Source organism: Janthinobacterium sp. SUN211 (assembly GCF_030587315.1).
Taxonomy (GTDB): domain Bacteria; phylum Pseudomonadota; class Gammaproteobacteria; order Burkholderiales; family Burkholderiaceae_D; genus Janthinobacterium; species Janthinobacterium kumbetense.
Genome location: NZ_JAPWIC010000006.1, coordinates 226,123 through 283,793, shown reverse-complemented (window position 1 = coordinate 283,793; position 57,671 = coordinate 226,123). Strand labels below are relative to the sequence as shown.

The 57,671-nt window shown below is 64.4% G+C and carries 47 protein-coding genes (1 of these 47 running past the window's edge); 21 read left to right on the top strand and 26 right to left on the bottom strand.

Going from position 1 to position 57,671, the window contains the following annotated elements:
• The 4 genes from O3301_RS21115 to O3301_RS21100 all read left to right on the top strand — a co-directional run.
• A protein-coding gene (locus tag O3301_RS21115; RefSeq protein ID WP_289913126.1) for a molecular chaperone HscC crosses the window boundary here: on the top strand, positions 1–608 show its end. The gene continues 1,102 nt to the left of window position 1, outside the view; 608 of the gene's 1,710 nt are visible here — the last part of the coding sequence; the start codon falls outside the window, past its left edge; its stop codon occupies positions 606–608.
• Positions 609–620: 12 nt separating this feature from the next.
• Complete coding sequence (locus O3301_RS21110) at positions 621–2,417, top strand: J domain-containing protein (RefSeq protein ID WP_305057408.1); 1,797 nt, start codon at positions 621–623, stop codon at positions 2,415–2,417.
• A 48-nt stretch (positions 2,418–2,465) separates the two neighbouring features.
• On the top strand, positions 2,466–4,820 hold the full coding sequence (parC, locus tag O3301_RS21105; RefSeq protein WP_305057407.1) for a DNA topoisomerase IV subunit A: 2,355 nt from the start codon (positions 2,466–2,468) through the stop codon (positions 4,818–4,820).
• Between the two features lie 200 nt (positions 4,821–5,020).
• Positions 5,021–5,209: a helix-turn-helix transcriptional regulator gene (locus O3301_RS21100; RefSeq protein ID WP_099666489.1), complete on the top strand. Its 189-nt coding sequence runs from the start codon at positions 5,021–5,023 to the stop codon at positions 5,207–5,209.
• Here O3301_RS21100 and O3301_RS21095 read toward each other — a convergent pair.
• The 13 genes from O3301_RS21095 to O3301_RS21035 all read right to left on the bottom strand — a co-directional run bounded on the left by O3301_RS21095 (position 5,206) and on the right by O3301_RS21035 (position 22,958).
• On the bottom strand, positions 5,206–5,553 hold the full coding sequence (locus O3301_RS21095) for a hypothetical protein (protein WP_305057406.1): 348 nt from the start codon (positions 5,551–5,553) through the stop codon (positions 5,206–5,208). The genes O3301_RS21100 and O3301_RS21095 overlap by 4 nt on opposite strands.
• Positions 5,554–5,579: 26 nt before the next feature.
• Positions 5,580–7,889, bottom strand: coding sequence for a M43 family zinc metalloprotease (locus O3301_RS21090; RefSeq protein WP_305057405.1), 2,310 nt, complete (start codon positions 7,887–7,889; stop codon positions 5,580–5,582).
• Positions 7,890–8,056: 167 nt separating this feature from the next.
• Complete coding sequence (locus O3301_RS21085; RefSeq protein WP_305057404.1) at positions 8,057–8,533, bottom strand: hypothetical protein; 477 nt, start codon at positions 8,531–8,533, stop codon at positions 8,057–8,059.
• 215 nt (positions 8,534–8,748) lie between these two features.
• On the bottom strand, positions 8,749–9,966 hold the full coding sequence (locus O3301_RS21080) for an acetate/propionate family kinase (protein WP_305057403.1): 1,218 nt from the start codon (positions 9,964–9,966) through the stop codon (positions 8,749–8,751).
• Complete coding sequence (locus tag O3301_RS21075) at positions 9,963–11,378, bottom strand: bifunctional enoyl-CoA hydratase/phosphate acetyltransferase (RefSeq protein ID WP_305057402.1); 1,416 nt, start codon at positions 11,376–11,378, stop codon at positions 9,963–9,965. Before O3301_RS21075 ends, O3301_RS21080 begins: the two co-directional genes overlap by 4 nt.
• A gap of 9 nt (positions 11,379–11,387) precedes the next feature.
• Positions 11,388–13,652, bottom strand: a complete 2,265-nt coding sequence (locus O3301_RS21070; protein WP_305057401.1) for a DUF3141 domain-containing protein — start codon at positions 13,650–13,652, stop codon at positions 11,388–11,390.
• A gap of 47 nt (positions 13,653–13,699) precedes the next feature.
• Positions 13,700–14,824 carry an ABC transporter permease gene (locus tag O3301_RS21065; RefSeq protein ID WP_099666483.1) on the bottom strand — a complete coding sequence of 375 codons (1,125 nt, stop codon included), beginning with the start codon at positions 14,822–14,824 and terminating at the stop codon, positions 13,700–13,702.
• Position 14,825: 1 nt separating this feature from the next.
• Positions 14,826–17,570 carry a ribosome-associated ATPase/putative transporter RbbA gene (rbbA, locus tag O3301_RS21060; protein WP_305057400.1) on the bottom strand — a complete coding sequence of 915 codons (2,745 nt, stop codon included), beginning with the start codon at positions 17,568–17,570 and terminating at the stop codon, positions 14,826–14,828.
• 2 nt (positions 17,571–17,572) lie between these two features.
• Entirely contained in the window at positions 17,573–18,646 is a 1,074-nt protein-coding gene (locus O3301_RS21055) for an HlyD family secretion protein (protein WP_289917376.1), read from the bottom strand.
• 18 nt (positions 18,647–18,664) lie between these two features.
• Positions 18,665–20,107 carry an efflux transporter outer membrane subunit gene (locus O3301_RS21050; RefSeq protein WP_289917379.1) on the bottom strand — a complete coding sequence of 481 codons (1,443 nt, stop codon included), beginning with the start codon at positions 20,105–20,107 and terminating at the stop codon, positions 18,665–18,667.
• Positions 20,108–20,123: 16 nt separating this feature from the next.
• Entirely contained in the window at positions 20,124–20,906 is a 783-nt protein-coding gene (gene fabI / locus O3301_RS21045; RefSeq protein WP_305057399.1) for an enoyl-ACP reductase FabI, read from the bottom strand.
• Positions 20,903–21,088, bottom strand: coding sequence for a hypothetical protein (locus tag O3301_RS21040; RefSeq protein WP_143451452.1), 186 nt, complete (start codon positions 21,086–21,088; stop codon positions 20,903–20,905). The genes fabI and O3301_RS21040 overlap by 4 nt, the downstream gene beginning before the upstream one ends.
• 427 nt (positions 21,089–21,515) lie before the next feature.
• Positions 21,516–22,958 carry an IgA Peptidase M64 gene (locus tag O3301_RS21035; RefSeq protein ID WP_289917384.1) on the bottom strand — a complete coding sequence of 481 codons (1,443 nt, stop codon included), beginning with the start codon at positions 22,956–22,958 and terminating at the stop codon, positions 21,516–21,518.
• Positions 22,959–23,166: 208 nt separating this feature from the next.
• On the opposite strand from O3301_RS21035, the gene O3301_RS21030 reads away from it, so the two are divergent.
• Positions 23,167–23,769: a TetR/AcrR family transcriptional regulator gene (locus tag O3301_RS21030; protein WP_305057398.1), complete on the top strand. Its 603-nt coding sequence runs from the start codon at positions 23,167–23,169 to the stop codon at positions 23,767–23,769.
• Positions 23,770–23,777: 8 nt separating this feature from the next.
• The gene (locus O3301_RS21025; RefSeq protein WP_305057397.1) at positions 23,778–24,974 is read left to right on the top strand and encodes a DUF418 domain-containing protein; all 1,197 of its coding nucleotides are present in this window, start codon (positions 23,778–23,780) and stop codon (positions 24,972–24,974) included.
• On the opposite strand, the gene O3301_RS21020 is transcribed toward O3301_RS21025, so the two are convergent.
• The 3 genes from O3301_RS21020 to O3301_RS21010 all read right to left on the bottom strand — a co-directional run bounded on the left by O3301_RS21020 (position 24,965) and on the right by O3301_RS21010 (position 30,199).
• A complete protein-coding gene (locus O3301_RS21020; RefSeq protein WP_251350229.1) occupies positions 24,965–26,218 on the bottom strand; it encodes a cyanophycinase in 1,254 nt (417 codons plus the stop codon). The genes O3301_RS21025 and O3301_RS21020 overlap by 10 nt on opposite strands.
• A gap of 150 nt (positions 26,219–26,368) precedes the next feature.
• A complete protein-coding gene (locus O3301_RS21015) occupies positions 26,369–29,158 on the bottom strand; it encodes a TonB-dependent receptor (RefSeq protein WP_305057396.1) in 2,790 nt (929 codons plus the stop codon).
• A 33-nt stretch (positions 29,159–29,191) separates the two neighbouring features.
• The gene (locus O3301_RS21010) at positions 29,192–30,199 is read right to left on the bottom strand and encodes a MurR/RpiR family transcriptional regulator (protein ID WP_305057395.1); all 1,008 of its coding nucleotides are present in this window, start codon (positions 30,197–30,199) and stop codon (positions 29,192–29,194) included.
• Positions 30,200–30,401: 202 nt separating this feature from the next.
• On the opposite strand from O3301_RS21010, the gene O3301_RS21005 reads away from it, so the two are divergent.
• Together O3301_RS21005 and O3301_RS21000 are read left to right on the top strand one after the other, a co-directional pair.
• Positions 30,402–31,538, top strand: a complete 1,137-nt coding sequence (locus tag O3301_RS21005; RefSeq protein WP_305057476.1) for a succinylglutamate desuccinylase/aspartoacylase family protein — start codon at positions 30,402–30,404, stop codon at positions 31,536–31,538.
• A 4-nt stretch (positions 31,539–31,542) separates the two neighbouring features.
• Positions 31,543–32,931 carry a YfcC family protein gene (locus O3301_RS21000; RefSeq protein ID WP_289917395.1) on the top strand — a complete coding sequence of 463 codons (1,389 nt, stop codon included), beginning with the start codon at positions 31,543–31,545 and terminating at the stop codon, positions 32,929–32,931.
• 27 nt (positions 32,932–32,958) lie between these two features.
• Here the strand turns inward: O3301_RS21000 and O3301_RS20995 are convergent, their stop codons facing one another.
• The 3 genes from O3301_RS20995 to O3301_RS20985 all read right to left on the bottom strand — a co-directional run bounded on the left by O3301_RS20995 (position 32,959) and on the right by O3301_RS20985 (position 35,064).
• Positions 32,959–34,224, bottom strand: a complete 1,266-nt coding sequence (locus O3301_RS20995; protein WP_305057394.1) for a S9 family peptidase — start codon at positions 34,222–34,224, stop codon at positions 32,959–32,961.
• 81 nt (positions 34,225–34,305) lie between these two features.
• Positions 34,306–34,731: a GNAT family N-acetyltransferase gene (locus tag O3301_RS20990; RefSeq protein ID WP_289917892.1), complete on the bottom strand. Its 426-nt coding sequence runs from the start codon at positions 34,729–34,731 to the stop codon at positions 34,306–34,308.
• Between the two features lie 135 nt (positions 34,732–34,866).
• Positions 34,867–35,064, bottom strand: a complete 198-nt coding sequence (locus O3301_RS20985) for a hypothetical protein (RefSeq protein ID WP_099666468.1) — start codon at positions 35,062–35,064, stop codon at positions 34,867–34,869.
• Between the two features lie 265 nt (positions 35,065–35,329).
• Here O3301_RS20985 and argH point away from each other — a divergent pair, with 265 nt between their 5' ends.
• Entirely contained in the window at positions 35,330–36,727 is a 1,398-nt protein-coding gene (gene argH, locus O3301_RS20980; RefSeq protein ID WP_251350221.1) for an argininosuccinate lyase, read from the top strand.
• Between the two features lie 51 nt (positions 36,728–36,778).
• On the opposite strand, the gene O3301_RS20975 is transcribed toward argH, so the two are convergent.
• Positions 36,779–37,435, bottom strand: a complete 657-nt coding sequence (locus O3301_RS20975) for a hypothetical protein (RefSeq protein ID WP_099666466.1) — start codon at positions 37,433–37,435, stop codon at positions 36,779–36,781.
• A 673-nt stretch (positions 37,436–38,108) separates the two neighbouring features.
• Between O3301_RS20975 and O3301_RS20970 the strand changes: the two genes are divergently transcribed.
• The 12 genes from O3301_RS20970 to O3301_RS20915 all read left to right on the top strand — a co-directional run bounded on the left by O3301_RS20970 (position 38,109) and on the right by O3301_RS20915 (position 50,801).
• Positions 38,109–40,640: a M4 family metallopeptidase gene (locus tag O3301_RS20970; RefSeq protein ID WP_305057393.1), complete on the top strand. Its 2,532-nt coding sequence runs from the start codon at positions 38,109–38,111 to the stop codon at positions 40,638–40,640.
• Positions 40,641–40,883: 243 nt separating this feature from the next.
• Complete coding sequence (locus O3301_RS20965; RefSeq protein ID WP_305057392.1) at positions 40,884–42,077, top strand: type II secretion system F family protein; 1,194 nt, start codon at positions 40,884–40,886, stop codon at positions 42,075–42,077.
• Between the two features lie 22 nt (positions 42,078–42,099).
• On the top strand, positions 42,100–43,797 hold the full coding sequence (locus tag O3301_RS20960; RefSeq protein ID WP_305057391.1) for a GspE/PulE family protein: 1,698 nt from the start codon (positions 42,100–42,102) through the stop codon (positions 43,795–43,797).
• The gene (locus O3301_RS20955; RefSeq protein WP_305057390.1) at positions 43,784–44,572 is read left to right on the top strand and encodes a hypothetical protein; all 789 of its coding nucleotides are present in this window, start codon (positions 43,784–43,786) and stop codon (positions 44,570–44,572) included. Before O3301_RS20960 ends, O3301_RS20955 begins: the two co-directional genes overlap by 14 nt.
• The gene (locus O3301_RS20950) at positions 44,563–45,105 is read left to right on the top strand and encodes a hypothetical protein (protein ID WP_305057389.1); all 543 of its coding nucleotides are present in this window, start codon (positions 44,563–44,565) and stop codon (positions 45,103–45,105) included. The genes O3301_RS20955 and O3301_RS20950 overlap by 10 nt, the downstream gene beginning before the upstream one ends.
• Complete coding sequence (pilO, locus tag O3301_RS20945) at positions 45,093–45,713, top strand: type 4a pilus biogenesis protein PilO (RefSeq protein ID WP_305057388.1); 621 nt, start codon at positions 45,093–45,095, stop codon at positions 45,711–45,713. Before O3301_RS20950 ends, pilO begins: the two co-directional genes overlap by 13 nt.
• Entirely contained in the window at positions 45,710–46,249 is a 540-nt protein-coding gene (locus O3301_RS20940; RefSeq protein WP_289913085.1) for a hypothetical protein, read from the top strand. The genes pilO and O3301_RS20940 overlap by 4 nt, the downstream gene beginning before the upstream one ends.
• 17 nt (positions 46,250–46,266) lie before the next feature.
• Positions 46,267–48,141: a secretin and TonB N-terminal domain-containing protein gene (locus O3301_RS20935; protein WP_305057387.1), complete on the top strand. Its 1,875-nt coding sequence runs from the start codon at positions 46,267–46,269 to the stop codon at positions 48,139–48,141.
• Positions 48,138–48,620, top strand: coding sequence for a type II secretion system protein (locus tag O3301_RS20930; RefSeq protein WP_305057386.1), 483 nt, complete (start codon positions 48,138–48,140; stop codon positions 48,618–48,620). The genes O3301_RS20935 and O3301_RS20930 overlap by 4 nt, the downstream gene beginning before the upstream one ends.
• 5 nt (positions 48,621–48,625) lie before the next feature.
• Positions 48,626–49,009 (top strand): type II secretion system protein, encoded by a 384-nt coding sequence (locus tag O3301_RS20925; protein WP_305057385.1) that lies wholly within the window; start codon positions 48,626–48,628, stop codon positions 49,007–49,009.
• On the top strand, positions 48,996–49,532 hold the full coding sequence (locus O3301_RS20920) for a type II secretion system protein (RefSeq protein WP_289900237.1): 537 nt from the start codon (positions 48,996–48,998) through the stop codon (positions 49,530–49,532). Before O3301_RS20925 ends, O3301_RS20920 begins: the two co-directional genes overlap by 14 nt.
• A gap of 45 nt (positions 49,533–49,577) precedes the next feature.
• Positions 49,578–50,801 carry a Xaa-Pro peptidase family protein gene (locus O3301_RS20915; protein ID WP_305057384.1) on the top strand — a complete coding sequence of 408 codons (1,224 nt, stop codon included), beginning with the start codon at positions 49,578–49,580 and terminating at the stop codon, positions 50,799–50,801.
• Here O3301_RS20915 and O3301_RS20910 read toward each other — a convergent pair.
• The 6 genes from O3301_RS20910 to paaZ form a co-directional block, all read right to left on the bottom strand.
• On the bottom strand, positions 50,798–52,378 hold the full coding sequence (locus O3301_RS20910) for a methyl-accepting chemotaxis protein (RefSeq protein ID WP_305057383.1): 1,581 nt from the start codon (positions 52,376–52,378) through the stop codon (positions 50,798–50,800). The genes O3301_RS20915 and O3301_RS20910 overlap by 4 nt on opposite strands.
• A gap of 61 nt (positions 52,379–52,439) precedes the next feature.
• A complete protein-coding gene (locus tag O3301_RS20905) occupies positions 52,440–52,847 on the bottom strand; it encodes a hypothetical protein (protein WP_289917425.1) in 408 nt (135 codons plus the stop codon).
• A 10-nt stretch (positions 52,848–52,857) separates the two neighbouring features.
• A complete protein-coding gene (locus O3301_RS20900) occupies positions 52,858–54,120 on the bottom strand; it encodes a hypothetical protein (protein ID WP_305057382.1) in 1,263 nt (420 codons plus the stop codon).
• A 419-nt stretch (positions 54,121–54,539) separates the two neighbouring features.
• On the bottom strand, positions 54,540–54,977 hold the full coding sequence (locus O3301_RS20895; RefSeq protein ID WP_289917429.1) for a DUF2846 domain-containing protein: 438 nt from the start codon (positions 54,975–54,977) through the stop codon (positions 54,540–54,542).
• Positions 54,978–54,987: 10 nt separating this feature from the next.
• Entirely contained in the window at positions 54,988–55,362 is a 375-nt protein-coding gene (locus O3301_RS20890; RefSeq protein ID WP_289917432.1) for a hypothetical protein, read from the bottom strand.
• Between the two features lie 194 nt (positions 55,363–55,556).
• The gene (gene paaZ, locus O3301_RS20885) at positions 55,557–57,608 is read right to left on the bottom strand and encodes a phenylacetic acid degradation bifunctional protein PaaZ (RefSeq protein WP_305057381.1); all 2,052 of its coding nucleotides are present in this window, start codon (positions 57,606–57,608) and stop codon (positions 55,557–55,559) included.
• Between the last annotated feature and the right edge of the window lie 63 nt (positions 57,609–57,671).

Here is a 57,671-nt window from a genome sequence, read left to right as displayed (position 1 = left end):
TTTCGATTTCGCGCCAGGTCGGCGCGAACCAGTATGAAGGCGGGCATTACCTGCCCATCATCGAGCGCAATTCCGTGGTGCCTGTCTCGCGCACGGAAAACATCACCACCATCTACGACAACCAGAAGGAAATCAACGTGGCGATCTTCCAGGGCGAGTCGCGCCTGGTGGCCGACAACGTCTTCCTCGGCAAGATCAGCTTCCCGATTCCCGCGAAAAAGGCGGGCGAGATCGGCATCGACGTGCGCTTCACCTACGACGTCAGCGGCGTGCTGGAAGCGGAAGTGACGGTGCTGGCCACGCAGGAAAAGCACAAGATGGTCATCAGCGACAATGCGGGCGTGATGACGCCGGAACAGATCGAGCAGCGCTTTGCGGAACTGGCCGACCTGAAGATCCACCCGCGCGAGCAGCTGGAAAACCGCACCCTGGTCACGCGCGCCGACCGATTGTACGAACAGTCGCTGGGCGACGTGCGCCAGTACCTGGCGGCGCATACGGCCAATTTCCAGGCGGCGCTGGAAACGCAGGACCCGAGCACCATCCGCAAGGCGCGCCAGGCGCTCGACGAGGTGTTGCGCCAGGTCGAGAGCGAGAGCTTCCTGTAAATGGACGGCGGCATGCACAACGGGCAGCGCAGCCTGTGGGAGATCCTGGACACGGAGCCGACGGGCGACGAGCGCGCCCTCAAGCGCGCGTATGCGAAGCGCCTGAAGGTGACGCGTCCCGAAGACGATCCGGCCGCCTTCCAGGAGCTGCGCGAGGCGTATGAATACGCGCTGCGCCATGCGCACCTGTTTGCCGAGGAATTTCCGGAACCGCAAGCGGCAGCAGCGGAAGCGCCAGAAGCGCCGCCCATGGAACCGGCAGACCTGTGGGGCGTCATCGACGAGGCGGTGCAGGAAGCGCCTGCGGAACTGTGGGGCATCATCGCCCAGGAACAGCCCCCTCCCCCGGAACAATGGGGCATGGTCGCCATCGACCCGGCGCAGGAAGCGGCTAATCTGTGGCAAGGTTGCCTGGAGCTGACGCGGCATGCGGATGCCGGCGACGTGCTGGCCCGCATGCTGCAGGACGACGCCATGCTGAACCTCGACGTGCGCGAGGAATTCGACCTGTGCGCGCTGCGCTATTGCGCCAGCGCCGGCTATGACCTGACGCTGCGCCAGGCCCTGTTCGAGCAGCTGGGCTGGGACCGCGACTTTTCCTACCTGGCGCGCAGCCATGCGGATCTGGTGCGCGGCGCCGTACAGCGTTACCGGGCAGACCGCTCGTTCGCCCATTTCAGCGACAACCGCGACAGCTACCCCGGCCTGGACTGCATCATGTCGCAGCAGCCGCCAAGCGCCTACGCGCGCCAGCTGTTCGACCAAAAATTCACGCTGCAGCTGCGCGAACTGCTGCACGCAATACGCTGGCAGCACAACGAGATGCTGGCCTGCAAGCTCGATACGGACCTGTTCGAGCAGTGGGAACACGCCGTCCATGCCAAACGCTACTTCAAACAGACGGCGCTGGCCTCGGGCGGCCTGGGTTTCGTGCTGCACTTCATGCTCGCGGGTGTGCTCGATGCGGCCGGCTTCGAGCTCGGCGACACGGCTGCCTATGCCAGCCTGCTGGGCTTCCAGGCGCTCGCCTTTTCCCTGCTGGCCATGCATGCCTTGCGCTGGCCGACGCCCCTGTTCGCGCGCCTGGAAGCGCTGCAGGAAACGCTGCAGGAACGCCTGCCCGTGCTGTGGCAGCGGCCCGGCTTGCGGCAACTGGGCTGGATCGTGCCCTATCTGCTGCTGGCGCTAATGCTGTTCCTGCCCGAACGCAGCGAGACCATGCGCCTCGTTACTGCGGCCGGCCTGTGCGCATCGGCCCTGCTCGCGTATGCGATGAACCGCCAATTGCTGCACGGCATGCTGCTGCTCCTTGTCCTCGGCCTGTCGCTGTTTGGCGCCATGTTCATGAGCGGCAGGGGCCAGCCGGCGCTGGCCGTCGGCGAAGCCATGCCCCTGATCTTTTGCCTGGCGGCGCTGGCCCTGCGCAGCGCCACCGGCCTGTATGGCGATTGCCGCTTCCCCGAGGCGCTCTTGCCGCGCCTGCGCGCGGCATGGCTGATCGGCTGCGCGGGCTTGCTGCTGCAACTGTATCTGCAGCTGCTGCCGGCCGCCTTCGTTGGCGCCGCGCTGCTGGTCTGGTCCTGCGCCGGCATGCTGTTTTCCCCCAGCGATTTCAAATGGAAGACGATCTGGCCGGTGGTGCTGGTGCCGTCCATCGCCACTTTCGTGCTGGCCAGCCAAGCCCCGGCCATCCGCGCCATGCCGATGATGCATAACGGCGTCGAACTGGCCCTGGCCGTGCTCTATTTGACCTTGCGCTACATGTATCTGACGTACGGCAAGTCCTTTTCCAAATCCGGGCTGTCATAATCAGCTCCACGAATTCAACCGCAACCACTTAACACCGAAACAAGCGCCATGTCCACACAAACCAATTTATTTGACGATGCCCAGCCTGAGCCGATCGAGCCGGATGAACCGGTATTCGACGGCGAAGCGCTGACCCTGTCCACCTTCGCCGAGCGCGCCTATCTCGATTACGCCATCTCCGTCGTCAAGGGCCGCGCCCTGCCCGACGTCTGCGACGGCCAGAAACCCGTGCAGCGCCGCATCCTGTATGCGATGAATGAGCTGGGACTCAATTCCACGGCGAAGCCGCGCAAATCGGCGGCCGTGGTCGGCGACGTGCTGGGTAAATTGCATCCGCACGGCGATCAGTCCGTGTACGACGCGCTGGTGCGCATGGCGCAGGATTTCTCGCTGCGCTACCCGCTGATCGATGGCCAGGGCAACTTCGGCTCGCGCGACGGCGATGGCGCGGCGGCCATGCGCTACACGGAAGCGCGCCTGACGCCGATCGCCAAGCTGCTGATGGATGAAATCGGCATGGGCACGGTGGATTTCCAGCCCAACTACGACGGTTCGACGGAAGAACCGAAGCTGCTGCCAGCGCGCCTGCCGATGGTGCTGCTCAATGGCGCCTCCGGCATCGCCGTGGGCCTGGCGACGGAAATCCCGTCGCACAACCTGGCGGAAGTGGCGAAAGCGGCTGTCGCCATGATCCGCGATCCGAAGCTGACGCACGCCGAACTGATGGCCATCATCCCCGGCCCGGACTTCCCCGGCGGCGGCCAGATCATCACGCCGCCCTCGCAGATCCAGGACATGTATGCGAGCGGCCGTGGCAGCATGAAGGTGCGCGCACGCTGGAAGATCGAAGAGCTGGCGCGCGGCCAGTGGCAAGCCGTCGTGACGGAACTGCCGCCCGGTACCTCGTCGCAAAAGGTGCTGGAAGAAATCGAGGAATTGACGAATCCGAAGATCAAGCTGGGCAAGAAGGCGCTGTCGCCGGACCAGGTGGCCCTGAAGGCGCTGATTCTCAATTCGCTCGACACCATCCGCGACGAATCGGGCCGCGCCGCGCCCGTGCGCCTCGTGTTCGAACCGAAGTCGAAGAACCAGGACCAGACGGAATTCATGCTGATGCTGCTGGCACACACCTCGCTGGAATCGTCGACCTCGATCAATCTGGTGATGATCGGCGGCGATGGCCGTCCGCGCCAGAAAGGGCTGGGCGACATCCTGCGCGAGTGGATCGACTTCCGCTTCGAGACCGTTACGCGCCGCACCGGCTACAAACTGGGCAAGGTCAAGGACCGCATCCATATCCTGGAAGGACGCGAAGCGATCCTGCTCAATATCGACAAGGTGATCCAGATCATCCGCAATTCGGATGAACCGAAGGCGGCCCTGATCGAGGCGTTCAAGCTGTCCGAACGCCAGGCAGACGACATCCTGGAAATCCGCTTGCGCCAGCTGGCGCGCCTGGAAACGATCAAGATCCAGCAGGAACTGGCCGAGCTGCGCAAGGAAGAAAAGTCCTTGCAAGACCTGCTCGACAACCCGGGCTCGATGAAGCGCGCCGTCATCCGCGAAATCGAAGCGGACGCCAAACAGTTCGGCGATGCGCGCCGCACCCTGATCGAGGAAGCGCAGAAAGCCGTGGCCGAACAGAAGGTCGTCGATGAACCGGTCACCGTCATCATTTCGGAAAAAGGCTGGGTGCGCGCGCGTACCGGCATCGGCCACGATGCGGCGCAATTCACGTTCAAGGCGGGCGACAGCCTGCATGGCGCCTTCGAGTGCCGCACGGTCGACACCCTGCTGGGCTTTGGCAACAACGGCAAGATTTACTCGGTTCCCGTCTCGGCGCTACCCAACGCACGCGGCGACGGCGTGCCGATCACGACCCTGTGCGACCTGAGCGGCGGCACGCCCGGCAACGCCGTGCGCATCCTCCATTACTTTGCGGGCAATGGCGCCACGAATTTGCTGCTGGCGTCGAGCGCTGGCTACGGCTTCATCGCCAAGGCCGGCGACATGACGAGCCGCCTGAAAGGCGGCAAGGCCTTCATCACCCTGGACGACGGCGACGTGCCTCTGACGCCCAAAGTCATTCCCGAGGCGGCCAGTGCCCTGGCCTGCCTGACGGAAGGCGCGCGCCTGCTGGTGTTCGGCCTCGATGAAATGAAAACCCTGTCCAAAGGCGGCACGGGCGTCAAGCTGATCGACCTCGATGCCAAGGACAAGCTGCTGGCCGTGCAGCCGATCACCCAGCGCGGCGTGGTGGTCTCGGGCATCGGCCGGGCATCGAAACCGCAGGATGCGTCGCTGGGCGCCACGGCCCTGGCCGAACACTTCGGCAAGCGCGCGAAGAAGGGCAAGGCGCTGGCGGCCAAGCTGAAACCGGTATCCATGGCGGCCATCGGCTGATCGCCATCAAGCCATACGAAAAGACAGGTTCGCCTGTCTTTTTTTTCGCCTATCGCCCCGTAGCGGCCGCAGGGAAAATAGTTATACAGATAATTTGACAGATACGTCCCGCGTTCCCGTTATCCCTGCAGGCATGCCACCGGCATGCCGCACACGGACAGGAGAACAGCGATGACAAACAACGTTTCAGGCAGGGTTCCATGCAGCGCCTGACCCCGGCCGAACGGCTGGTGGCGGCGATGGCGGCCGAAGGCTTGCCGTATAAAAGCATCGCCAGGGAACTGGGCAAGTCGCCGGCCACCGTACGCAACCAGCTGCATGCGATTTACCAGAAGCTGGGCGTGGGCAACCGCACGGCGCTCGCATACAAGCTGCGCGGCACGCCTTAACGCCGCGACAGGCGCAGCACCTCGGGCGTCGCTTCGACGATGTCGATCACCTCCTGCGTCCCGCTGGCGTCACTGAGCGCATAGCGTCCCATGCCCAGGGGGTGCAGCCGGGTCACGGGGCCGGCGCGGGGCCGGTCATCGGGGCCGGGCGCCATGGACGTCACCGTCATCTCGCCTTGCGCCATGGCGCCGGCGGGCGCCCCAAACTCGAGCACCTTGCGCCCCTGGCGGCTGGGCGGAAAGGCGAACGTGGCCGTAGGCCGGTACACCTCGATACCGTCTGCATCCTCCTCGAAGGAATGCGTCCAGCTACCGCTGGGCAAAGCCATCGTCATGCCGTGCATGCCGCCTCCCGTTTAACACATGAACGTCAGAAACACGATACCACGCCGCCCAGACTTTCATAGCCGCTCACGGAGGGCGACCAGGCCGTGCCGTTCCACGCCTTGTGGAACAGGGCGCCATTCGTGCCCGTGACGAATACGTCGAGGCGGTTCGCCGCCCAGGCCGTGGCGCGCGGACGCGAGGTGCAGATGCCGCCCAGGTTTTCAAATCCCGTCAGCGACGGACTCCAGGCGCTGCCGTTCCATGCCTTGTGGTACAGGGCGCTGTCCGTGCCGATGACGAAGACATCGAGCCGGTTCGGCGCCCACGACACGGCTTCCACTTCGCCCACGCAAATGCCGCCCAGGCGCTCGAAGCCATCGTTGGAAGGCCCCCATTTCGCGCCATCCCACCACTTGTGGTACAGCGCGCCATCGGTGCCCGTGACGAACACGTCGAGGCGGTTTGGCCCCCACGCCACCGCCTTCGGCGACGAGGTGCAGATGCCGCCCAGGCGTTCATAGCCCGTCAGCGACGGTCCCCAGGCCGTGCCGTTCCACCACTTGTGGTACAGGGCCCGGTCCGTGCCGATGACGAAGACATCGAGGCGGTTCGGCCCCCACGCCACAGCTTCCGGCTGCCCCAGACAGATGCCGCCCATGGCTTCGTAACCCGTCAGCGACGGCCCCCAGGCGGCGCCATTCCACCACTTGTGATACAGGCCCCGGTCCGTGCCGACGACAAACACGTCGAGGCGGTTCGGCCCCCAGGCCACGGCGCGCGGGTCGCCCACGCACAAGCCGCCCATGGCTTCATAGCCGGTCAGGGACGGTCCCCAGGCCGTACCGTTCCACCATTTGTGGAACAAACCGCTGTCGGTGCCCGTGACGAACACGTCGAGCCGGTTCGGCGCCCACGACACCACCTGCGGCGCACTGGTACAGATGCCTCCCTGCCCTTCATAGCCGGTGACGGACGGCGCCCAGGTCGAGCCATTCCAGGCCTTGTGGTACAGCGCGCGATCCGTGCCCAGCACGAAGACGTCGAGGCGGTTCGCGCCCCAGGCCACGACGGGAGAGGAACTCTGGCGCGGCGTGGCGCCTGCACCCGTGCCTCCTGTGCCGATACTGGCGCGCGGACCATCGAGACAGGCCTGCATGCGCGCCACCTGGCCCGCCGTGAACATGAACATGGCCGGGTCGTCGACGTAATCCATGTAGTTCATGAACATGTCGCCATTCGGACCATTGCTGCAGGAAACGTGGGGGAACGAAGGCTGGCCCGTATTCGGCCCGCCCTGGTTGGGCGTGTCGGCCACGTTGTCCGTGCCCGAGCACCCGGTGCCGTCGTCGCCCCAGATATGGTTCAGGTTCAGCCAGTGGCCGATTTCATGCGTGGCCGTGCGCCCCAGGTGGAACGGCGGCGCGGCCGTGCCGGTCGTGCCGAAGGCCGATTGCAGGATCACCACGCCGTCGGTGGCGGCCGGGCCGCCGGGGAACTGGGCGTAGCCCAGCAAGCCGCCACCGAGCTGGCACACCCAGATATTCAGGTAGCTGTCGGCCGGCCAGGCATCCATGCCGCCCGTCGCCAGCGACTTGACGGCATCGTCCGCGCCAAACGAGGCGACTGTTGTCTGGCGCCGCTCGATGCCGCTGGTGGCCGCGCCATGCGGATCGGTGGTGGCCAGCGCAAACTCGACGCGCGCATCGGCCGTCAGCGGCAAAAATGGCGCCGGCGTGCCGTTCACATCCGGGTTGACGCGCCGAAAGTCGCGATTGAGGACATCGATCTGGCTGGCGATCTGCGCATCCGAAATATTCTGCGCAGCCGTATTCCACACCACGTGCACCACCACAGGTATCTGCGTCACACCGGAACGTCCGGCAATGCTGCTGTCGCCCTCGTATAGTCCGGCCAGGTTTTCGATATCGGCGCGCACGTTCGCATAGGATGGATCTTCGGTCAGCAGGCGGCGATGCACATCCATCGTGGCGCAGGTGCGCGTCTGCGGCGTACCGCCACCCTGCCCCCCGTCACCGCCGTTGCCACCGCCACCATCGCCGCCCATGCCGCCGCCACCGATCTGCATGCAGCTGGTGCCCGCCATGCCTTGCGGTGCCTGCTGCATGCCGCCGCCCGGCATGGCGCCGGCATCCGCGGCGGCCGCGCCCTGGGCGAGCGCCGCCTGGTCCGCGTACGACACGCCCAGGCGCGGCCCCGGCATGGCGTCGCCGCCCGTCGCATCAGCATCGGCCTGCATGTCGCCCTCGACCGGCATCGCCTGCATGGAAGACATGGCGGACATGCCTTCAGCCGAACCGGTGGCCGGTGTTTTTTTCGTTTTAGCGGTGCTCATGATGTCTCCCTTCGTCTGTTTGCCAGATCACTATGGCACGGCGAAAAGAGGAGCATTTGCGCCAGATCAAGACTGGCAAGCGGCGCCAAGGAAAAGTGGCGGACGAAAAAAAAAAGACAGCCGAAGCTGTCTTTGGGGTTTGCAGGCCGAGGCCCGCAAACGGGGAATTACTTGGCGGCGGCTGCCTTGACTTCAGCGTCGGCCTTGGCCTTCACTTCTTCCGTCTTGGTGGCGGCGATGGCCTTGTCGGCGTTCGCTTCCACTTTTTCCTTGGCGACCTTGGCATCCGCTTTCACGGCGGTTTTGCCCGCTTTCGCATCGGCCTTGGCGGCAGCCTTGTCAGCCTTGGCTTCCGCTTTCAGCTTGTCTTCCGCATCAGCATTGACGACTTTGTCGTGTGCCTTGGCCTTGGTTTTGTTGGCCTTGTGGTGGGCGTCGGCTTTCTTGTCGTCGGCCTTCATTTCCGCCTTGGCGACATTCGCGTCAGCCTTGGCATCGACTTTGGCTTCCTTGTTGGCAGCCTTGTTGATGTCATGCTGCGCAGACGCTTGGGCGCTGGCAACGGCTGGGGTTACTGGCGACGTTTGCGCGATGGCAGCGGTAGCAAACAGGGTGGCGATCAGAGCGGCGAGTAATTTGTTCATGATGAGACCTTTCAATATGGTTTAATTTTATTCTTACTAAAGGCGGGCAAAATGTTCAAAATTTGCCAGGCATCGCGCTGTTTCTTGATGTAGCGCAATGGCATGACTTCATAGTAAAGATAACGGGCAAACCACACAGTGCGTTAGCGCACTCAACGGAAAATATGTGCATTTCGGCAAATTTCCCATCGAGCGCTGCCATACGCTGCAGGACCTCACACGCTGACGGCCAGGGCCGCGTGGCGCGCCGCCACCCACTCCTCATTGGCCGGCTCCACGCCCACCACGATGCGGCTGGCATCGCTGGAAATACGGCGGGCATTGCGCGCGTTCGCCTCCGCATCGAGCACGGGGCCAATAAAACCCAGCTCGGCGCAGATGCGCTGGCGCAGCTCCGCGCTGTGCTCGCCGATACCGGCCGTAAACACCAGCATGTCCAGCCCACCCAGCACGGCCGTCAGGGCGCCGATCTCACGCACGATGCGGCGGATGTATAAAGCCAGCGCGGCGCGGATGCGCTCGCCAGTGGCATCCTGGCGGTCCTGCTGCGCCAGCAAGACCGGCGGATCGGCCGACACACCCGACACGCCCAGCAAGCCCGATTCGTGGTACAGCACGTGCGCTACCTTTTCCAGCGACAGCTTTTCGATCTCCATCAGGTAGATGACGGCGCCCGGATCGAGCGAACCGCAGCGCGTGCCCATCATCAGGCCGTCGAGCGCGGAAAATCCCATGGTGGTGGCCACGCTGTGCAGATTCTCCATGGCGCACAGGCTGGCGCCGCTGCCCAGGTGGGCCACGATGACCTTACCGCGCGCGGCAGCGCCGAAGCGCTGCTCCAGCACCAGCGACTGGTATTCATACGACAGGCCGTGGAAGCCATAGCGGCGCAAGCCCCGTTCCCACGCATCGTACGGCAGGGCCAGCATCTGCTCGACCTGCGGCACCGTGTGGTGGAAGGCCGTGTCGAAGCACGCCACCTGGGCGATGTCGGGCCGCGATTCAAGCAGCACCTCGATCGCCTCCAGGGCGAACGGCTGGTGCAGGGGCGCGAGCGGCACATAACTTTTCAGGTCGGCCAGCACGGTGAAATCGATGCGCACGGGGGCGAAATACTTGCTGCCGCCGTGCACCACGCGATGCGCCACGGCGCGCAAGGAACGCCCGTCCAGCTGCGCCATCACTTGCGCGCGGATGTATTCGAGGGCCGCGTGATGCGGTTGCTCAGGGTCCAGCTGCAAAGCGACGGCAGGCAGGCCGCCGGCGCGGTAAGTGGCATTCTCGCGGCCGATGCCTTCGACCTTGCCGCTCCATTGCGCCTGCTGCGGCAGCACGCCGTTCGCTTGCTCGAACAGGGCGAACTTGATGCTCGACGAGCCGCAATTGAGCACCAGGATCAGGGTGCCATCGGCATGGGGGATTGGCGCGTTCATGGCGGCGTGCTCCGGTAATGGTTGGCTAGCATCACGGCGATGGCGCACGAGGCGATGCGGCTGGCGCGCGAGTCGGCGCGGCTGGTGAGAATGACGGGGATCTTCGCGCCCAGCACGATGCCAGCGCTGTCCGCGTCGCCCATGTATTCGAGCTGCTTGGCCAGCATGTTGCCGCTTTCCAGGTCGGGCACCAGCAAGATATCGGCGCGGCCCGCCACCTCGGAGACGATGCCCTTGACGGTGGCGGCGGCGATCGAGACCGCGTTGTCAAAAGCCAGCGGGCCGTCAAGGATCGCCCCCGTGATCTGCCCACGGTCAGCCATCTTGCACAGGGCGGCGGCATCGAGCGTGGCGGGCATGTCCGCGTTCACCGTTTCCACGGCGGCCAGGATGGCCACGCGCGGCCTTGCCACGCCGATCACGTGCGCCAGGTCGATGGCGTTGCGCACGATGTCGGCCTTCATGGCCAGGTTGGGCGCGATATTGATGGCCGCGTCCGTGATGATGAAAGGACGCGGATACGCGGGTGTCTGCATCAGGAAGCAGTGGCTGATGCGGCGCTTGGTGCGCAGGCCCGCGCTGGCGGCCAGCACGGCCGACATCAGTTCATCCGTGTGCAGGCTGCCCTTCATCAGCGCCTCGACTTCGCCCTTGCCCGCCAGTTCGGCACCGCGCGCGGCGGCCGCATGGCTATGCTCGACGTCCTCGATGGCGATGCCGGCCAGGCTCAGGCCCGCCTCCAGCGCCACCGCCTCCAGGCGCGCGCGCGGCGCCACCAGCACGGGCGTGATCAGGCCGGCCGCATGCGCGTCGAGCGCGCCGGACAGGCTCAGTTCATCGCAAGGGTGGATCACGGCCACCCTGATCGGACCCAGGGTGCGCGCGTGTTCCAGCAGGCGCCGCGTGCCGTCGCCGTTATGCAGGCGTACCTCGGGCAGGGTGGCGCGCTGCCGTTCGATCTGCTCGGCGGGCGCGATCACCTGCGCCTCGCCGTCGAGCACCACGGCGCCATGCTGGTTGACGCAGCGGCACGCCAGGGTCACGTGGCGGCTGCGCGGATCGAGGGCCGTGACGGTGACGCTGATGGCCAGCGTATCGCCCACGCGCACGGGCTGCAGGAAGCGCAGGGTCTGGCCCGTGTAGACGGTGCCGGCGCCGGGCAGGCGCGTGCCCAGCACGGCGGAAATGAGGGCAGCACCCCACATGCCGTGGGCGATCACGCCCTGGTAGCGGCTGGCAGCGGCAAATTCGGCATCGAGGTGCTGCGGGTTGTCATCGCCCGACATCACCGCGAACAGGGCGATATCGTCCATGCTCAGGGTGCGCGTGATGCTGGCGCTGTCGCCGATGGCGATCTGGTCGAAGGTGCGGTTACGTACGATATTCAAGTCATCGTCTTGGGTAGTAGTCATCGTGGTCTTCTATACAGGGGTAATGTGTTTGGCCGGCTTGGCTTTTGGCCCGGCAGGGGATGAGCGCGCGTCCGACGGCAACGCCTTCGCTTGCGCCTTGATCGCGCGCTCGAAGACGTCTTGCATCTGCTGCAGGCTCGCTTCCTCGTCCGGCGTCGGCGCTTCGGGCACTTGCAGCACTTGCTGCAGCCATTCGGACAGCGCGCCGATGTCGTCCGGGCTGGCGCGCGACAGCAGGACCGGCAAGGCGGCGATGGCGGCATCGAAATCATGCAGCATCAAACGCGCCTGCTGGCGCACGATGCCGCGGAATTCCTCCATATTGACATCCTGCCGGTACTGCGGCTTGATCAATTTCAGGGCCAGGTTGACCCTGCGCTCGTCAGCGATCATGCGGAAGCGGTAGATGTAGAACAGCGCGCGCACGGCCGCTTCCACCAGGCCGCCCCGCTGCATGTCTTCGTCCATCTTGCGCGTTTCGCAGCGCACGTATTCGCAATGCTCGGGCGAAATGCCGGGATGGGGGCGCGGCGGCGCCGTATCGCCGATGGCTTGTCCGGTCAACGCCTGCACCAGCGGCGAGCCGTACACCAGATCAAAGGTGGTTTCCTGCAGCGTATCGCGCCAGTCGCGCCAGCCGTTCAAGCCGGCCGTGATGGCACCTGAAACTGCTTCCTGCATGGCCAGCAACGGGTTGTCAAGCGATACCGGCTGGCGGTGGGCACGCACTTTTTCCGCCTCCTTGGCCACCAGCCTGGCCAGCGGATTGTGGTCCGTCCAGCGTTCGTACGACACGCGCAGCGGATGCGCGAGCTGCAGGAAGCGCGCCGACTGCGGCGTAACCATGGCGCGTACCCACGGCTGCGCAAACGTGCGGTACAAAGCCAGATTCACTTCGGACACGCGCGCAGCGGCGGCGAACTTGTGGTCGTTTTCCACGCTTGGCTGCACGATGGCGCGCACATCCTCGATGCCGCGGTGCTCGACCTGCAGCACATAGTCGCCGCTGGCCAGGTCGGCGTTCGGCGTGTCGGGCGTCTTGTCGACGATCCGCGCTTCGTAGATACCGGCCGGCAGCAGGTTGATCAGGTCGATATTGCTGGCGAATTTCTGGTGTTCCTTGTGGCCCACCTTGGCCGAGACGAAGATGCCCAGGTGGCCGATGCTGTCATGCACGGCATACACGATGGTCTGGTCGTGCAGCAGCACATCCTTGTCATCGCGGTACAGGTCCGTGATCCAGCCCAGCGCCTGCGGCGGTGGCGTGATGTTGTCACCGTTCGAGCAAAAGACGACGATGGGCGAACGGATATTGCGCAAGTCCAGGCGCACGCCATCGGACGTAATCAACTCCGCCGTAGCCAGGCGGTTGCCGATGAACAGATTGTCGACGATGTACTGCATCTCGACGTCGTTGAGGAAGACATGGCCGCCCCAGTATTTTTCAAATTCCAGGTAGCGTGGCGCTTCCGTGTCGATGTTCGCATACAGGTTGTACTGCTTGCTCCACAGGGTATTGGCCGGGTTGAGCTTTTCGAAATTCTGCACCAGGCTGGCGCCGTCGAAGCGGCCGTTGCCCAGGTCGCCCGCCAGCGCCGTGGCCCAGCTTCCGCCCATCAGCCCACCCGCGTAGCGCATCGGGTTGCGGCCATGCCAGCCGGCCCAGTAGGACACGGGCGCGCCGGCCACGATGATGGGGCCGAACAATTCCGGGCGCATCGCCGCCGTCATGAGGATTTGCCAGCCCGCCTGGCAATTGCCGATGACGACGGGCTTGCCTTCGCTGAGCGGATGCAGGGCGATGACTTTTTCCAGGAAGGCCGCCTCGGCGTGCATCACGTCTTCCACCGTCTGTCCCGGCACGGGATCGGGCAGGAAGCCGATGAAGTAGCACGGGTGGCCGGCGCGCAGGGCCACGCCGATCTCGCTCTCGGCCTTGAAGCCGCCGATGCCGGGACCGTGTCCCGCGCGCGGATCGACGACGACGAAGGGCCGCTTCGACGGATCGGGTTCCGGTGCATCGGGCGTCAATATGCGCGCCAGGCCGTAGTTGACGGGGCGCGCCAGCTCCAGGCCGGACATCACCAGTTCGGCGGGGAAGTCCAGCACGTTCGGCACTTCCTCGGCCATGTGCTCCTGGTACTGGTTGCCGCGCCGGCGCATCACGTCCGCGTACAGCACGATGCGCTGCCACGAGTCGCGTGCATAGTCGCCCAGCACGCCCAGCGACGGCAAGCCGCCGGTGGAGAAAAATGGTGCAGCTTCGATCTTCATGGCTATCCTTTTCATGCAAAAAACGCCGGACCATTCCGGCGCGGGGGCTACGCCATCTGGCTGATGGTCTTGCGAAAGCGCGCCAGCGCGAAGGTAAACAGGGCCGTGCCGATGGCCAGCAGGGCCAGGAACGGCTTCCAGACTACGTCGATGCCGGCGCCCCGGTACAAAATCGCCTGGCTCAATTCGACGAAATGCGTGGTCGGGGCGATCAGCATGATGTTTTGCACCAACTGGGGCATGCTTTCGCGCGGCGTGCTTCCGCCCGACAGCATCTGCAGCGGCAGCAGCACGAGGATCAGCAGCATGCCGAACTGCGGCATGCTGCGCGCCACGGTGGCGAGGAAAATCCCCATCGACGTGGTGGCAAACAGATGCAGCGCCGCGCCGCACAGGAACAGCGCGATCGAGCCTTCGATGGGCACGTGCAGCATGCCGCGCACCACCAGGTTCAACGACAGGGCGGCGGCCAGCAGCACCACCAGGCCCATCGACCACACCTTGCCCAACATGATCTCGGCCGGCGTGACGGGCATCACCAGCAAATGCTCGATGGTGCCGTGTTCGCGCTCGCGGATCAGGGCCGCACCCGTCAAAATGATCGACAGCATCGTCACCTGGTTGATGATTTCCATCAGCGAGCCAAACCAGGCCTGGCTCAGCGATGGATTGAAGCGCGCGCGCATCACCAGTTCCACCGGCGAGACGGTCGCGCCCCGATAGCGTTTGGCGAATTCGGCCACTTCGCCAGCGACAATCTGCTGGATATAGCCGCTGCCGCTGAAGGCCTGGCTCATACGCGTGGCGTCCACGTTCAGCTGCAGCTCCGCCTGGCGCCCGCCCAGCACGTCGGCCTGCAGCTTGGGCGGTATCGTCAGCACGAAGGTGTACTGGCCCGCATCGAGGCCCGCATCGACCTGGCTCTGGTTGATCATGGCCGGCGGCGTGAACTGGGGCGGAAAGAAGGCCGAGGCGATGCGCCCGGACAGGGGTGAGCCATCCTCGTCGACGATGGCAATCGAGGCCATGTGCAGGGTTTCCGGCTTGGCCGTGGCAGCCACGTAGATGGCCAAGGTGAACGTGTAAAGGATCAGGATCAGCATCATGGGATCGCGGATCAGGCTCCAGATTTCCTTCACGCCCAGGCGGTAGATATTTTCAAGATGCCGCATATCAGCTCTCCTGTTTCTTCAGCAGCGCCACCGTCACGCCGAGGATCACGGGAATGGCGACGATCAGGGGCCAGAACGAGGCGTGCAGGTCGCCAAAGCCCAGCGCCTTGTTGAACACACCCCGGCTGATATTGAGCATGTGCGTGGCCGGGTACATCAGGCCGATCGCCTTGCCCACGCCTTCCATCGACGAGACGGGATTGAGCAGGCCGGAAAACTGGATGGCCGGGATCATGGTGCCGATCATGGTCACGAACAGGGCCGCGATCTGGCTGCGCGTAAAGGTCGACGCGAACAGGCCGATGCCGGTGGCGCAGATATTGAAGATGAAGGTGGCGCCGATCAGGGTCGGCAGGCTGCCCTTGATCGGCACGCCGAAGGCCGTGACTGCCAACAGCGCCATGAGGATGAAATTGAGCATCGCCAGCGCCACGTACGGCACCTGCTTGCCTAGCAAGAATTCCAGACGCGTGACGGGCGTCACGTACAGATTGATGATGGAACCCAGTTCCTTCTCGCGCACCACGGACAGCGCCGCCAGCATGGCCGGCAGCATCAGCAGCAGCAGCGGAATCACGGCCGGCACCATCGCCGGCAGGCTTTTCACGTCCGGGTTGTAGCGGTAGCGTGTCTGGATGGCGACGGGGTTGTTCATCGTGATGCCATAGCGGTGCAAGGCCTGGTCGGCCAGCCACAGCTGATGCATGCCCTGCACGTAGCCCTGCACGGTTTCGGCGCGCATCGGCATGGCGCCGTCGATCCACGCGCCCACCTGGGCCGGCGCGCCGCGCTGCACGTCGCGCGCGAAGCCAGGCGGAATTTCGATGGCCAGCGACAGTTCACCGCTGCGCATGCGCTTGTCGATATCGGCATAGTCGCGCAAGGGCGGGCGTTCGATGAAGTAGCGCGAGCCGGCCAGGTTGTTCGTGTAATTCTGGCTCAGGGTGGTCTGGTCGTGGTCAAGCACCGCGTAGCTCAGGTCTTCGACGTCCAGGCTGATGCCGAAGCCGATGACGAACAGCAGCAGCACAGAGCCGCCCAGCGCCAAGGTCAGGCGCACGGGGTCGCGGCGCAGTTCCAGCGTCTCGCGCCACATGTAGCTGAGCATGCGGCTCAGGCTGAAACGGCTGCGCCGGTGCTGCGGCGTGGGTGCCTGCACTGCCGCTTCCTGCGCGGGCGCCTCGCTTTCCTGCGCCGTCGGCGCCGTGCCGCCGCCCGCCTCTTCCAGGTAGGCGATGAAAGCCGCTTCCAGCGATGGCGCGCCCCTCTTGCGCACCAGTTCGGCCGGCGCATCGCTGACCAGCACTTTCCCCGCATGCATCAGCGAAATGCGGTCGCAGCGCTCGGCCTCGTTCATGAAGTGGGTGGAGATGAAAATGGTGACGCGGTCGCGCCGCGCCAGCTCGATCATCAGGCGCCAGAAATTGTCGCGCGCGATGGGGTCGACGCCGGACGTCGGCTCGTCGAGGATCAGCATTTCCGGCTTGTGCACCATGGCCACGGCCAGCGACAGCCGCTGGCGTATGCCCAGCGGCAGGCTGTCGGGCAGGTCATCCATCACTGCGCGCAAGTCGAAGCGCTGCGCCATCTCGTCGATGCGTGCGGCGATTTCAGCTTCCGGGACGTGGAACAGGCGCGCGTGCAGCACCAGGTTCTGGCGCACCGTCAGTTCGCTGTACAGAGAGAAGGCCTGCGACATGTAGCCGACCCTGCGGCGCGTGTCGATGTCGTTGGAATCGACCTCCTTGCCGAACAGCCAGGCCTTGCCTTCCGTCGCCGGCAAGAGGCCCGTGAGCATCTTCATGGTGGTCGACTTGCCGCAACCGTTCGATCCCAGAAAGCCGAAAATCTCGCCGCGGCCGATGCGGAAATTCACATGGTCTACGGCCGTGAAATCGCCGAAGCGCATGGTCAGATCTTTGGCCTCGATGGCCACGTCCTGCGCGCTGGCCGCATCCAGCGGCGTGATCACCACGGGCTGGTGGCCGGCGCGCTTGGCCTCGGGCAGCAGCTTGATGAAGGCCGCTTCCAGGTTGCCGCTGTCCGTGCGCGCCAACAGTTCGGCCGGCGTGCCCGTATCGAGCACCTTGCCGTCATCCATGGCCACCAGCCAATCGAAACGCTGCGCCTCGTCCATGTAGGCGGTGGCCACCATCACGCTCATTTGCGGGCGCTGCACGCGGATGCCGGCGATCAGGTCCCAGAACTGGGCCCGCGCCAGCGGATCGACGCCGGTGGTCGGTTCATCGAGAATGAGCAGGTCGGGATCATGGATCAACGCGCAGCACAGGCCCAGCTTCTGCTTCATGCCGCCCGACAGCTTGCCCGCCGGGCGCGCCAGGAAGGGCTGCAAACCCGTGCTGCGGGTCAGCTGGTCGATGCGGCGGCGGCGTTCCGCAGCGTCATGGCCGAACAGGCGCGCGAAAAACTGCAGATTTTCCTCGACCGACAGGGTCGGATACAGATTCTTGCCCAGACCTTGCGGCATGTAGGCGATACGGGGACAGACGTCGTCGCGGTGGCGCGCATCGCGCATGTCGCCGCCCAGCGCCATCACGCTGCCCTGCTGCACGGCGCGCGCGCCGGCCACCAACGACAGCAGGCTCGATTTGCCCACGCCATCGGGTCCGATCAAGCCCACCATGCGGCCGGCCGGCACGTCCAGGTCGATGGCGTCGAGCGCCACCGTCTTGCCGTAATGCTGGCTGACGCCCTTGATGCGGACGACAAAGGAGTTCACGTCCATGCTCACTGCGGAACCTTGGCAGTCAGTTCAGCGGGCCATGCCTGCTTCGCATCGAGACGCACCCAGGCCACGCCAGGCAAGCCCACTTTTACCAGCGCCAGATGCTTTTGCAGCAGCTCGCGGCTGATCTGCGCCTTCACGCGGAACATCAGCTTCTGGCGCTCGCTGGCCGTTTCCACCGTCTTCGGCGTGAACTGCGCGCTGGCCGCGACGAACGAGATCGTCGCCGGAATCACGTAATTGGGCGCCGCGTCGAGGATGATGCGCACCTCGCCGCCCAGCGCCACCTTGCCGGCCGCTGTCTCGGGCAGGAAGAAGGTCATGTAGACGTCCGACAGGTCTACGAGGTTAAGCACCTTGCCGCCGCCCGCCAGTACTTCGCCCTGCTGCGCCACCAGGTATTGCACGCGGCCGTCGCGCGGCGCCATCAGCTGGCCATCGGCCAGGTCGGAATCGATGCGCGCCGTCGTCGCCTCGGCGGCGACCACGGCGGAGCGCGAACCCACCACCTGCGCCTTTGCCGCGTCGATGGCCGCCTGCGCCGCCGTCACTTGCGCCTTGGCCGCGTTCAATGCTGCTGCCACGCTGCGCACGCGGGCGCGGTCGTCATCGAGTTCCTGCACCGAGGAAGCGCCCTCTTTCGACAGGGTTTCGGAACGGGCCAGGCGGCGCTTGGCCGCATCGAGTTCGCTTTCGCGCTGCGCCACCATGGCCAGCGCGGCCGCCTTGTCGCTCTCTCGCACGGCCACCTGCGCCTGCGCGCCCACCACGGCGTCAGACGCCTGCTGCTGGCGCGCGCGCGCCTCGTCGCGCTGGGCCGTCAGGGAGTCGACCTGCATGGTGGCCAGCGGCTGGCCCGACTTGACGAAGTCGCCCTCGCGCACGAGGATCTCCTTGACCCGGCCCGCCAGCTTGGTGGCGACGTCGATTTCCGTCGCTTCGATGCGGCCATTGCCGCTGACGAAACCTTCGCCTGGGCCCGTGGGACGCATTTTTTGCCAGGCCACATAGCCCAGTACGAGAACGGCCACGACCAGCGCCGCGGGAATGAGTTTTTTCTTCAGTTGTGGAGTCATGGTATGGGGGCGATCAAATTAGTGGGTGGAAGCGGCGGCGGAAGTGGCTGGCGCGCCACCGCCCAGCGCCGCATACAGGCTGACCTGACTGGACAGCAGCGCGCGGCGCGTCTGCACCAGCTGCTGCTCGACCGTCAGCAAGTCGCGCTGCGCGTCGAGCACTTCCAGGTAGGGCGCGGCGCCATTGTCGTAGCGCAGCTTGGCCAGGCGCGCCCGTTCGCTCTGCGCGGCCAAAGTCGTCTTGCCGATATCGACCTGCAGCGCCAGCCAGCGCCGGTTCGACAGCGCGTCGGCCACTTCGCGGAAGGCGCCCTGCACGCTTTTTTCGTAATTGGCCACGGCCACGTCGCGGCGCACTTCGGCCAGTTCCATATTCGCGCGCAGGCGGCCCGCGTCAAAGATCGGCAGCACCAGGCGCGGCGCGAAATTCCACGCGCCGCTGCCCGAATCGAACAAGCCGCTCAATTCCGCGCTGGCCGTGCCGTAGGCTGCCGTCAAGGAAATCGTCGGGAAGAAGGCGGCGCGCGCGGCGCCGATATTGGCTTGCGCAGCGCGCAGCTGGTGTTCGGCCGCCACCAGGTCGGGACGCTGCGTGAGCAAGGCCGAGGGCAGGCCCGCATGCAGCGGCTGCAGCACGCTGGCGTCGTCGAAGCGGCGCACCTCACCAGCCACCGGCGTCAGGTCGACGGGGCCGCCCACCAGCTGTGCCAGCGCGTGCGCCTGCACGGCACGCGCCTGTTCCAGCTGCGCCGACAGCGACAAGGCCTGGCTGAGCAAGGTTTCCACCTGCGTCAGGTCCAGCTTGGAAATCGACCCGACTTCAAAGCGGCGCGTGAAGATGCGCAGCGATTCGGCGCGGCTGTCGACGGTGGCGCGCGCCAGTTCCACCCGTTCATCGAGTTCGCGCAAGCCCAGGTAGCCATTGGCCACCTGCGCCACCAGCGCCACGCCGACGGCGCGGCGCGCCTCGTCGCTGGCCAGCAGGGTTTGCAGGGCGCTGTCCTTCAGGCTGCGCACGCGGCCCCAGAAGTCGAGTTCCCAGGCGCTCACGTTCAAGCCTGTCTGGTACTGCGCGCTCGTCATGGGGCGGCCCGTCACGCTCAGGTCACCGGGCACGCGCGAGCGGCTGCCGGAGGCGCCCAGCGCGATAGTGGGAAATTGTTCGGCGCGCTGAATGCCATACGCGGCGCGCGCCTCTTCCACGCGCAGGGCGGCGATGCGGATGTCACGGTTGCTGGCCAGCGCCTGCGCAATCAGCACCTGCAGGCGCGCGTCAGCAAAGTAGGCTTGCCAGGCGACGTCGGGCGCGTGCGCGCCGGCGGAATCGGTTTCCGGATACTGCGCCGCCACGGGCAGTGGCGGTGGCGCATACGGCGGCACCATCGAGGCGCAGCCGGCCAGGGCCAGCGCGGTGGCCACCGCGGCCATCCTGGCGCAGTTGGGCAAAGTAGGAACAGCCATGGTTATCTTCTTCCAGTCAATTCAGAATGTTGTAGCCGCCATCGACGTACAGAGTGCCGCCGGTGATGGCGCGCGCGCCGTCGCCGGCGAGGAAGGCGCACAGCGCGCCCACGTCCTCGATGGTAGCCAGGCGCCGCATGGGCGAGCGCTCGATGGCGTCAGCCATCAGGCGGTCGAAATGGGCAATGCCGGAAGCGGCCCGCGTTTCCAGTGGCCCCGGCGAAATGGCGTTGACGCGGATGCCTTGCGGGCCCAGTTCGGCGGCCAGGTAGCGCACCGACGCTTCCAGCGCCGCCTTCACGGGCCCCATCAGGCCATAGTCGGCGACGACTTCCTCCGCGCCCAAATAACTCATGGTCATCAGGCTGCCGCCGTCCGGCATCAGAGGTTCGGCCAGTTTCGCCATGCGCATGAAGGAGTGGCAGGAGATATCCATCGCCTGCGCAAAGCCATCAGCAGAACTGTCCGTCACGCGGCCATGCAAGTCCTGCTTCGGCGCATAGGCAATGGAATGGACGACGAAATCGAGCCGCCCCCATTGCCGTTCGATCTGCGCGAACAGCGCTTCGAGCTGGCCCGGCACGGCCACGTCGAGCGGCGCCATGATGGCCGCCTGCACCTGCTGCGCCAGCGGTTCCACGTATGGACGGGCCTTGTCATTGAGCCAGGTCACGGCCAGTTCGGCGCCGGCCGCGCGCAGTGCGCTGGCGCAGCCCCAGGCGATGCTTTGCGTGTTGGCGATACCCACCACCAGGCCCCGCTTGCCCTGCAAAGGCAAGGGCCGCAAGTCGGCCGTCATGCCTGGACTGGACGCAGGGCGGGCCACGGCGTGGCCGCATGCACGCATCGCACCGCGCCGGCGTGCATGGCGGCGGCGCAAGTGGCCAGCGTCACGCCGCCGGCACGCGCATACGGCAAGGCAATGGGAGTGTGGGGGTGTAAGGTACTGCACGCGTCAGGCGCGGGGGTCTGCATCTTCATGAATCGGCTTCCGTCACTGAAATTCGAGGCACGCACCAGTGCATTTTCGGGGAACTGGTACGGGGCGAAATTACTCTACAGCATTTAGACGCGTGATTCGTGATGAGTCCGATCCGCATTCCATGACGCTTTGAGCTAGGTCAACTATAAGTGCGATTGCGGCAATGCAACATTGATGTAAATCAAATTTTACCTCAATATTATCTAAATGAAATATTTTTCAGGCAAGCGTGCGGACGTATTTATTTGATAATATCACTGGGCTAGCGAGAAGAAAAGCGCGCAGGTGAGCGACAATTGGTATTGCCTGGAAAACAAGCAGCGCCGGGCAGGGGCGGAAGGCAGACGGTGAGGAGAGGCAGAATAGGGGCCATGCTATTGCGATGCAACATGACCCCCATGTATTACGGATGCGGCAGGAGCGGCATTATTTGCCCGGCGCCGCGGCGGGACGCGAATACAGGTCGATGATGGTGCTGATGCCATCCTGGCACACGGAGCAGAACGTCTCGCTGCGGTCGAACATGATGCACTGCATCTCGGGCCGGTAGTAGCCGGACGACTCGTAGTTCGCGCCTTCGAAGGCGCCCACCGCATGGCGCTGCGGCGCCTTCGAGAACAGCTGCTGCGTGTACGCCAGGTCGGCCTTGAACAAGTCGCTCATCTCGCTTTCCGGGCGGTTGGCCGCGCGCAGGGCCGCGCGCTGCTTCTGGTATTCGCGCGCATGGCTGTCGTATGCTTCCTTCGGCCATGGCGTCGGCAGCGGCGTGCCGGCCTTGACGTGATTCTTCCATTTCAGCCTGGCCGGATCGCGCAGCGCCGTGGCGTTCGGCTCCCACGGTTCCTGGCGCTCGCCATTCGACTGATAGGCCACGGGCGAGGTGTAGTACTCGTCGGCCAGGCCGGCGAAATGGTGGCCGAATTCATGCACGAACAGGTAGTTGGCCCAATCGTTATTCGCTGCCGCCGTGCTGAACTGGCCGAAGATGCCGCCGCCGCCGTAGGTATCGTTGTTGACGAGGATTTCGATGAATTCATACGGCGCGTACTGCGCCAGGTCGCGCAGCGCGCGGTTATCCGTCGTCAGCACATAGCGCTCGCTGCCGAAGATATCGTAGCGCGTGCCCAGCGGCGACGCGTGATGCACGCCCGTCGAGGGACGCGACACGCCCGACTCCTGGGTCGGCGCGGCCATGGCCCACACGTTGAAATCCTTGGCCCGCTCGCGGAATGGCGAGACGGTGAAAAGATGCTCAGCCAGCTTGCGCGCCGTCGCTTCGAACTTGCCCATTTCGGCGGCCGTATAGCCGTCGCCCATGATCAGCAGGTCGACCTTGTCGGGCGATGGCCCGCTGATGCGGATCGGGATCGGCTTGACGGGCGCCGGCGGCTGCTTGCGGATCACGTCCTGCGCGGCAGGGTCGACATCGGTGCTCCATACAACGGAAAACAGGCCGCGCTCGTCGCGCTTGAGGATGCGCACGCGCACGGGGTGTTCGGGCTGCGGAAAGCGCACGGATTCCTGGAAGGCGCGCGTGGTGGTCTTCGCTTCATCGGTGCTGGCCCATTCGCCGAAGATGGTGGAAAAACCGCGCGAGTACAGCACCTTGCCCGACTTGATGTCGACCACTTCCAGCAGGTTGTTGCCGCGGTTGCTGTCGTCGATGGGACGCGCCGGGTTGCCCGGCCATGGCAGGGGCTCGACCAGCACGCGCTCGACCGCATAGTGCTCGCCCAGCGCATTGCCGCTGTGCTGGTAATCGAGGCGCATGGTGGCCGGCTGCGGCGCATAGGCCGCCTGCACGGCAGGGACGATGCCTGCGGCCAGCGCCAGCGCGCAGAGGAAGGATCGGATCGGAGTCTGCTGCATGTCATTCCTAAAACGGTAGAAAAACAGGTGAAGGGAACGGTTTTCCAAACAATCGGCGGGCCTGCCGGCAGGCGCGGGAAAACCGCTGCGGCACATTGTAGCGACAGGAAGCAAGCGTGCAAAGCGCCCATTTCACGCGATTCGCTTGACCATGCGATAGAATCGATTTATATTAGACTGACTAGTCAATTAATTAAAGGAAAGAGCCATGCGCACCATCGATCCCGGCAAACACGCGGCCCGCCGCGACGCCATTCTCGCCGCCGCGCGCCACTGCTTTGCGCGCAAGGGCTTTCACCAGACCAGCACCGCCGCCATCTGCGCGCAGGCGGGCATGAGTCCCGGCAACCTGTTTCACTACTTCCCCACCAAGCAAGCCATCATCGCCGCCATCGTCGACGAAGAAGGCAGCGAGACGGCCGCCTATTTCGCCGGCGTGCAAGGCAGCGCCGATGCCTACGGCGCCCTGCTCGACTTCATGGACCTGGTGCTGGCGCTGGCGGCCGATGACAACTTTGCGGGGCTGGCGCTGGAAATATCCGCCGAGGCGATGCGCGACGCGGATATCGCGGCCAGGGTGGCGCACAACGACGCCAGCCTGCGCGGCGGCTTGCAAGCCTTGCTGGAAGAGGCGGCATCAGGGGGCCAGGTCGACGCCGCGCTGGACGCCGCGCAAACGGCCAGCTGGATCGCCGCGCTGATCGACGGCATCTTCAACCGGGTCGCCGTCGATCCCGATTATGCACCGCTGGCGCAGCGCGCCAGCCTGCACCTGCTGCTGGCGCGCTTCCTGCGCCCTGCCCTGGCATGAGCGGCGCCATGCAAACCCGGCCAACGCGTATCGCCGACGTCGACGCCCTGCGCGGCTGCGCCCTGTTCGGCATTTTGGTCGTCAATATCGGCGCCTTCGCCACACCCTGGTTCGGCCTGGGATTGACCGATCCCGCCTTTCACGGCAGCGTGGACCGCGCCACGCACTTTATCGTCGCCCTGCTGTTCGAGACCAAGTTCTACCTGCTGTTTTCCTTCCTGTTCGGCTACAGCTTCACCTTGCAGATGCAGGCGGCCGCGCGCGCCGATGCGCCGTTCGTGCCGCGCATGCTGCGCCGGCAAGCGGGCCTGTGGCTGATCGGCGCCCTGCATGCCGTCTTCCTGTTCCATGGCGACATACTCACGACTTACGCTCTGCTGGGCATCGTGCTGCTGGCGCTGCACCGCTGCGGCGAACGCCAGGCACTGTCCCTGGCGTTGATACTCGTCGCCGTCTGCGTGGCATTCTGGGCAGGCATGGCCTGGCTGCAAAGCCTGCAGCCGGCGGGCGACGCCGCGGACAACGCCGTGGCGATGGCGCAAAAGGCGGCAAGCGCGCTGGCCGCCTACCACGCCACGCCAGTCGCCGTCGTCAATCAGCACCTGCGCGAACTGGGTGAAATCTGGATCGTCCTGCTGCTGGTGCAGGCACCGTGCGCGCTGGCCATGTTCCTGTGCGGCCTGGCCGCCGGCAAGCGCGAGATGCTGCTGCACGCAAGCGATTACCTGCCGCTGCGCCGCCGCCTGCTGTGGGCCGGAGCGCTGGCGGGCTTGCCCGGCGCCGCCTTCTACGCGTGGACCTCCGTGTATGGCGATAGCCAGGCATGGCAGGTGGCGGGACTGGCCGTGGGCCTGGCGAGCGCGCCACTGCTGGCGGGCGCCTACCTGGCGCTGGCGCTGGCCCTGTTCGAGCGCCTGCGCGACGGCACGCTGTTTGCGCTGCTGGCGGACACGGGCCGCATGGCCCTGTCGAACTACCTGCTGCAGTCGGCCATCTGCGCCGTGCTGTTCCTCGCGTATGGCGCGCGGCTGATGGGCAGCGTGTCGCCGCTGGGCGCGCTGGCGCTAGCAGCTATCATCTTCGGCCTGCAGCTGCCATTGAGCCGCTGGTGGCTGCGCGGCCACGCGTATGGCCCCGTCGAGTGGCTGCTCAGGGCCTTGACGATCGCCGCGTGGCCGCGCTGGCGGCGCACCGCTTACTTGTAGCGATACAGGGGCTGGCGCAGCTGGATGGGGCGGATGTCGAGGCGCAGTTTCAGTACCGAATACGCTTCCGCCTCGGTCGAGCTGTAGCCGACGCTGTTGACCGTTTTACTGAAGCGGAACTCGAAGCCCAGGTCCGGATATGGGTCGCGCGGGTTGCCGAAGGCGATGCCGATGGCTTCCTGCTGCGCGTTATCGATCAAATTACCCATCAGGTCCAGCACTGCGTTATTGCCGAGGATATCGTTGGTGAACACGGGTTCGCGCATGTCGGGCTGGTTAGGATCGAGCTTGTTGTCGGCCTTGTCCGGCGAGGGCGTAAACACGCGCGTGACAAGGTTGAATTTGTCGCCTCGGTCCAGGTAGCTGATGGCCGCATTGCTGATATTGAAATTTTTCACGCCACGGTCGCTGATGGCGCCCGACAGGTCGATCAGCAGGGCGCCGCTGTAGCCGATGACTTCCACGTCGCGCATGGCGTCGACCACCATGGCGCTGTTTTCATCGATGCCCAGCCCGAGGTGATAGCCTTTTTTCAGCATCACGGGAATCATGCGCGCAAAGCGCCCGCGCACCAGCAGATGCTGGTCCACAAAAACATCGCTGCCGATGAAGCCCAGGCCCGGCGCGATCTCGCGGCCATCCGTCACGCCCATCTTGAGCATGTCGAGCACGGGTTTGGCGTCGTAGAACATGGTGGTGCTCATGATGGCGGCACCGGCGCTGGAACCGGCGATCACGCCGCCATTGCGATAGACCGACCAGATGGCTTCCAGCGCGGCCGTGCGGCTGCCGTCCGGCCGCAGCAAGGCTTGCGTGATGCGCCCCTGGTCGCCGCCGGCAAAATAGATGCCGCTGGCCGACTTGATCTGCGTGACGATGGCCGGGTCTTCGGCGGCCTTGCGGTAATCCCTGTTCGGCAGCTTGACGGCCAGCGGCACGAAAAAGGCATCGGCGCCATATTGGTTCAGCTTTTTGATGATGCTTTCGCCCGATTTTTCCGGGTTCATCGCGGCCGAGGCCAGCACGGCGATGCGCGCGCCTGGCCCGCCCGACAACTTGACGATGCGCTGCCAGACTTCGGCATTGTCGGCGCGCAGGCCGCCGCCGATGATGACGAGCGTCCCCTGCGGCGCACTGCCGATGGCGCTGCCGCCGGGCGCCGCCACGGCTTGGACGCTGCACAATGCCAGCGCGAACAGCAGCGCGGCGCACAATTGTTGATACAGGCTTGAAGATGATTTCATGGTGCCTTTCGAATACAAGGAAAGTGGCGCATATTTTTGTTGATACAGGCACGCGCCCTTGCTGCCAAAACTGCTGCTTGCAATCCAACGCCATCGCACTACGATACTACTTGCTGCATATGACAGCGTTGTTGCGGTATCTCCAATTTTTTACTTAAAACTGTAATTGGCGCTGGCATAAAAGCGCCGGCCGCGCGGATCCGTATAGGTCGGGTCATAGCCGGACAGGAAAAAGTAGGCCTGGTTCGAGTATGGCGGGCTGGTATTAAACAGATTCTGTATGCCTGCGCGCAGCTTGAACTGCTTGCTGACGGCATACGCGCCCGACATGTCCCACAGCGTGTAGGCCTTGACCCGATTCGGCTTGACGACGCTGCCGTCATCCGTGTTGATGGCCGAGTTCTGGTCATCGTAGCTGCTCGAATAGGTGTTCGACAGGCTGGCCGAATACGGGCCATGGTCCCAGTCCAGGGTAATCGTATGGCGCCAGCGCTGCACCACGCCGTCCGTGACGAATTTATTCAGGTTGCTGATAAAGGCATCGCCGGGGCTCGTCTGGATTTTCGAATCGAGCACGTAGGTGCCGCTCAGGTGGGCGCCGAAACGTCCCCAGGCCGTCTTTACGCCATGCAGGTCGGCCGTAATATCGATGCCCGTAGCCTTTTGCGTGCCGCGGTTTTCCTTGCGCAGCTCGATGTAGTCGATTTCATTGTCCTCGTTGCGATGTACGAGGTCGCCGTACTTGGCCAGGTTGCCGAGGATGATGTCGTCGCCAATTTCGCTGATCAGGTCCGTGCGCTTGATGTTCCAGTAATCGAAGCTGAAGGTCCAGTGCTGGCTCGGCTCGAGCACCACACCGGCCGTGAACTGGCGGCTGCGCTCCGGCTTCAGCTTGTCGTTGCTGTAGCGGCGCGTATCCCAGTTTTGCGCGCAATCGGCGTAGTTATTCTCCACAGTGGCGCATAACACGGGATCGGGCAGGGTCGCCGTACTGCTGTAGACGGTGGGTCGGTGCAAGTCCGACATCGATGGAGCGCGGAAGCCCTTGCCGGTGGACGCCCGCATCAGCACCTGCTTGCTGGGCATGTAAGTCAGACCGATCTTCGGACTGAGGGCGCCGCCTACCTGCTGGTAATGGTCGTAACGGCCAGATAACTGCGCCTGCCACTGCTTGGTGAACGGCAGCAGCAGTTCGCTGTAAATGGCTTGCACAGTGCGGCTGTCGCTGGTGTCCTTGCCGCCTTCCGGCGCCGAATCGTCATTGATATTATTACTCATCAGTAATTTGGAAAGACGGAACTGCGTACGTTCGCGGCGCACCTCTCCGCCAACGGCAAGGGCCATGTCGCCGCCACCCATGGCCATCAGAGCGCGTGACGCCTTGAAATCAAGCGCATCCATGACGCCGCGCGCGTGGCGCACTTCATCGTTGACCTGGATGCTCTCAATCAGTGCCAGGCCCTCGGCACTGGAAGGCCCGAAGGGATTGATGCTGCCATCGGCGATACCTGCGCGCAGCTTGTCCTTCAGCAGATAGCCTTTGGTATCACGGTCCCTGACGGTATTGACGCTATGATTCAAACCCACGTCATAATCCCATCCCGCCACTGTACCGGTCGCCCCCACCACGAAGCGCTGGCTTTCGCTGGTCAACTCACTGGTGCGGTTGCCCGCCTCCTTCAATCGCATGCGGACTTCCAGTTCGCGCTCCACCTGCTTGCCATCGTCATCCAATATGGTATCAAAACCGGTATTGGCGAATTGCGGCACCTTGCTGTAATCCAGGTAACCGATCACCCGTGTCGACGACGCGACATAATTGGTACGCGAACGGCTCAACGCCACCTCCGCATATACCTGATGCTCCGGGTTCAGCTTCAACACGCCCCGCGAAAGAAAATTCTGCTTCTCCGACTTCGGATACAACTCCGTATCGCGCATGTAATCGTAGGTACAGCCGTCGACGCCGCCAGTGCCGTTGGGCAGGTACAAATTGGCGGGTGGATTGCAGTCCGGGATGGACAGGTTGATTTGCCGGTTGGTGATCGGCTTGCCGTTCAACAGGAAGCCGATCTCCTGCAGGTGATCGCGCTGGGCGCCCGACAGGCGGATATTCGCCGGGCTGGTAAAACTCGACAGCAAATGGCCAAGGCGCTCGGGCACGCTCAGGTTCGGGATGAACTTGCGCTGCGAGGTGCTGAGGCGGTCCGTCTGCTGCGCGTCGAACACGGCGAAGATATTGTAGCCATCCGTGGCCAGGTCGCCCGTACCGGCCGTGATGCTGACCGTGCGCTTGCCGGCGCCGCCTTCCTGAGTGCCGCTGCCGTAGGCATTCAGCTCCACACCCTGGTAATCCTTGCGCGTAATGAAATTGATGACGCCGCCGATGGCGTCCGTGCCGTACAGGGCCGAGGCGCCGTCGAGCAGCACTTCCACGCGCTGCAGCGCGGCGGCAGGAATATTATTCAGGTCCACGCCCGCATCGTCGCCGGGCGAGGCAAAGTTGGCCATGCGCCGGCCATTGAGCAGCACCAGCGTGGATGACGTGCCCACGCCGCGCAGATTGGCACTGTTGAAGCCGCGCTGGTCGCCGCCGATATTGATGCTGGCGCCATCGGTCAGGCCGCCCACGTTGGCCGACACGCGCGCCATCAGCTCGGCCGCCGTCGTCACGCCCGCCTTTTCGATCTCGGCGCGCGTGATAATCTGCACCGGCAGCGCCGTTTCCGATTCCAGCCGCTTGATGGCCGACCCCGTGATTTCCACGCGCTGCATTTTTTTCGGCGCCGCGTCTCCGTCCTGTTCCTGCGCCAGCGCGCCATTGCCCAGCATGCCCAGCGCCGCCGTCACGCTCAAGGCGCCCAGCGCCAGGCGCACGGCATGCGCAAGTGCCGCTTCACGTGGCAGTGCAGGCTCGCCCTGTTGTTTTTCCCTATGCATTCCAACTCTCCCCAATGGTATTGACCCTGATTTTTATAATGACTGCTTTTTATGGACTGCCTTGCGCTGCTGTGCTGCTGTTTTCCTGGGAGCCTGCACCCCATGCTCGCCGCCATACAGGTAGGCGGCGATCACTTCGCTCAGGCGTGCGGCCTTGTCGACGTTATCCTTGTTCGACACCATCAGCGCCACGGCCAGCGCCTCGATCATGGCCAGCGCCGTGCTGGCGCTGCTGGGTAGGACGGGATGCGTGCTTTGCGCAAATAGCGCATGACCGGCCAGCTCGGCCAGCGGCGAGGCAGGCGAATCGGTGAGCGCCACGATGCAGGCGCCGCGGTCGCGCGCGAAGCTGGCCAGGCCGATGCAATCGAGCGTATAGCGGGGAAACGAAATCACCACCAGCACGTCCTGCGCCGTCAGGTTGACCAGGTGCCCGGCCGCCACTTCCGAGCCGCCGATGCCCACCACTTCCACCACATGCGGGCAGAACGGCTGCAGATGCTGCACCAGCATGCCGGCCAGGTTGGCAGACAGGCCAAAACCCATCACATACACCACCTTGGCGCGCGTCAGGCGTCGCACCACGACGTGCATGTCGGGCAGCGACAGGGCGGCGGACGTGGCGGCGATGTTCGCGGCCGCATATTCCAGGCTTTCCGTGACGGGCGAGGTGGCGCGCGCGCGCCGCTCTATCGTATGGCGCAGCTTGTCGACGGGCTGCAGCAGCGATTGCAGGGTTTCGGCCATGGCGCCGCGCATGGCCGAATAATTCTTCTGGCCGATGTCGCGCGCGAAGCGGCTGATGGTGGCCGTCGACACCTGGCAGTTGTCGGCCAATTCCTCGATGCCCAGCGCAATGACGCGCATCTGGTTGCGCAGCAGGTAGTCGGCGATCTGCCGCTGCGAAGCCGAACCGCTGGCCAGCACGTGCATCAGCGCCTGTCCCAGCGGAGACTGCGCGAACGCGGCATCGGGCGACGACAGCGCGGCGGCAGGTGGCGTGCGGGCGCTGCTTCTGGCAGGACTGGCGGATGCTTTCATATCACTGGCGGCCTGTGTTCTTGGATGCTGCGGATGAAGGGCGGAAAGGCGAAATCGGGTCGCTGGAACTTACTGTACTCATATCAAAAAGAAAACTCAACAAATATTTGTAAAAGGATTTTCATTGATTTACTTCGTGAAAATAATGCTACATAATCGACCGGAATCCATCAACCGCGCCCCGTTTTGGGGCGAATTCACCATGCAAGTACAACAGCATCCCATCTCCACCGCGCACGCCAGCGTGTCCTGCCAGTTGAGCAGCTTCCACTTCGGCAGTGCGGCCGCCGCTAGCCGCAGCGGCAAGAAGGTATACATCCAGGCGGCGCTGCATGCGGATGAAGTGCCGGGCATGCTGGTATCGCAATTTTTACGCCGCGAGCTGCTGGCGCTGGAAGCGGCGGGCAAGATCCACGGCGAAATCATCCTGGTACCGGCCGCCAACCCGATCGGCCTGGCGCAAGCCATCCATGGCGCGCCGTTCGGGCGCTTCGACCTGACCACCGGCATCAACTTCAACCGCGCCTACCGCCACGTGGCCGATGAACTGAAAACCACGCTCGATGGCCTGCTGGGACAGGACGTGCAAGCCAACGTGGCGCTGATACGCGAACATGCGCGCACCGCCGTCGCCGCCTGGCAGCCGGGCACGGATGCGGAAACACTGAAGAAAACCCTGTTGGGCATGGCCATCGACGCCGACATCGTGCTCGACCTGCATTGCGACAACGAGGCGGCCCTGCACATTTATACCGGCACGCCGCTGGCGGCGCAGATCGCGCCCCTGTCCGCGCTGCTGGGCGCGCGCGCCGTGCTGCTGGAACTGGCGGCCGGAGAAGAACCGTTCGACGAAGCCTGCAGCCGATTGTGGTGGGATCTCGACGCGCACTTCCAGGGCCGCTATCCGATTCCCGCCGCCTGCCTGTCGACCACCGTCGAGTTGCGCGGCGAAGTGGAAGTGAGCTACGCCCTGGCCGAACGCGACGCCACCGCCCTGCTGCGTTTTCTCGCCATCGAGGGCGTGCTGGAGATAGCCGGCGCCGGCGACGACCTGCCCGCGCCGCAATGCAAGCCGACGCCGCTGGCCGGGGTAGAGCCGATCCTCGCGCCGCATCATGGCGTGCTGGTCTACCTGCGCGAAATGGGCGACGTACTGGCCGCCGGCGATGCGGTGGCCGACTTGATCGACCCCGTCAGCGGCGAAACGACGACCTTGCGCTGCACCGTCGCCGGCGTCTTTTTTGCGCGCAGCGCCCACCGCCACGTCCTGCGCGGCATGAACGTCGGCAAGGTCGCCGGCGCTGTCGCTTTCCGCGGCGGCAGCCTGCTGAGCCAATGACGCCATGAGAAAATTCAAGCTCCCCAATACCTTCGTCCTGCTGTGCGGCATCCTGGCCATGATCGCCCTGGCCACGTGGCTGGTGCCAGGCGGGAAATTCGATACGCAACTGGTGAACGGCAAGCAGCTGATCATCCCCGGCACGTTCCACTATGTCGACAACAAGCCGCAGGGACTCGCCGCCCTGATGATGGCGCCCATCAAGGGCTTCGTCGACGCCAGCCTGATCATCGGCTTCGTACTGATCGTCGGCGGCGCCTTCGCCGTGCTGCAAAAAACGGAAGCCTTCGATTCCCTGATCAAGGCAATCGCCAAGGCGCACACCAGTTCGCGCTTCGTGCGCGCCGCCATCATCCCCGTCTTCTTCACCATGTTCTCGCTCGGCGGCGCCACCTTCGGCATGAACGAGGAAGCCATCCCCTTCATCCTGATCTTCGTGCCGCTGGCGCTGGCCCTGGGCTATGACACCATCACGGGCGTATCGATTCCCTTCATCGGCTCGCAGGTGGGATTTTCCGCCGCCTTCCTGAACCCGTTCAATGTCGGCATTGCGCAAGGCATCGCCGGCGTGCCGATCTTTTCCGGTATCGGCTATCGCCTGATCGTGTGGGCCATCGCCACGGCGGTCAGCATCGTGTTTCTGATGTGGTACGCGGCGCGCATCAAGCGCCATCCGGAAAAAAGCCCCACGTACTTGCTCGACATCGAAAAGCGCGGTGAGCACTCGATGGACCTCGACAGCTTTGCCGGCATGACGCGCACGCACCGCACCGTGCTATGGATTTTCATGGCGACCTTGCTGACGATGGTCGTCGGCGTCGTCAAATACGACTGGTTCATCGATGAAATCGCCGCCCTGTTCCTGGTGATGGCCATCGTCGTCGGCCTGGTGGGCCGACTCGACATGGACAGCCTGGTGGCGTCCTTCGTGCAAGGTGCGCGCGACATGGTCAGCGTGGCGCTGGTCATCGCGCTCGCGCGCGGCACCATGATCCTGGCGCGCGACGCGCAGATCATCGACACCATGCTGCATGCATTGACGCCCCTGGTGGCCTCGTCGAGTCCCGTCTTCGCCGCGCAAAAGATGTTCTTCATGCAGTCGGTGATCAACTTCTTCATCCATTCCGGCAGCGGCCAGGCCGCGCTGACGATGCCCATCATGGCGCCACTGGCCGACCTGGTGGGCGTGACGCGCCAGACTGCCATCCTGGCTTTCCAGTTCGGCGAATTCACCACGCCGATGATTCCCACGTCCGGCATCACCGTCGGCGTGCTGGCGCTGGCGCGCGTGCCCTGGATTACGTGGGCCAAGTGGATGATCCCGCTGCAGCTGATTTACCTGGTGCTGGCGCTGCTGCTCCTGATTCCCCCCTGCCTGATGCACTGGCAGTAAGCACGGCGAGGCAGCGTCGCCGTGGCTTTATTTGCGATACGCCTGTCCGTACGCGCCGTCGGCGCCGCCCTTCGCCCAGTCGGCCATCAGGTCGTAAAACCCGGGCGTGATGACGGTGGGCTTGCGCGTTCCATCCGCCGCCTGATCATAGCTGCGCATGCCGTGATCGGCCTGCGGGAAGAGGTAGATGGAGATGGCCTGGCCCTGGCTGCGCAACGCCGCCAGGCGCTCCACGCTGACAGCCGGCGGCGCCTGGCGGTCGTCTTCCGCCAATGCCCATAGCTGCGGCACCGCGACCTGGCGCAATGCCTGCACGGGATCTTGCGACCAGTCGACACCGAGCTTGTCGAACTGCGGTATGCCGTGCTTGCGGAGTTCCTCGGCCTGCATGCCCAGCAACACGCCCGTGTAGCCTCCCTTGATGAGGGCAAACCACGGCTCCTTGCCAAACTGCCGCTGGAATGCCGACAGGTCGTCCAGTCCATCCTGGTAGCCGGATTTGACGATTCTTGCCGTGATATCCGTCCCCATCCTGGCCTTGGCGACGACGTCGCCACCATAGCCCTTGTCCTGCAGTTCCCTGGCAACCTGCGCCGCATCCTGCTCCGTGATATCGACCGCCAGGCCATAGCCAATGCCGAGAAATTGCGCCTTGGCGCGCGCCTGAGCCAGTGGGGCGATCCAGCCGCCCTGGCTTAGGCCCATCAGGCCGAAACGCCCATAACGTCCTTGCGCCAGCCGTTTTGCTTCGCGCGACGCGGCCACCAGATCATCGGCCAGGCGTGGAAAATTCTGCGTATATTCGCCTTCGGACAGCCCGGTACCGCGCTTGTCATACACGAAAACGGATACACCCCGTCCCACCATCTGATAAGGGTCGCGCGCGCGGTCGATCCAGCCGCTGCTTTCGGAACCATGGGCATACACGACCAGTGGCGTGTCCTTGCCGGCGCCCGGCGCTTCCATCAAGCGGCCCGCGAGCATGACGCCGTTCGATGCAAAGCGCGTATCCGATTCGGCCAAAGCCACTTTCGGCCAGCGCTCCTTGCCGCGGACAAGCACGGCGTCCTTTCCGCACGCGATCAGTGCGCCGGCGTCCTGCGTGCTGCCAACGGTCCCGTCGCTGAAGGTGTAGCCGTAGCCTTTGCCCCCCTTGGTGAGGGCGACAAAGCCCGTCTGATCCTGGCGAAAAATGCCCGTCTCGCAAGGCGCCGGGCTGAATTCCTCCGGCATGGGCGCAGCAGTCGCCGAGAACGATACGGCAAGCAGAGGCCAGAGAAAGAAAGAGGTCATGGAGTCAGCGTCCGGTAGGGGAATCAATACAATGGAAATGGCAGGGCAGGGCCGGAGCCGCGCGCAAACCGCGCCAGCCGTTCAACGCCGGTACATATCCGGAAAATACCGCTCCATCAGCGTCTCCGGCCGGAGCGGCGCCGTAAAGCCGTGGCGCGCATACAAGCCATGCGCCGTGCTGGTGGCCAGCATGAAACGGCGCAAGCCCTGCAAGTCGGGATGTGCCATCACGGCCTCCATCAGGCGCTTGCTGTAGCCGCGGCCGCGGTACTCTTCCAGTACATACACGTCGACCAGATAGGCAAACGTGGCATAGTCGCTGACCACGCGGGCAAACGCCACCTGGCGGCCGTCCAGCGTGCCGCCGAAGCAGAGCGAATGGTCGATCGCGCGCTGTACGGTGGCCAGTGGGATGCCGCTGGCCCATGCCGATTGCGTGCTGAGAAAATGGTGAATGGCTGGAACGTCGAGTTCCGCCTTGTCGCTGCTGATCTTCAAATGTGACATCACGCTGTCCGCCTGTCGTGGAAAAAACCGATCATCGGCGATTTGCGCGCTGCTGTCACCTGGGCAGGAAAGAACCGGGGGCACCGCCCGTCCTGATTGCCGGTGATGGGTGCTGCCTGCATTGCATGGCCCCGCTTACAGTGCGGCTTTTTCTTCAGCGCTCAGGCGCTTGGCGCTGACGTACACGGTGTGCATGGTGACTTGCTCGGCGCTGGCCGCAACGGGTGCCGGCGCGGCGCGGAACTTCGGCACGGCGGCGGTGGCCAGGCTGGTGGCGGCGGCGATGGCGATGATGGCAACGAAGATGGCTTCCATGTTTTTAGCGATGTTCATGATGATGTCCTTTGGGTGGCTGGTTGTGTGCTGCGATGATTGAACTGTAGGCCGATCCCCACTGAACCGCCATCGGATTGCGACCAAACGCACGATTCGCGGGACAGAATACAAAAAGCCCGGATGGAACGCACAACGTGCCCGCGCCGTGGCATTTGAGGCTTGCCAGCCCCATTCCTGGCCATTTCAGCGCCCTGCAAGCCCCTAAAAGCCCTACCGCCGGCCAACCTTGTTTATAATCGCCCTACACTAAAGGACTTCTTTCATGACTGATCAATTCTCCAAAAAGGGCGAAGCCTGGTCGGCCCGGTTTTCCGAACCGGTCTCGGACCTCGTCAAGCGCTACACAGCTTCTGTATTTTTTGACAAGCGCCTGGCGCTGTTCGACATCGAAGGTTCGCTGGCCCATGCGGAAATGCTGCATGCGCAAGCCATCATCAGCCCGGCCGACTACGCGGAAATCCAGCGCGGCATGGCGCAAATCTCGCAGGAAATCGCCGCCGGCCAGTTCGAATGGCTGCTGGACCTGGAAGATGTCCACCTGAATATTGAAAAACGCCTGACCGAACTGGTAGGCGATGCGGGCAAGCGCTTGCACACGGGCCGTTCGCGCAACGACCAGGTGGCGACCGACATTCGCCTGTACGTACGCTCCGCCATCGACGACATCACCGCCCTGCTGGCGACGTTCCGCGGCGCGCTGACGGATCTGGCCGAACAGCATGCCGACACCATCATGCCCGGCTTTACCCACATGCAAGTAGCCCAACCGATCACCTTCGGCCACCACATGCTGGCATATGTCGAGATGTTCGGCCGCGACGCCGAGCGCATGGCCGACTGCCGCAAGCGCGTCAACCGCCTGCCGCTGGGCGCCGCCGCCCTGGCCGGCACCACCTTCCCCATCGACCGCCTGCGCGTGGCCAAGACGCTGGGCTTTGACGACGTGTGCCACAACTCGCTCGACGCCGTGTCGGACCGCGATTTCGCCATCGAATTTTGCGCCGCCTCCGCCGTGCTGATGATGCACGTGTCGCGCATGGCCGAAGAACTGGTGATCTGGATGAGCCCACGCATCGGCTTCATCGACATCGCCGACCGCTTCTGCACCGGCTCGTCGATCATGCCGCAAAAGAAAAACCCGGACGTGCCGGAACTGGCGCGTGGCAAGACGGGTCGCGTGTATGGTCACCTGACTGGCCTGCTGACCCTGATGAAAGGCCAGCCGCTGGCCTACAACAAGGACAACCAGGAAGACAAGGAACCGCTGTTCGACACCGTCGACACCGTCATCGACACCCTGCGCATCTTCGCCGACATGGCCGGCGGCATCACGGTAAAACCGGAAGCGATGCGCGCGGCAGCCCTGCAGGGTTACGCCACGGCGACCGACCTGGCCGACTACCTGGTCAAGAAAGGCTTGCCGTTCCGCGACGCGCATGAAGCGGTGGCCCTGGCCGTGCGCGCCTGCGTCGACGCCGGCTGCGACCTGGCCGACCTGTCTTTGGAGCAGCTGCGCGCGTTTTCCCCGCTGACGGATGAAGACGTGTTTGCCGTGCTGACCCTGGAAGGCTCTGTCGCCGCGCGCGACCACGTGGGCGGCACCGCGCCACGCCAGGTACGCGCCGCGATCGCCCGCGTGCGTACGCAGCTGGAAAAATAAACGGGCTGCGTCCCGCCAGCGCCCCGCTGCATCGCCGCAGCGGGGCGTTTTTCATTGGGCGACGATTTTCGACAGCACGGCAAAGGCGGCCCCCGTCTGCGATGCTTCCAGCAGCAAGGTCAGCTCCGTGTAGGTGCAGATGATGTTGATCAGGTTGATGCGCTCCCACGCCAGGCGCTTGAGGATGGCGTGATACACGCCCGGCGTATAGCAGGTTTCGGGCGCCAGGTGCAAGGTCACGGCCGTCACGCGCTCGAGGCGCGCCAGCTCCTGCTCTTCGCCGAAAACCTCTTCCACCAGCGCATGCAGGCTGCGGCTGCAGATCACCATCACCTCGTTGACGCCGCGCGTGACGGTAATGAACGTGCCCCGCTGGGGCGCGGCCAGCGCCAGCAACTGGCGCTGGCAGGCATACGTCTGGTCGGAGTAACGGTAGGTAAAAATCATCAGCTCGCTGCGCGTGGACAGTTCGCCCGCACGGTGCGCCAGCACGATCTCGCCGCTTTTCTGCTGCGGCATCCGTTCGGCCAGGCGGCGCAGCGCCATCACCACGGCGGCCTGGCCCACCGGTTTCCATAAATCGCTCTGCAATTGCGGCTGCAGCTGGCGCGCCAGTTCCGACAGGTTGAGCAAGCCCCGGCCCAGTCCCTCGCTGAGAAAGGCCGATTCCATCACGATCTGTTCCACTTTGGTCGCTATCGAAAGCATAGTTCGTCGGGCCGGTGATTCCGGTGCACGCACCAGGAGCCGGCAACCCTTCCTGAAAAAAGGATGCACTGCGCCAGCGGCCGCACCGGGCGGCGCGGTCGGACTCGCTGAAAAGCCCCCCTCGCGGGGGAAGGGCCGGTTGGCGGCGGCTAGGAAGGCGGATGCAGCATGAATGCCGCTCCAGAGGGGAAATGGCTGAAACCAACAGCAGAAAACAGAACTGACGTCATGTGAAACTCCCGATTTTTTTCCCGATGCGCTGTATCTGGACGCGGTCATTGCCGCGTGCGCTTTTTTTGTCTTCGCGTGATCCGCTGGGGACCACATGAAGAGCTAGTGTAGATCGCAACATTTAAAAAATGCAACAGTGTTTTTTCCAACAGAGCGCTCCATTAGGGGAAGTAGTCCAAAACAAAAGTTGCAGCTTGTGGTAGATCAAACTTTCCAACGATACAGCGCTGATAAATGTTCAATTCTTAACAAAAATTCGCGTAGTGACCCATTTCTTGAATTTTTTGACATGGCGATCTCGACAAGTTTAGTGTCCCCCTACCCGGCGTCATGCCACCACAAAACGGCAGGCTATCCGCCCGCCGCCAGGCACGCCGGGGTGGCCATCAGGCATCGCGGCCAGCTCATTCACCATTTCCTTAACCGATACCATGGAGCAGAAATGAATTTACGTTTGACGATAGTTGCCGCATCCATCGCCGCCCTGCCGCTGATGGCCACCACGGCAGATGCCGCCTCGCCGCTGCCACAGACCCTGATGGCCGCCCCGGTCAGCCTGGCCTCTCCACAAGAGAACGCCAGCCTGGTCAACAAGCTGGCCGCGCAGGCACGCAGCCGCGGCCTGAATACCGAGCATGGCTTTGCCGTCGGCGCCCAGCATCCGGGCGTCAGCGGCACGCGTGTGAGCCGCGTACAGCACACCTACAAGGGCTTGCCCGTCTTCGGTTCCGAGACGGTCGTGGTCAGCAACAACGCCGGCGACATCGTCAGCGAATCCGTGTCGGACCGCGCTTCCGGCCTCGGTAGCGGCGGCGTCAATTCCGTCACCCGCAGCGCCACCACCGATATCGACACCACGCCGGCCGTCAGCGCCGCCGCCGCCATCACCGCTGCCGTGAAAAGCATCGGCGTGCCGGCCGTCGACCACGTGCCGCCGCATGCGCAACTGCTGATCTACCCCGTGATGAAAACGGTGCGCGTGGCCGGCGCCGAGAACAAGTCGGAAGCCGCGCTGAACGCCCTCGACGTGCAGGACGTGGTCGACCACTACGAGCTGGCCTACCTGGTGCAGACGCGCATGATCAGCGGTAACAAGCCCGTCTACTACGACACCGTCGTCAGCGCCAAGGATGGCCGCATCCTGCGCCAGTGGAAAGCCCTGAAAACCGTGGCAGGCATCGGCAACAGCCAGTACAACGGCCAGGTACCGCTCAACACCACGCTCACGGGCAGCACCTACACCATGAAAGACCCCAGCCGCGGCACGGGCGGCAGCTTCGGCGGCATGGCCATCACGAATGCCAACCACGGCACCACCTCGGGCAGCGTGTACAGCAGCACCAGCAATACCTGGGGCGACGGCCAGCAATACATCAACGGCGGCAGCACCACCAACGCCAACGGCCAGACGGCGGCCGTGAACGCGATGTGGGGCCTGATGAACACCTACGACACGCACAAGAATGTGCTGGGCTGGTCCAGCCTGGACGGCAACAACACGGCCACCCACATCGCCGCCCACGTTAACACGGCCTACGACAACGCCTACTACGATAGCAGCTGCAAGTGCATGTACATCGGCGACGGCGGCAGCTCGTTCAACAACCTCGGTTCCATCGACGTGATCGGCCACGAAATGGGCCACGGCATCACGGACGCCACCTCGGGCCTGATCTACTCGCAAGAGTCGGGCGGCTTGAACGAATCGAGCTCCGACATCGCCGGCGAAATGGTGGAAGCCTATGCGCGCGCCGGCGGCACGGGCACCAGCATCCCCAACACGGGCAACGATTGGATGACGGGCAAGGAAATCGCCAAGAATGGCCAGCCGCTGCGTTGGCTGTACAAGCCAAGCAAGGATGGCAGCAGCCCGAATGCGTGGAGCAGCACCATCAAGAACCTCGACGTCCACTACAGCAGCGGCCCGAACAACCGCATGTTCTACTTCCTGTCGCAAGGTTCGAACTCCACGTCCAGCAGCGACTACTACAGCTCCTACCTGAACAAAAGCCCGCTGGCCATGACCGGTATCGGCAGCGACAAGGCATACCGCATCTGGTTCAAGGCCGCCACCACCAAGTTCACCTCGTCGACCAACTATGCCGATGCGCGCAACAAGGTGCTGCAGGCAGCCGAGGAACTGTATGGCGTGGGCAGCGCCGAGGCTATCGCCGTCAAGCGCGCATATGCGGCCATCAACGTGGGCGCCGACGTCGATGAATCGACCACGGGCGGCGCGGTGACCATCACCAGCCAGCCGGCCAGCATCACCGTCGCACCGGGCGCCACCGCCTCGTTCGCCGTGGGCGCGGGCGGCGGCACGGCACCGTACACCTACAAGTGGTACCGCAACGGCGCCGTGATCAGCGGCGCCACGTCGCCTGCCTACAGCTTCACGACCGTGGCGGCCGATAGCGGCGCCGTGTTCAAGGCCACGGTGACGGATTCGTCCTCGCCCGCCGTGACGGCCACGTCGAACAACGCCACGCTGACGGTGGGCACGAGCAGCGCCACCGAACGCGTGACGAACGGCGGCTTCGAGTCCGGCGCCACGGGCTGGAGCGGCACCACGGGCGCTATCGGCACCTTCACGGGCCAAACCGCATACGAAGGCACGCAGTACGCCTGGCTGGGCGGCAATGGCGCCACGGCCAGCGAATCGCTGACGCAAAGCGTGGCCATTCCGGCCGCCGCCACGTCCGCCAGCCTGACCTTCGCGCTGCATATCGACACGGCTGAAACGGGCAATACCGTGTACGACAAGCTGGTCGTCACCGTGAAGAACAGCGCCGGCACGGTGCTGGGCACCCTGGCCACGTATTCGAACGTGAACAAGGCAGCCGGCTACCAGATCCGTACGTTTGACCTGATCGCCTACAAGGGCCAGACCGTGCAGATCTCGTTCGCCGCGACCGAGGACGCATCGCTGCAAACCTCGTTCGTGATCGACAAGGTCAGCCTGGTTACCCAGTAAGCGGCTGAACCTGCGGGCAAGCCATCGATACAAGGCTTGCCCGCACAGCACGATTGATTTTCTGGCAATTACAGTCTACCCTGAGGCAGTAATTGCATCTTGCCTGCTGCCGGTACCCGCGACGAATTGAACTTTTTTTAGATTGTTCCTGACCGATGCCTACTTCGACCTTGTCCGCACGCGCTTTCCCCCATTCCAGCCTGTCCATTTTTACGCCTGCCACCATGCTCGCCTGACGCGGCCATGCAGTTCCACCTCCAGGTGCAGGGCCCGGCGGGCAGCCAGGCGCTGGCCATCGACGCCGCCAGCGAGGCCGAGGCGATCCGCGCGGCCGTGCGCGGCGGCTGGCGCGTGCTGGCCGTCGACGACGGCGCGGCGCAGGAGGCTGGCGTCGCGCCGCGCCTGGGCAAGCAGGGCTTGCCCCTGCTGCAATTCAGCCAGGAGCTGCTGGCCCTGCTCGAAGCGGGCCTGAACCTGGGCGAGGCCATGGCCACCCTGCACAACAAGGAAACGCGCCCGGGCGCCAAGGCCACGCTGGCCGCCATCGTGCTCACCCTGCAGCAAGGACAGAGCTTTTCCGACACCCTGGCCGGTTTCCCCGACATCTTCCCCGACATTTACATCGCCACCGTGCATGCGGCCGAACGCTCGGGCAACCTGCCCGAGGCGCTGGCGCGCTTCGTCGGCTACCAGCTGCAGTTCGACGCCATCCGTAAAAAACTCATTTCCGCCGCCATCTACCCGTGTATGCTGCTCGTCGTCGGCGGTCTGGTGACCCTGTTCCTGCTCGGCTACGTGGTGCCGAAGTTCAGCGTCGTCTACGAAAGCTCGGGCCGCGAAATCCCGTGGATGTCGCAAATGCTGCTGGGTTTTGGCCAGACCCTGGCCGCGCATCCGCTGCTGTGTGCCTGCGCGCTCGCCGCCGTGGTGGCCGCCGTGGTCTTTGGCATCGCCAACGCCGGCGCGCGCCAGGCCCTGGTCTTGCGCCTCTTGCGCCTGCCCGTGCTGGCCGGGAAGGCGGCGGAGTTCCGCCTGGCCCGCTTCTATCGCGCTCTGAGCCTGCTGCTGCACGCCGGCATCCCGCTGCACAAGGCGCTGGCCATGGTGGCGCCCATGCTGCTGCCGGCGCAGCAGGAGCAACTGGCGCAGGCGCGCCGCGCGGTGCAGGAAGGCATGCCGTTTTCCACCGCGCTGGAACACGCCGGCATGGCCACGCCCGTGGCGCAATCGCTGCTGAAAGTGGGAGAGAACACGGGCCGCCTGGGCGACATGCTGGAACGCTCGGCCAAATTCCACGACGAGGAATTCGCCCGCTGGGTGGACTGGGCCTCGCGCCTGCTCGAGCCGCTCTTGATGACCATCATCGGCGTCGTCATCGGCGGCGTGGTGGTGCTGATGTACATGCCGATCTTTGAACTGGCCGGGAGCTTATCGTGAACGTTATCGTGAGGGTCACGCCATGAACGCACGCGACGAAGAACGGGCCGTGCTCGATGCGGCCATGCTGCGCCGCGCCCACGCCAGCGCGCTGGAACAGGGCCGCCCGCAGATGGCCGTGCTGCAGGAAACGGCGGCCCTGCCGCCCGAAGTCTTTTTGCGCCAGCTGGCCGCCCTGTTCCGCTACCCGGCCTGGACGATGGCCGAGCTGCAAGCCGCCTTGCCCGCCTTTTCCCTGCTGCCCTACACGGATTGCGCCCAGCGCGACTGCGTGCTGCTGCAGCCGGGAGTCCCCGGCGCACCGCCCGTGCTCATCATCGGCAACCCGTTTGCCGAAGACTTGCTGCAGTGGGCCGACTTCGCCCTGTCCACGCCCTTCACCGTGGCGCTGGCGCATCCGGACGACCTGGCCGCCTATTTGCAGCAGCAGGAAAGCGTGCAGCAGGCGATGCAGGAAATGCAGCACGGGGATGACGTTCCAGGACTCGACCAGAGCATCGAAGACATCTCGCTGATCCGCATCAGCGAGGACAGCAGCCCGGTGGTAAAACTGGTGAACTCCACCATCTACGACGCCCTGAAATTCCAGGCCAGCGACATCCACCTCGAATGCGACGTGGCCAGCCTGGTCATCAAATACCGCGTCGACGGCGTGCTGGTGCAGGCGGGCCAGGTGCAGGGACTGGCGATGGCGGAACAGATCATCTCGCGCATCAAGGTCATGGCCGACCTCGACATCGCCGAGCGCCGCATTCCCCAGGATGGCCGCTTCAAGGTGCGCGTGAAAGGGGCGGAGATCGATTTCCGCGTCTCCATCATGCCCAATATCTTTGGCGAGGACGCCGTGCTGCGCCTGCTGGACCGGCGCGCACTGACGGAGGCGGCGCAGGCGCTGCGCCTGGAAAGCCTGGGCCTGAACGAGGACGCCATCGAACAGATACGGCGCCTGGCCGCCAAGCCGCACGGCATGCTGCTGGTGACGGGTCCCACGGGTTCCGGCAAGACCACCACCTTGTACGCGGCCATCACGGAAATCAATACGGGGCGCGACAAGATCGTCACCATCGAGGACCCCGTCGAATACCGCTTGCCGCGCGTGCTGCAGATTCCCGTCAACGAAAAAAAGGGGCTAACGTTCGCGCGCGGCCTGCGCTCCATCCTGCGCCATGATCCCGACAAGATCATGATCGGCGAAATCCGCGACGACGAGACGGCGCAGATCGCCGTGCAGGCGGCGCTGACGGGCCACCTGGTGTTTACCACCGTGCATGCGAATAACGTCTTTGATGTGGTCGGCCGCTTCCTGCACATGGGCGTCGACGCCTACAGCTTTGCGGCGGCCCTGAACGGCATCGTGGCGCAGCGCCTGCTGCGCCTCAATTGCGCCCATTGCGCCGTCGACGCCAGCGCCGAGGTGCTGGCCGATGCGCAGCAGCTACGCGACAGCGGCCTGGCCCTGCACCAGGTGCAGGACTGGCAATTCATGGCCGGCAAGGGCTGCGGCCACTGCCGCGGCACCGGCTACAAGGGGCGCAAGGCCGTCGCCGAGGTCCTGATGCTCAGCGATGCGATGCGCGAAATGATCTGCACGCGCGCGCCCCTGAGCCAGATGAAGGAAGAGGCGGCGCGCAACGGCTTTCGCCTGGCGCGCGAAGCAGGCCTGGACCTGGTGCGGCGCGGCGAAACCACTTTAGCGGAGCTCAATCGTGTCACTTATTGAACGCCTTACCCGCGCCACCCTGTGCCTGCACCTGGCGCCGCACGGATTGGACGGCGTGCTGCGCCGCGCCGGCCGTCCCGTAGCAGACAGCGCTTTTCACGTGCCCATCCTGAACCCCGACGCCAGTTGGGAAGTGGCGCTGGCAAGCTTGCGCGGCTGGCTGGAACAGGATGGCGACAAAAAAATGCCGCTGGCCGTCAGCCTGGCCAGCCGCTGGTGCGCCATGCTGATGGTGCCGTGGAGCGGCGCCCTGCTCGACGCGGCCAGCGCACAGCGCTTCCTGCACAGCCAGTTCGCAGCCGTCTACGGCGATGGCGCGCGCGCCTGGCACCTCGCTGCCGACGATGCACCGTACGGCAAGCCGCGCCTGGCCTGCGGCGTCGATGCGGCCCTGCTGCAAGGGGTGCAGGATGCAGCCGCCGCGCATGGCCGGCGCTGCCTGTCCATCGAACCCATCGTGGGGCCGGCCTGGCGCAGCATGGCCGGCAACAAGCCTGCCGCCTTCGCCCTCGTGGAAGCGGGCCGGCTGCTGCTGGCAACGACGAGCAGCGGGCGCATCACAGCCCTGCATAGCCAGTCTTGCGGCGCCGCCTGGGGCGACGAACTGGATCGGGCGTGGCGGCGCTGGAACTTGCGCGCGCCGCAGCTCGACACCATCGAGCACGTGGTGCTGCTCGACCTGAGCGGCGAACTGCAGGATGCGCTGCCGGCGCGTTTCCAGCCCGTTGCCGTGGCCAGCGCCGCGCACCTGATGCGGGAGGCCGCATGGGCCTGAGCCGCCTGGAATTGCTGGCGCCCGGTACAGTGCAGACATTCAGCGGCTGGCGCCTGGCCCTGTGCCTGGCGGGCGGCTTGATGCTGCTGCCGGCCGCCGTGTACTGGCTGGTGCAGGCGCAGGAGACACGGCGCCTGGAAGCGCAGTTGGCCCAGCTGCAGCCCGCGCGTCCCATGCGTGCGCCCTTGTCCGCCAGCCAGCAGCGCGAACGCGACCTCGAACTGAAACAGGTGGCCGTCGCCGTGCGCCAGCTCAACCTGCCCGTCACGCGCCTGGTCAAAACGGTGCAGGCGCCGCGCGACGTGCGCGTGGCCCTGCTGGGACTGGACCTGAACGCGCAACAGGGACAGGATGGCGCCAGCGTCCTGAAAATTGCCGCCGAAGCGGAAACGCCACAGGACATGCTCAATTACCTGGCCTTCCTGAACCAGCAGCCCATGTTCAGTTCCGTGTATCTGCTCAAACACGAGATGAATGCGAACGCTCCCGAACACCCGTACCGTTTTCAGCTGGAGGCGCAATGGCGGCAATAAAATCCGTGCTGAAAGCCAGCACGCCCGTGGCCCGTCCACGCCTGCAACTGCGCCTGCCGCCGCGCCTGCGGTGGGAAGCGCAACGGCTGTGGCGTACCCTGGGCTGGCCCAGCGCCATCGGCGCGGCTTGCCTGGCGCTGGCCGCTTTCGCCATGCAGCAAGGCGATGCGCTGGCCGCGCGCCAGCAGCAACTGGCGGCGCAACTGGCCGCTGCGGCCAGACAGTCGGCGCTGCCGCCGGCGGCCATCTCGCTCGATGCCGATGCCGATATCCTGGCCGCCTTTCACGCCTACTTGCCCGCGCACGACAGCATTCCCGAGCAGCTGCAAACCTTGCTGGAAGTGGCGCAAAAGAGCGGCGTCACCCTGGCCAAGGCCGACTACAAGCCGCAGGAAGATGGCAACACAGCCTTTTTGCGCTACCAGATCACCCTGCCCGTGAAAGCCGAATACGCGCAGCTGCAAACGTTCATCGTCGACGCCTTGCAGGCGCTGCCCACCCTGACGCTCGACTCCGTGCTGTTCAAGCGAGAGCAGATCGAGGCGGGCGAGATCGACGCGCGCATCCAGTTCATCCTGCTGGTGAAAAAAGCGGAGGTACGCCGATGAAAAAAGCCGTACTGGGAGGCGCCGCCGTGGCCACCTTGCTGGCCGCCCTCTTCGCGCCCGAGGATGAAGGCAGCATCGTGGGACCGGCCACGGCCACCACACGCCAGGTGGAGCGAGTGACGCCAGCACCCTTGCTTCCCGATGCCGCGGTGCCGGCGTCTGGCCGTCCGCTGGCGATCCATCCGCGGCGCGCGCTCGACGATGACGAAGCGGCCACCCTGTTTTCTAAGCAAAGCTGGCAGCCGGAGACGCCGAAAAAGATCATGCTCGACCAGCAGGCCGCCCAGGCTGCGCTGCCTGCTGCCCGCGCCGATGCGAACGCACCGCCGCCACTGCCCTTTCAATTCCTTGGCCGCTTCGTCGACGAAGGCAAGGCTGCCTACTTCCTGCAAGCGGGCGACCGCAACGTGGTGGCGCGTCCCGGCGACACGCTCGAAGAGCGCTACCGCTTCGACGGCATGGTGCAAGGCGCACTGCAATTTACCTATCTGCCGCTCAACCAGAAACAGACACTCGCCGTAGGGGACCTCAATTGAAACGACGCGCCGCACGTATGTCTCGTACTATCATCACCCTGCTCCCGATGCTGTCCCTGCTGGCTGCCTGCGCCGGCAACCAGGCCTACAACGACGGCCAGGCCATGCTGGGCGCCGGCCGCACGGAACAGGGCCTGGCCCTGCTGGAACAGGCGGCGCAAGCCGAGCCGACCAACGCCAAGTACCGCATCGCCGTCACCAACGGCAGGATGCGCGCGCTGAACAACCTGAATGGCCGCGCCGAAGCGCTGCGCCAGCAAGGCAAGCTGCCCGAGGCGCAAGCGCTGTACCAGCAGGCGCTGGTGCTGGACGCCAGCAACGACGTAGCGCAGCGGGGCCTGGCCGGCGTGGCGCAGGAGGAACGGCACCGCAAGCTGGTGCAGGAAGCGCAGGCCAGTTACCAGCGCGGCGGCGAAGCGAATATCGCGCAGGCGCAGGAAGCCTTGCGCCAGGTGCTGCAGGAACGCCCCGCACAGCGCGAGGCGCTGGCCCTGAAAAGCCGCATCGGCGAGGCGCAGTCAAAAAGCCTGCCATCCGGCGGCAAGCTGGCAGCCGCCTACCGCAAACCCGTGACCCTGGAATTTCGCGACGCGCCGCTGCGCTCCGTGTTCGATCTTCTCAGCAAGGTGTCGGGTCTGAACTTCGTCTTCGACAAGGAAGTCGACCCGGCCCTGCGCGCCACCATCTCCGTGCGCGACACCAGCATCGAAGAGGCGATCGCCATGCTGCTGGGCGCGAACCAGCTGGAACAAAGCGTCACCAGCGACAAGTCGATCACGATTTACCCGAACACGCCGCAAAAGGTGAAGGATTACCAGCAGCTCGTGGTACGCACCTTCTTTCTCGCCAATGCGGACGTCAAGACGGTGGCGTTTTCCATCAAGACCCTGCTCAAGGCCAAGGACGTCGTCACCGACGAGCGCCTGGGCATCATCATGCTGCGCGATACGCCGGAAATGGTACGCATGGCCGAGCGCATCATCAACGTGCAGGACCTGGCCGACCCGGAAGTGATGCTGGAGGTCGAAGTGCTGGAAGTGAAGCGGACGCGCCTGATGGAGCTGGGCGTGCGCTGGCCGGACCAGGCCAGCCTCACGCTGGCCGGCGTCGGCACGGGATTGGGCGGCCTGAAGGTGGCCGACCTGCACCGCATCAATGGCGACAACATCAACCTGGGCATCGGCGGCGTCACCCTGAACGCCAACAAGACGGACAGCGACAGCAATATCCTGGCCAATCCGCGCATTCGCGTGCGCAACAAGGAAAAGGCCAAGATCCTGATCGGCGACCGCGTGCCCGTCATTACCGTCACGACGAATAACGGCGTCAGTTCCGACAGCGTCAACTACATCGATGTGGGCCTGAAGCTCGACGTCGAACCGAACGTCTACCTGGACGACGAAGTGGCCATCAAGATCAACCTGGAAGTGTCGAATGTCGTCAAGGAAGTCATCAGCAAGACGGGCACGCAGGCTTACCAGATCGGCACGCGCAGCGCCTCGACGGTCCTGCGCCTGAAAGACGGCGAAACGCAGGTGCTGGCAGGTCTGATCAGCGACGAGGACCGGGGCACGGCCAACAAGGTGCCGGGCGTGGGCGAACTGCCCGTGCTGAACCGCCTGTTCGGCAGCCAGAAGGACGACGCCATGCGCAGCGAGATCGTGCTGTCGATTACGCCGCGCCTGCTGCGCAGCATCCGCCGCCCGGACCTGATGACAGCCGAATTCAACTCCGGCACCGAGGCATCCGTGGGCGGCCGTGCCAGCGTGGGTGGCAGCCCCGAAGCCGTCGCCGCGCCCGAGCAGGCCGCCCCACGCAGCGGCTCGCCCATGACGGGCGGCGACGAGGCGCCAGCGGCAGGCGACAAGGCCACTGTCAAGGGTGGCCAGTGAGGTGGCCAGTGAAACAGCGGGGCTTTACCTTCATCGAGCTGATGATCACCCTGGCGATCATGGCGACTCTGGCCACGGTCGCCGTGCCGATGGCGCAGGTGGCGCAGCAAAGGGCGAAGGAACAGGAGTTGCGCAACGCCCTGATCGAGATACGCGAAGCGATCGATACCTACAAGCGCGCCTCGGACAATGGCCGCATCAAGCTTTCGCTGGGCGCTTCCGGCTATCCGAAAAAACTCGAGGAACTGGTCGAGGGCGTGCCCGACCAACGCAGTCCCTCGAAGCAGAACATCTATTTTTTGCGCCGCCTGCCGCGCGACCCGTTCCTGCCCAGGGAAGCTGGCAGCGCGGCCGACAGCTGGAGCAAGCGCGCCTACGCCTCGCCGCCCGACAATCCCAGCGAAGGCGAAGACGTGTTCGACGTCGCCTCGCGCTCGACCAAGGTGGGCCTGAACGGCGTGCCGCTCAAGGAATGGTGATTTCGATGCCCTGCTCACATCCGCGCCGCGGTTTTACGTTGGTCGAACTGCTGGTGGTACTGGCGATCATCTCGCTGCTGCTGACGATCGCCATTCCCCGCTATTTCGGCTCGGTGGAAAAATCGAAGGAGGTCGTCCTGAAGGAAAACCTGCAGGTGCTCAGGAGCGGCCTGGATAAATACTATGCCGACAAGGGCGAGTATCCGGCCGCACTGGCCGACCTGGTGACCCACCATTACTTCCGCAGCGTACCGCTGGACCCCGTCACGGAGTCCGCCGCCACCTGGCAACTGATCCCATCGCCCAATGGCGAAATCGGCGGCGTGGCGGACGTGCGCAGCGGCGCCAAGGGCAAGACGCGCGAGGGCATCCCCTTTGAGCAGCTCTAGTTTCCAGCGCCGCGCACGGGGTTTCGCGTATATCTGGACCCTGATGCTGGTAGCCTTCATGGGCGTGGGCCTGGTGTTGGCCAGCGAATTGCATGCCACGGCCGCGCGGCGCGACAAGGAGCGCGAGCTGCTGTTCATCGGCCATGAATTCCGCAATGCGCTGGGCCGCTACTACGACAGCACCCCGGGCGACGGGCGGCCCCGTTATCCATTGACCTTGCAGGAACTGCTGCGCGACCCGCGCTTCGCCAACGCCCGGCGGCATTTGCGCCGCCTGTATGCGGACCCCTTCACGGGCAAGGCGGAATGGGGCGTGCTGCGGCAGGAGGGCCGCATCGTCGGCATCCATTCGCTATCGCCGCAACTGCCCATCAAGCAGGACAATTTTCTCGACGAAGACGCCAGCCTGCGCCGCAAGCAACGCTACGCGGACTGGCACTTCACCTATCCGCACGACCTGGTGCTGGCCCCGCCCGATGCCGCCGGCGGCGCGCCCGGGCTCAAGCCGAAAGGCGCGAACTGATATCATGCCCGCATTCCATATTCAGCATCGAACAAAGGAGCAGGCATGAGCATAGGTGGCACTTCCATCGAACAGGCATTGGCATCGCTGTCGGACATGACGTCCGGCATGGTCGCCATCGGCAAGGACGAACATGCGCAGCGCATCGCCAAGGCGCAAGCCTTCATGCGCAAACAGGGCATCGCCGCGATCTACCTGAACGCGGGCGCCAACCTCACCTATTTCACGGGCACCAAGTGGTATGCCAGCGAACGCATGGTGGGCGCCATCCTGCCGGCCAGCGGAGAGCTCGAGTACATCGCCCCCGCCTTCGAAGAAAGCACCCTGACGGGCTTCATGGTCATCGAGGGCAAGGTCAATTGCTGGGAAGAGCATGAAAGCCCGTACCAGCTGTTCGTCGACGCGCTGGCGCGCATGGACATAGCCCAGGATGCGGCCGCGCCGCCGCGCGTGGGCATCTGCGAAAGCGCCGCCTTCTTCATCTACGACGGCATCCGGCCGCTGGCCCCCGGCTACGCACTGGAAAACGCGCGCACCGTGACGGCATACTGCCGCAGCCGCAAGTCGCCGGCCGAAATCGCCCTGATGCAGCGCGTGATGGACATGACCCTGGCCGTGCACGTAGCCACGGCCAGCATGCTGTATGAAGGCATCACGACGGTGGAAGTGGAAGAATTCATCCAGCGCGCGCACCGCAAGGTGGGCGCGCCCCGCTCGTATTTCTGCATCGTGCTGTTCGGCGAAGCGACCGCCTATCCGCATGGCGTGAACTATGTGCAGACTTTGAAAGCGGGCGACACGGTGCTGATCGACACGGGCTGCCAGGTGATGAACTACATCTCCGACATCACGCGTACCTATGTTTTTGGCGCCATCAGCGAACGCCAGCGCAGCGTGTGGAACAGCGAAAAGGCGGCGCAGGCAGCCGCATTCGCCGCAGCGCAGCTGGGCGTACCCTGCGGCGACGTGGACCGCGCGGCGCGCGTCTCGCTGGAAGCGGACGGCTTCGGCCCCGGCTACAAGCTGCCCGGCCTGCCGCACCGCACCGGCCACGGCATCGGCCTCGATATCCACGAGTGGCCTTACCTGGTGGGCAATGACACGACGCCGCTGGACGTCGGCATGTGCTTCTCGAACGAGCCGATGATCTGTATCCCCGGCGAATTCGGCATCCGCCACGAAGACCATTTTTACATGACGGAAAACGGCCCGCGCTGGTTCACCGAACCAGCGCACAGCATCGACGATCCGTTCGGGCTGAAGGTTTAAGCCGCCTTCGTCAACGCCAGCCGCCGTGCCGCTGCCACGGTGGTCATCGCCGGCGCGCTTCCCTGCGCCAGCTTGAACACAGCCAGCGCCGTGCCCAGTTGCACGGCCTGTTCCTGCAGCGATTCGGCCGCCGCCGATGCTTCTTCCACCAGCGCGGAATTTTGCTGCGTCATTTGATCCATGCTGCCGATGGCCACGCCGATATCGCCGATGCCGGTGCTTTGCGCCTGGCTTGCGGCGCTGATCTCGGCCATGATGTCGGCCACCTTTTTCACGGAATCGACGATCTGCCCCATGGTCAATCCCGCCTCGTCGACCAGCTTCGAACCCTCGTTGACCTTGGCCACCGAATCGCCGATCAATTGCTTGATTTCGCGTGCCGCTGCCGCGCTGCGCTGCGCCAGGTTGCGCACTTCGGACGCCACCACGGCAAAGCCCCGTCCCTGTTCGCCCGCGCGCGCTGCTTCCACGGCCGCATTCAGGGCCAGGATATTCGTCTGGAAGGCGATGCCGTCGATGACGCCAATGATATCGACGATACGCCTGGATGAATCATTGATCTCGCCCATGGTGGTGACCACCTGGCTGACCACCTGCCCGCCCTTCACGGCAACCGACGATGCCGACACCACCAGTTCATGCGCCTGGCCCGCGTTGGCGGCGTTGTCGCGCACGGTGGCGGTCAGGCTATCCATGCTGCGCGCCGTCTGATCCAGGCTGCCCGCCTGCGATTCCGTGCGCGCGGCCAGGTCCGCATTGCCCTGGGCAATCTCGGCACTGGCCACCTGGATGGTTTCAGCCGACGCCTTGATGTCCGAGACCATGCCGCCGAGCTTGGCGCGCATGTCCTTCAGCGCCGCCAGCAAGCTGCTCTGGTCGCCCACCTCGGTCACGATGTTCATCGAGAGGTCGCCATCGGCCACGGCGCGCGCGATCTGACGCGCGTATTCGGGTTCACCACCCAGCTGCTGCCAGATGGCGCGCACGACGAAATGCGACACGGCCACCAGGCAGACGATGACGGCCAGCGCCACCGCGATACTGGTATTGAGCGCATTGCGCACATTGGCCGCGCTGCGTTCGATGCCCTGCTTGAACTGTATTTGCGCCTGTTCGTTGGTCTTTGCCAGGTCCGTGTTGAGCACCGCCAGCGCACCCTGCATGCGCGCTACGGTCGCTTGCGGGTCACCCTCCTCCATTTCCAGCATGATGCGCGCAGCACTCAGCGCCGGCGCATAGTAGGCATCGAATTCCTTGGCCAGGCGCTGGCCCTGTTCGCGCTGGCCGGGGATCGCCGCAAAGGCCGCCAGCTTGGCGCGCAGCTTGACGGCCTGGCCGCCGACTTGCCCGATACGCTCCTTGTCACCTTCGCTGACGGCATCGCGCAGGGCGTCGCCGACGGCGGCCACGTCCAGGGTCAGCGACTTGGCCATGTCAAGCACGGGATAGTCGGCGCTTTCGGTGGCGTGGATGGAATTGAGCGTGGCCGTGGACAGATAGGCGCTGACGGCCAGCCCCAGCCCAAAAATCACGGCCGAGACGACAGGCAGCGCCCATATCTTGCGTTTGATGCTCATTGCTGTCTCCTGATTTTGATGAATTATCGGGCCGCCGCATGGCGTGCGGCCCGAACCGGCTTTATGGCGCCGTCAGCACCACTTTGACGGTGCCGTCGACGGCACTCTTTTCGATATAGCCGATGGCTTTCGGATCGGCGGCGACAGCCTTCTTCACGTCGGCGCTATTGGCCACTTCCTTCGGCAAGGTCGCCTTGCCCGTGAAGACCAGCTTGGACCACAGGGCCTTCGCCTGCGAGGGCTCCTTGTCCGTCACCTTCTTGTAGAACTCGGCGCGCACGGGGGCGCTTTCCGGTTGGTCGATCGGCGTCATGGCCGTCGATTTACCGAGGAAAAACTGCGCCACCTGTTCGTTCGTCATGGCGCCGGCTGCGCTCTTCGGATTGACCACCACAACCACTTCGGCCATGGCGGGAACAGCGGTCGACAGCGCCAGCAAGGCAGCCACATTCAAGATCAATGGTTTCATGCGGCGCTCCTTAGAAAACGAAATCGATGGCGGCGGCAGCCACCGTGACGGGGCCATGGAAACCCGGCTTGGCTTGCACGAACAGACCCGGGCCATTCTTCGGCTTGATGCGGTCGATCTGCACCTTCAGCGCGGCCGAACGGTGGAAGTCCCAGCGCACGCCGATGCTGTCCGTCGATTGCTCGAGCTGGTTGCGCATATACGCGAGGGTGTCGACGCCAGTCGACAGGGCGCGCAGCGTCGGCGTGCAGGCGGCCGGATAGCCGGCAGGGCAGGATGCAGGCACGGTGTTGTTCACGCGGCCATCGGCCTTCAGGCTGGCGTGGCTGTAATACGGCAGGAAGGCGCCGATGCGGTAGCCGCCCATCACGTACCACGAGGTGCTGTCGCTGACATAGCTGTCCGTCTTGCGCTTCGCATATTCGGACTGCACCAGGACATTGTTCCAGTCCAGGCCCAGGCCCACGGACGTGAACGACGCCTTCTTGTCCTTGACTTCCAGCGCATCGGCCAGGGCACCCAGCTGGGCGATCCGGTAGCCGCTGCCGGCCGCGCGCAAGCTGCCCATCAAGGTGTTCAGGCTCGGTGAATCGTTGATCGTCAACTTGGTTTCGGCACGACCGAAGCGCATGGTGAAGGGGCCATGTTCGGCCACCACGTTGAGGGCGACGATGGACTTGCCTTCCACCTGCACGGTCGAATCGGGACCAGTGGCAAGGGTGGCCTTGGTGCGGCCCAGCGCCAGCTGCGTGGTGATGCTGGTATCGCCCGCGCTGAACTGGTAGGTACCGTCGACGCCATCGATGCTGTTGAGGGGAACCTGCGAATACATTTCGCCGGGCGGGCGCAGCATGGTGTTGGCATAGCCCACGTTGCGATAATCGGAAATCATGAAGACGGGCAGACCCATGCGACCGACGCGCACGCTGAAGCTGTCCGACACCTTCGCCTTGGCAAAGGCCCAGGCCAGTTCGGCGCCGAAATCGTCCTCACCATCCTTGCGCGCCAGGCCCTGCACGGTGGCCGACAGCCAGGGATTGACGGTGACATTGGCTTGCAGTCCCAGGTTGGAATCGACACCCGTGCGGGCCGTGCGGCCAGTGCCGGCAGCCTGATTCGGGCGCGCAAACTGCGCGTTGTCGGTATCGGCCATGGTCAGGGCAGCAGTGCCGTAACCGCTGATCTTGACGGCGGGGCCGGTGGCCTCTTCGGCATAGGCATGGCTGATGGCCAGAGGCATGGCCAACAGGAAAATCAGGACGTGTTTATTCATAGTAATTAAATACCCGTAGCGGTGAACATTAATCGTGGAGTGGACTCGAGGTCGATGGCTCACCGGCCGTGAAAGGCCGGGTCCGTTTTTTTCGCGCCGCCATCGCCTTGGGCGTGCATGGCGGCGTGACCAGTGAGTAAAACCATGCTACAGAGAAAAGGTTTTACGTTGGAAAGTTTTCTGGAGGCAATGAGCGAATTCGCCCGTTTTCAAGGAAAAAGCACGCGTTCTAGAGGGGTTTATCTAAATAGCACGCCGTGCAAAACCACACTTTCACTATACTTTTCATACACTTATGGATAATTCATCGGAATAGAAACTGATGGACCGATATCGCTGATTTTCCTGGCTCCGACATAAAAAAACGCCGCCACGCAAAACAGTGCGGGCGGCGCCGGGGCTGGCAAGCCCGGTGATTCTTATTGGGCTTTGCCCGTGTAGCTCAGTTCCGGCAACTCCTTCGTCGCCTCGTCCGCGTTCACCAGTTCCGGCACGACGCGGCCAACCAGCAGGCCGATCGCCGGCGACGTACGCACATACTTGACCTCGCCCTTTTCCAGGACAAAGCTGACCTTATTGGTCGCCTCGGTCGAGGTGCTGGCTTCATGACTGCCGGTGGCAGCATCCACGTAAAAATATCCGCCTGGCTGGGATTTCCCCACTTCCGAGCCATCCATCATTACCGCCGGCTGGAGCGCCGCACCAAACATGCTGCTAGTACGGTAGAAATAAATACGGCCCTGGTCTGCATTCAGCGTTGGCGTCGATGCCTGCATGGCAGAGAACTTGGGACCGCTGGCGGCACAACCGGTCAAGGCGACAACGGCACCAATCAGGGCAAGTTTCACGAGTTTCATGGTTTCCTGTTTAGTTGAAAAGAATGGACTTCCGCTGATTCAGGCTGACATAACTGCGTTCGGCAGGAAGATAAAATCCGACCAGCATGGCACTTTCAACAACCAGGTACGCTTCATGGATATGCGCCCCCTCGATCGTAAACACATCCAGGTAAGGCTTGTAGACTGCGCCTTGCGGCACGCTGCCAATCTGTCTCCAGTGGCTCCCGGCCTTCAAGGTACGGTGGTAACCCGTGTTCAGCTGAATTTCGAGCGCAGAGGCCAGCGTACGTTCAACGCTGTCACCTGCAGGAACGAGGGAGATTACTGCCGGCGTTTGCTGTACCGCGCAAGAACATAACGCAAGGGACAGGCAAACACTGTTCAGCATATGGCGGAGGGACATGGGCATTCAGTTAAGAGTGACGTGCTGATAACGGAATGCCATCATAGCTAGTAAGAATACAACAATACTATCCAATACTCACTTTTCTAACAGGAAATTTAAATTTCCTCTCTTTCAACAACTTTTCTGATAACGCACCTGCAGCAACCGTGCAGGTGCGCCATCCGGGCAGGGCACCCGCACGGCAAGCTGTCTTATTCGCGCTTCGACACCAGGGTCAGGATGTCGTAGCTGGCCACCAGTTCTTCATTCTGGTTCGTCACCTGCACGTCCCACGCCACCACGCCCTGTCCTACGCCAAACACGTCCTTGCGGTTGCGGTCGACCTTGCGCTTGCACGTCAGGCGGGCGCGGATGGTGTCGCCGATGGCGACGGGCGCGACGAAGCGCAGGTTGTCCAGACCATAATTGGCCAGCACGGGGCCCACGCCGGGCGAGACGAACAGGCCGGCGGCCGCCGACAGCACGAAGTAGCCGTGGGCGATGCGCTTGCCGAACTGCGACTCCTTGGCCGCGATTTCGTCGAAATGCATGTAGAAGAAGTCGCCCGAGATGCCGCCAAAGGCGACGATGTCCGCTTCGCTGACGGTGCGGCGATGCGTGAGCAGCGAGTCGCCCGTCTTCAAGTCATCGAAGTGCTTGCGGAACGGGTGGATCGGGCTTTCGTTGACGTCCGCGCCGCGCACGTACTCTCCCGTGATGGCCGCCAGCATGGTCGGCGAGCCTTGCACGGCCGCCCGTTGCAGGTAGTGGCGCACGGCGCGCACGCCGCCCAGCTCTTCGCCGCCGCCCGCGCGGCCAGGGCCGCCGTGCTTCAGCTGCGGCAGGGGCGAGCCATGGCCCGTCGAATCGACGGACGCCACGCGCTCGAGCACGTGCACGCGGCCATGCGTGGCCGCCACTTGCGGCACCACGCGCGCGGCGATCTTCGGATCGCGCGTCACCAGGGTGCTTACCAGGCTGCCCTTGCCGCGCGCGGCCAGGGCCAGCGCTTCATCGATATCGTTGTAGCCCATCATGGTGCTGACGGGACCGAACGCTTCCACGTCATGCACGGCATCGTTGCCAAAGGCGTCGCGGCACAGCAGCAGGGTGGGCGAGAAGAAGCTGCCATCTTGAGCGTCATCGCCCAGCGGATTGAAGCCGTCGGCCGCGCCGAACACCACCTCGTTACCCTGCGACAGGGTGGCGACGCGCTCGGCCACGTCGTTCTGCTGCTCTTTCGAGGCCAGCGCGCCCATGCGCACGCCTTCGATGGACGGATCGCCCACCACCACCTTGGCCAGGCGTTCGCGCAAGCGCGTGCCGACGGCATCCATCAGGTGCTCGGGCACGATGATGCGGCGGATGGCCGTGCACTTCTGACCCGACTTGCCCGTCATCTCGCGCACGACTTCCTTGACGAAGAGGTCGAATTCCACATCGTCGGGCGTGACGTCCGGCGCCAGGATGGCGCAGTTGAGCGAATCGGCTTCGCCGTTGAACGGCACGGACTGGGCGATCAGGTTCGGATTCGTGCGCAGCTTGGCGGCCGTGGCGGCCGATCCCGTGAAGGTGACGAAATCCTGGCCATTCAGGCGGTCCAGCAAGTCGCCCGTGGAACCGATCACCAATTGCAGGCTGCCGGCCGGCAGCAAGCCCGATTCGTGCATCATGCGCACGACGGCTTGCGTCAGGTAGCTCGTCGCCGTGGCCGGCTTGGCGATGCAGGGCATGGCCGCCAGGAAGCTGGGCGCGAATTTTTCCAGCAAGCCCCAGATGGGGAAGTTGAAGGCGTTGATGTGCACGGCCAGGCCGCCGCGCGGCACCAGGATGTGCGTGCCGGCGAAACCGCCCTTCTTGCCCAGCGCGATAGCCGGGCCTTCGTGCAGCACGTTCGACGACGGCAGCTCGTTGCTGCCCATGCTGGCGTAGGCGAACAGGGTGCCTGTACCGCCTTCGATATCGACCCAGCTGTCGGCGCGGGTGGCGCCCGACAGGTGCGAGATCGCGTACAGCTCTTCCTTGCGCTCGACCAGGTACAGCGCCAGTGCCTTCAGGCGTGCGGCGCGCTGCTGGAAGTCCAGCGCCATCAGGCCCGGTACGCCCGTCTTGCGCGCATACGTGACGGCTTCGTCGAAGTCGATCTTTTCCCCGTGCGTGTGATAGATGACGCGGTTGTTCAAGGCGCTGTGCAGGGGCACGGCGGCGCTTTCGCCCAGCCAGCGGCCGGCGATCAGGCTTTGCAGCGTGGATATGTGAGCCATGTGGTTTCTCCGTAAGACAAAGGTGTTGGTGATGTTGGTGGCGTCGGATTGCGCGGGGCACTG

Excerpts from the sequence above, each read along its gene's own strand:
- pilO (WP_305057388.1), top strand. The coding sequence starts at position 45,093 with ATGGCGGCAATAAAATCCGTGCTGAAAGCCAGCACGCCCGTGGCCCGT.
- O3301_RS20910 (WP_305057383.1), bottom strand. The coding sequence starts at position 52,378 with ATGAGCATCAAACGCAAGATATGGGCGCTGCCTGTCGTCTCGGCCGTG.
- O3301_RS21000 (WP_289917395.1), top strand. The coding sequence starts at position 31,543 with ATGAGAAAATTCAAGCTCCCCAATACCTTCGTCCTGCTGTGCGGCATC.
- O3301_RS20970 (WP_305057393.1), top strand. The coding sequence starts at position 38,109 with ATGAATTTACGTTTGACGATAGTTGCCGCATCCATCGCCGCCCTGCCG.
- O3301_RS20905 (WP_289917425.1), bottom strand. The coding sequence starts at position 52,847 with ATGAAACCATTGATCTTGAATGTGGCTGCCTTGCTGGCGCTGTCGACC.
- O3301_RS21085 (WP_305057404.1), bottom strand. The coding sequence starts at position 8,533 with ATGAACAAATTACTCGCCGCTCTGATCGCCACCCTGTTTGCTACCGCT.
- O3301_RS20965 (WP_305057392.1), top strand. The coding sequence starts at position 40,884 with ATGCAGTTCCACCTCCAGGTGCAGGGCCCGGCGGGCAGCCAGGCGCTG.
- O3301_RS21065 (WP_099666483.1), bottom strand. The coding sequence starts at position 14,824 with ATGCGGCATCTTGAAAATATCTACCGCCTGGGCGTGAAGGAAATCTGG.
- O3301_RS20950 (WP_305057389.1), top strand. The coding sequence starts at position 44,563 with ATGGGCCTGAGCCGCCTGGAATTGCTGGCGCCCGGTACAGTGCAGACA.
- O3301_RS21010 (WP_305057395.1), bottom strand. The coding sequence starts at position 30,199 with ATGAAAGCATCCGCCAGTCCTGCCAGAAGCAGCGCCCGCACGCCACCT.
- rbbA (WP_305057400.1), bottom strand. The coding sequence starts at position 17,570 with ATGGACGTGAACTCCTTTGTCGTCCGCATCAAGGGCGTCAGCCAGCAT.
- O3301_RS21090 (WP_305057405.1), bottom strand. The coding sequence starts at position 7,889 with ATGAGCACCGCTAAAACGAAAAAAACACCGGCCACCGGTTCGGCTGAA.
- O3301_RS20915 (WP_305057384.1), top strand. The coding sequence starts at position 49,578 with ATGAGCATAGGTGGCACTTCCATCGAACAGGCATTGGCATCGCTGTCG.
- O3301_RS20935 (WP_305057387.1), top strand. The coding sequence starts at position 46,267 with ATGTCTCGTACTATCATCACCCTGCTCCCGATGCTGTCCCTGCTGGCT.
- O3301_RS20940 (WP_289913085.1), top strand. The coding sequence starts at position 45,710 with ATGAAAAAAGCCGTACTGGGAGGCGCCGCCGTGGCCACCTTGCTGGCC.
- O3301_RS21005 (WP_305057476.1), top strand. The coding sequence starts at position 30,402 with ATGCAAGTACAACAGCATCCCATCTCCACCGCGCACGCCAGCGTGTCC.
- O3301_RS21050 (WP_289917379.1), bottom strand. The coding sequence starts at position 20,107 with ATGGCTGTTCCTACTTTGCCCAACTGCGCCAGGATGGCCGCGGTGGCC.
- O3301_RS21080 (WP_305057403.1), bottom strand. The coding sequence starts at position 9,966 with ATGAACGCGCCAATCCCCCATGCCGATGGCACCCTGATCCTGGTGCTC.
- O3301_RS21020 (WP_251350229.1), bottom strand. The coding sequence starts at position 26,218 with ATGAAATCATCTTCAAGCCTGTATCAACAATTGTGCGCCGCGCTGCTG.
- O3301_RS21110 (WP_305057408.1), top strand. The coding sequence starts at position 621 with ATGCACAACGGGCAGCGCAGCCTGTGGGAGATCCTGGACACGGAGCCG.
- O3301_RS21095 (WP_305057406.1), bottom strand. The coding sequence starts at position 5,553 with ATGCACGGCATGACGATGGCTTTGCCCAGCGGTAGCTGGACGCATTCC.
- O3301_RS20925 (WP_305057385.1), top strand. The coding sequence starts at position 48,626 with ATGCCCTGCTCACATCCGCGCCGCGGTTTTACGTTGGTCGAACTGCTG.
- argH (WP_251350221.1), top strand. The coding sequence starts at position 35,330 with ATGACTGATCAATTCTCCAAAAAGGGCGAAGCCTGGTCGGCCCGGTTT.
- O3301_RS21030 (WP_305057398.1), top strand. The coding sequence starts at position 23,167 with ATGCGCACCATCGATCCCGGCAAACACGCGGCCCGCCGCGACGCCATT.
- O3301_RS20990 (WP_289917892.1), bottom strand. The coding sequence starts at position 34,731 with ATGTCACATTTGAAGATCAGCAGCGACAAGGCGGAACTCGACGTTCCA.
- O3301_RS21015 (WP_305057396.1), bottom strand. The coding sequence starts at position 29,158 with ATGCATAGGGAAAAACAACAGGGCGAGCCTGCACTGCCACGTGAAGCG.
- O3301_RS20890 (WP_289917432.1), bottom strand. The coding sequence starts at position 55,362 with ATGTCCCTCCGCCATATGCTGAACAGTGTTTGCCTGTCCCTTGCGTTA.
- O3301_RS20960 (WP_305057391.1), top strand. The coding sequence starts at position 42,100 with ATGAACGCACGCGACGAAGAACGGGCCGTGCTCGATGCGGCCATGCTG.
- O3301_RS20975 (WP_099666466.1), bottom strand. The coding sequence starts at position 37,435 with ATGCTTTCGATAGCGACCAAAGTGGAACAGATCGTGATGGAATCGGCC.
- O3301_RS20995 (WP_305057394.1), bottom strand. The coding sequence starts at position 34,224 with ATGACCTCTTTCTTTCTCTGGCCTCTGCTTGCCGTATCGTTCTCGGCG.
- O3301_RS20900 (WP_305057382.1), bottom strand. The coding sequence starts at position 54,120 with ATGAATAAACACGTCCTGATTTTCCTGTTGGCCATGCCTCTGGCCATC.
- O3301_RS21025 (WP_305057397.1), top strand. The coding sequence starts at position 23,778 with ATGCAAACCCGGCCAACGCGTATCGCCGACGTCGACGCCCTGCGCGGC.
- O3301_RS21100 (WP_099666489.1), top strand. The coding sequence starts at position 5,021 with ATGCAGCGCCTGACCCCGGCCGAACGGCTGGTGGCGGCGATGGCGGCC.
- paaZ (WP_305057381.1), bottom strand. The coding sequence starts at position 57,608 with ATGGCTCACATATCCACGCTGCAAAGCCTGATCGCCGGCCGCTGGCTG.
- O3301_RS21055 (WP_289917376.1), bottom strand. The coding sequence starts at position 18,646 with ATGACTCCACAACTGAAGAAAAAACTCATTCCCGCGGCGCTGGTCGTG.
- parC (WP_305057407.1), top strand. The coding sequence starts at position 2,466 with ATGTCCACACAAACCAATTTATTTGACGATGCCCAGCCTGAGCCGATC.
- O3301_RS21035 (WP_289917384.1), bottom strand. The coding sequence starts at position 22,958 with ATGCAGCAGACTCCGATCCGATCCTTCCTCTGCGCGCTGGCGCTGGCC.
- O3301_RS21040 (WP_143451452.1), bottom strand. The coding sequence starts at position 21,088 with ATGAAGATGCAGACCCCCGCGCCTGACGCGTGCAGTACCTTACACCCC.
- O3301_RS21075 (WP_305057402.1), bottom strand. The coding sequence starts at position 11,378 with ATGACTACTACCCAAGACGATGACTTGAATATCGTACGTAACCGCACC.
- O3301_RS21070 (WP_305057401.1), bottom strand. The coding sequence starts at position 13,652 with ATGAAGATCGAAGCTGCACCATTTTTCTCCACCGGCGGCTTGCCGTCG.
- O3301_RS20895 (WP_289917429.1), bottom strand. The coding sequence starts at position 54,977 with ATGAAACTCGTGAAACTTGCCCTGATTGGTGCCGTTGTCGCCTTGACC.
- fabI (WP_305057399.1), bottom strand. The coding sequence starts at position 20,906 with ATGACGGCCGACTTGCGGCCCTTGCCTTTGCAGGGCAAGCGGGGCCTG.
- O3301_RS20985 (WP_099666468.1), bottom strand. The coding sequence starts at position 35,064 with ATGAACATCGCTAAAAACATGGAAGCCATCTTCGTTGCCATCATCGCC.